The organism is Nitrosomonas sp. Is24, assembly GCF_033063335.1.
Classification (GTDB): domain Bacteria; phylum Pseudomonadota; class Gammaproteobacteria; order Burkholderiales; family Nitrosomonadaceae; genus Nitrosomonas.
Genome location: NZ_JAWJZG010000001.1, coordinates 2,363,503 through 2,421,173 on the forward strand (window position 1 = coordinate 2,363,503; position 57,671 = coordinate 2,421,173).

At 49.6% G+C, this 57,671-nt stretch carries 52 protein-coding genes and 1 pseudogene (2 of these 53 only partly in view); 14 read left to right on the plus strand and 39 right to left on the minus strand.

Features of this window, described 5'->3' with window-relative positions; genetic code table 11:
• Nucleotides 1-722, minus strand: the 5' portion of a protein-coding gene (locus R2103_RS10940) for a response regulator transcription factor (protein ID WP_317531433.1). Its footprint begins 367 nt before the window's first position; only the first 722 of its 1,089 coding nucleotides appear in the window; the start codon lies at nt 720-722; its stop codon lies off the left edge, out of view.
• 439 nt (nt 723-1,161) lie between these two features.
• Between R2103_RS10940 and R2103_RS10945 the strand changes: the two are divergent.
• The 3 genes and pseudogenes from R2103_RS10945 to R2103_RS10955 all read left to right on the plus strand — a co-directional run.
• Nucleotides 1,162-1,291 (plus strand): annotated as a pseudogene (locus tag R2103_RS10945) (IS3 family transposase); the annotation flags it as partial.
• A 277-nt stretch (nt 1,292-1,568) separates the two neighbouring features.
• Nucleotides 1,569-2,078, plus strand: coding sequence for a chemotaxis protein CheW (locus tag R2103_RS10950; protein WP_317532088.1), 510 nt, complete (start codon nt 1,569-1,571; stop codon nt 2,076-2,078).
• Between the two features lie 43 nt (nt 2,079-2,121).
• The gene (locus R2103_RS10955; RefSeq protein ID WP_317531434.1) at nt 2,122-3,843 is read left to right on the plus strand and encodes a methyl-accepting chemotaxis protein; all 1,722 of its coding nucleotides are present in this window, start codon (nt 2,122-2,124) and stop codon (nt 3,841-3,843) included.
• A gap of 134 nt (nt 3,844-3,977) precedes the next feature.
• Here R2103_RS10955 and R2103_RS10960 read toward each other — a convergent pair whose 3' ends face one another.
• The 10 genes from R2103_RS10960 to R2103_RS11005 form a co-directional block, all read right to left on the minus strand.
• Nucleotides 3,978-5,177: an alpha/beta fold hydrolase gene (locus R2103_RS10960; RefSeq protein WP_317531435.1), complete on the minus strand. Its 1,200-nt coding sequence runs from the start codon at nt 5,175-5,177 to the stop codon at nt 3,978-3,980.
• A 44-nt stretch (nt 5,178-5,221) separates the two neighbouring features.
• On the minus strand, nt 5,222-5,668 hold the full coding sequence (locus R2103_RS10965) for an SRPBCC family protein (protein WP_317531436.1): 447 nt from the start codon (nt 5,666-5,668) through the stop codon (nt 5,222-5,224).
• A 351-nt stretch (nt 5,669-6,019) separates the two neighbouring features.
• Complete coding sequence (locus R2103_RS10970) at nt 6,020-6,844, minus strand: DUF6602 domain-containing protein (RefSeq protein WP_317531437.1); 825 nt, start codon at nt 6,842-6,844, stop codon at nt 6,020-6,022.
• Between the two features lie 21 nt (nt 6,845-6,865).
• Nucleotides 6,866-7,120: an acyl carrier protein gene (locus R2103_RS10975; RefSeq protein ID WP_317531438.1), complete on the minus strand. Its 255-nt coding sequence runs from the start codon at nt 7,118-7,120 to the stop codon at nt 6,866-6,868.
• Nucleotides 7,121-7,139: 19 nt separating this feature from the next.
• On the minus strand, nt 7,140-8,357 hold the full coding sequence (gene fabF, locus R2103_RS10980) for a beta-ketoacyl-ACP synthase II (RefSeq protein ID WP_317531439.1): 1,218 nt from the start codon (nt 8,355-8,357) through the stop codon (nt 7,140-7,142).
• Nucleotides 8,358-8,517: 160 nt separating this feature from the next.
• Nucleotides 8,518-9,309 (minus strand): hypothetical protein, encoded by a 792-nt coding sequence (locus tag R2103_RS10985; RefSeq protein ID WP_317531440.1) that lies wholly within the window; start codon nt 9,307-9,309, stop codon nt 8,518-8,520.
• A 21-nt stretch (nt 9,310-9,330) separates the two neighbouring features.
• Complete coding sequence (locus R2103_RS10990) at nt 9,331-9,624, minus strand: DUF2442 domain-containing protein (protein ID WP_317531441.1); 294 nt, start codon at nt 9,622-9,624, stop codon at nt 9,331-9,333.
• On the minus strand, nt 9,581-9,754 hold the full coding sequence (locus R2103_RS10995) for a DUF4160 domain-containing protein (RefSeq protein ID WP_317531442.1): 174 nt from the start codon (nt 9,752-9,754) through the stop codon (nt 9,581-9,583). The genes R2103_RS10990 and R2103_RS10995 overlap by 44 nt, the downstream gene beginning before the upstream one ends.
• 120 nt (nt 9,755-9,874) lie before the next feature.
• Complete coding sequence (locus R2103_RS11000; protein WP_317531443.1) at nt 9,875-10,468, minus strand: AAA family ATPase; 594 nt, start codon at nt 10,466-10,468, stop codon at nt 9,875-9,877.
• Nucleotides 10,465-10,884 carry a TA system antitoxin ParD family protein gene (locus tag R2103_RS11005; protein WP_317531444.1) on the minus strand — a complete coding sequence of 140 codons (420 nt, stop codon included), beginning with the start codon at nt 10,882-10,884 and terminating at the stop codon, nt 10,465-10,467. Before R2103_RS11005 ends, R2103_RS11000 begins: the two co-directional genes overlap by 4 nt.
• Before the next feature lie 192 nt (nt 10,885-11,076).
• On the opposite strand from R2103_RS11005, the gene R2103_RS11010 reads away from it, so the two are divergent.
• The 4 genes from R2103_RS11010 to ppk1 all read left to right on the plus strand — a co-directional run bounded on the left by R2103_RS11010 (nt 11,077) and on the right by ppk1 (nt 18,772).
• Nucleotides 11,077-13,146 carry a TonB-dependent receptor gene (locus R2103_RS11010; protein ID WP_317531445.1) on the plus strand — a complete coding sequence of 690 codons (2,070 nt, stop codon included), beginning with the start codon at nt 11,077-11,079 and terminating at the stop codon, nt 13,144-13,146.
• Nucleotides 13,147-13,549: 403 nt separating this feature from the next.
• Nucleotides 13,550-15,190, plus strand: a complete 1,641-nt coding sequence (locus R2103_RS11015) for a restriction endonuclease (RefSeq protein ID WP_317531446.1) — start codon at nt 13,550-13,552, stop codon at nt 15,188-15,190.
• Between the two features lie 256 nt (nt 15,191-15,446).
• Nucleotides 15,447-16,571: a PQQ-dependent sugar dehydrogenase gene (locus R2103_RS11020; protein ID WP_317531447.1), complete on the plus strand. Its 1,125-nt coding sequence runs from the start codon at nt 15,447-15,449 to the stop codon at nt 16,569-16,571.
• Between the two features lie 116 nt (nt 16,572-16,687).
• Entirely contained in the window at nt 16,688-18,772 is a 2,085-nt protein-coding gene (gene ppk1 / locus R2103_RS11025; RefSeq protein ID WP_317531448.1) for a polyphosphate kinase 1, read from the plus strand.
• Here ppk1 and R2103_RS11030 read toward each other — a convergent pair.
• From R2103_RS11030 to ppx, 3 genes are all read right to left on the minus strand, one after another.
• Complete coding sequence (locus R2103_RS11030) at nt 18,754-21,600, minus strand: EAL domain-containing protein (RefSeq protein ID WP_317531449.1); 2,847 nt, start codon at nt 21,598-21,600, stop codon at nt 18,754-18,756. The genes ppk1 and R2103_RS11030 overlap by 19 nt on opposite strands.
• A complete protein-coding gene (locus R2103_RS11035; RefSeq protein WP_317531450.1) occupies nt 21,597-23,246 on the minus strand; it encodes a FecR domain-containing protein in 1,650 nt (549 codons plus the stop codon). The genes R2103_RS11030 and R2103_RS11035 overlap by 4 nt, the downstream gene beginning before the upstream one ends.
• A 161-nt stretch (nt 23,247-23,407) precedes the next feature.
• The gene (gene ppx / locus R2103_RS11040) at nt 23,408-24,892 is read right to left on the minus strand and encodes an exopolyphosphatase (RefSeq protein WP_317531451.1); all 1,485 of its coding nucleotides are present in this window, start codon (nt 24,890-24,892) and stop codon (nt 23,408-23,410) included.
• A 40-nt stretch (nt 24,893-24,932) separates the two neighbouring features.
• Here ppx and sixA point away from each other — a divergent pair, with 40 nt between their 5' ends.
• Nucleotides 24,933-25,463: a phosphohistidine phosphatase SixA gene (gene sixA, locus R2103_RS11045; RefSeq protein ID WP_317531452.1), complete on the plus strand. Its 531-nt coding sequence runs from the start codon at nt 24,933-24,935 to the stop codon at nt 25,461-25,463.
• Here the strand turns inward: sixA and R2103_RS11050 are convergent.
• The 4 genes from R2103_RS11050 to R2103_RS11065 form a co-directional block, all read right to left on the minus strand.
• On the minus strand, nt 25,458-25,889 hold the full coding sequence (locus R2103_RS11050; RefSeq protein WP_317531453.1) for a helix-hairpin-helix domain-containing protein: 432 nt from the start codon (nt 25,887-25,889) through the stop codon (nt 25,458-25,460). The two genes, sixA and R2103_RS11050, sit on opposite strands and share 6 nt — an antisense overlap.
• A 117-nt stretch (nt 25,890-26,006) precedes the next feature.
• On the minus strand, nt 26,007-26,366 hold the full coding sequence (locus R2103_RS11055) for a YajD family HNH nuclease (RefSeq protein WP_108698088.1): 360 nt from the start codon (nt 26,364-26,366) through the stop codon (nt 26,007-26,009).
• Nucleotides 26,367-26,415: 49 nt separating this feature from the next.
• Nucleotides 26,416-28,227: a long-chain fatty acid--CoA ligase gene (locus tag R2103_RS11060; protein WP_317531454.1), complete on the minus strand. Its 1,812-nt coding sequence runs from the start codon at nt 28,225-28,227 to the stop codon at nt 26,416-26,418.
• 76 nt (nt 28,228-28,303) lie between these two features.
• Nucleotides 28,304-30,787: an acyl-CoA dehydrogenase gene (locus R2103_RS11065; protein WP_317531455.1), complete on the minus strand. Its 2,484-nt coding sequence runs from the start codon at nt 30,785-30,787 to the stop codon at nt 28,304-28,306.
• A gap of 241 nt (nt 30,788-31,028) precedes the next feature.
• On the opposite strand from R2103_RS11065, the gene dapE reads away from it, so the two are divergent.
• The 4 genes from dapE (at nt 31,029) to R2103_RS11085 (ending at nt 34,106) form a co-directional block, all read left to right on the plus strand.
• Nucleotides 31,029-32,231 carry a succinyl-diaminopimelate desuccinylase gene (gene dapE / locus R2103_RS11070; protein ID WP_317531456.1) on the plus strand — a complete coding sequence of 401 codons (1,203 nt, stop codon included), beginning with the start codon at nt 31,029-31,031 and terminating at the stop codon, nt 32,229-32,231.
• Between the two features lie 170 nt (nt 32,232-32,401).
• Nucleotides 32,402-32,833 carry a hypothetical protein gene (locus R2103_RS11075; protein WP_317531457.1) on the plus strand — a complete coding sequence of 144 codons (432 nt, stop codon included), beginning with the start codon at nt 32,402-32,404 and terminating at the stop codon, nt 32,831-32,833.
• A gap of 19 nt (nt 32,834-32,852) precedes the next feature.
• Nucleotides 32,853-33,191 carry a hypothetical protein gene (locus R2103_RS11080; protein WP_317531458.1) on the plus strand — a complete coding sequence of 113 codons (339 nt, stop codon included), beginning with the start codon at nt 32,853-32,855 and terminating at the stop codon, nt 33,189-33,191.
• Between the two features lie 99 nt (nt 33,192-33,290).
• Nucleotides 33,291-34,106 carry an integrase core domain-containing protein gene (locus R2103_RS11085; RefSeq protein WP_317531459.1) on the plus strand — a complete coding sequence of 272 codons (816 nt, stop codon included), beginning with the start codon at nt 33,291-33,293 and terminating at the stop codon, nt 34,104-34,106.
• Between the two features lie 162 nt (nt 34,107-34,268).
• On the opposite strand, the gene R2103_RS11090 is transcribed toward R2103_RS11085, so the two are convergent.
• From R2103_RS11090 to R2103_RS11165, 16 genes are all read right to left on the minus strand, one after another.
• A complete protein-coding gene (locus R2103_RS11090; RefSeq protein ID WP_317529959.1) occupies nt 34,269-35,498 on the minus strand; it encodes an IS256 family transposase in 1,230 nt (409 codons plus the stop codon).
• Between the two features lie 99 nt (nt 35,499-35,597).
• Nucleotides 35,598-36,218: a DsbA family protein gene (locus tag R2103_RS11095; protein ID WP_317531460.1), complete on the minus strand. Its 621-nt coding sequence runs from the start codon at nt 36,216-36,218 to the stop codon at nt 35,598-35,600.
• Between the two features lie 230 nt (nt 36,219-36,448).
• Complete coding sequence (locus R2103_RS11100; protein WP_317531461.1) at nt 36,449-37,504, minus strand: LytR C-terminal domain-containing protein; 1,056 nt, start codon at nt 37,502-37,504, stop codon at nt 36,449-36,451.
• An 80-nt stretch (nt 37,505-37,584) separates the two neighbouring features.
• Nucleotides 37,585-38,043, minus strand: a complete 459-nt coding sequence (locus tag R2103_RS11105; protein ID WP_317531462.1) for a tetratricopeptide repeat protein — start codon at nt 38,041-38,043, stop codon at nt 37,585-37,587.
• An 84-nt stretch (nt 38,044-38,127) separates the two neighbouring features.
• On the minus strand, nt 38,128-39,069 hold the full coding sequence (locus R2103_RS11110; RefSeq protein WP_317531463.1) for a type II secretion system F family protein: 942 nt from the start codon (nt 39,067-39,069) through the stop codon (nt 38,128-38,130).
• 72 nt (nt 39,070-39,141) lie between these two features.
• The gene (locus R2103_RS11115) at nt 39,142-40,116 is read right to left on the minus strand and encodes a type II secretion system F family protein (RefSeq protein WP_317531464.1); all 975 of its coding nucleotides are present in this window, start codon (nt 40,114-40,116) and stop codon (nt 39,142-39,144) included.
• Nucleotides 40,117-40,133: 17 nt separating this feature from the next.
• Nucleotides 40,134-41,501 (minus strand): CpaF family protein, encoded by a 1,368-nt coding sequence (locus R2103_RS11120; protein WP_317531465.1) that lies wholly within the window; start codon nt 41,499-41,501, stop codon nt 40,134-40,136.
• Between the two features lie 23 nt (nt 41,502-41,524).
• Entirely contained in the window at nt 41,525-42,721 is a 1,197-nt protein-coding gene (locus R2103_RS11125; protein ID WP_317531466.1) for an AAA family ATPase, read from the minus strand.
• A gap of 181 nt (nt 42,722-42,902) precedes the next feature.
• Nucleotides 42,903-43,364 (minus strand): pilus assembly protein, encoded by a 462-nt coding sequence (locus tag R2103_RS11130; RefSeq protein ID WP_317531467.1) that lies wholly within the window; start codon nt 43,362-43,364, stop codon nt 42,903-42,905.
• Nucleotides 43,361-43,852 (minus strand): pilus assembly protein, encoded by a 492-nt coding sequence (locus tag R2103_RS11135; protein WP_317531468.1) that lies wholly within the window; start codon nt 43,850-43,852, stop codon nt 43,361-43,363. The genes R2103_RS11130 and R2103_RS11135 overlap by 4 nt, the downstream gene beginning before the upstream one ends.
• A gap of 8 nt (nt 43,853-43,860) precedes the next feature.
• Entirely contained in the window at nt 43,861-45,150 is a 1,290-nt protein-coding gene (locus R2103_RS11140) for a Tad domain-containing protein (protein ID WP_317531469.1), read from the minus strand.
• A gap of 60 nt (nt 45,151-45,210) precedes the next feature.
• On the minus strand, nt 45,211-45,528 hold the full coding sequence (locus tag R2103_RS11145) for a tRNA dimethylallyltransferase (RefSeq protein WP_317531470.1): 318 nt from the start codon (nt 45,526-45,528) through the stop codon (nt 45,211-45,213).
• 10 nt (nt 45,529-45,538) lie between these two features.
• Nucleotides 45,539-47,227: a type II and III secretion system protein family protein gene (locus R2103_RS11150; RefSeq protein ID WP_317531471.1), complete on the minus strand. Its 1,689-nt coding sequence runs from the start codon at nt 47,225-47,227 to the stop codon at nt 45,539-45,541.
• Nucleotides 47,224-48,045 carry a Flp pilus assembly protein CpaB gene (cpaB, locus tag R2103_RS11155; RefSeq protein ID WP_317531472.1) on the minus strand — a complete coding sequence of 274 codons (822 nt, stop codon included), beginning with the start codon at nt 48,043-48,045 and terminating at the stop codon, nt 47,224-47,226. The genes R2103_RS11150 and cpaB overlap by 4 nt, the downstream gene beginning before the upstream one ends.
• Before the next feature lie 466 nt (nt 48,046-48,511).
• On the minus strand, nt 48,512-49,051 hold the full coding sequence (locus R2103_RS11160) for a prepilin peptidase (RefSeq protein ID WP_317531473.1): 540 nt from the start codon (nt 49,049-49,051) through the stop codon (nt 48,512-48,514).
• A gap of 153 nt (nt 49,052-49,204) precedes the next feature.
• Nucleotides 49,205-49,384 (minus strand): Flp family type IVb pilin, encoded by a 180-nt coding sequence (locus R2103_RS11165; protein ID WP_317531474.1) that lies wholly within the window; start codon nt 49,382-49,384, stop codon nt 49,205-49,207.
• 472 nt (nt 49,385-49,856) lie between these two features.
• Here R2103_RS11165 and R2103_RS11170 point away from each other — a divergent pair, with 472 nt between their 5' ends.
• Nucleotides 49,857-51,293, plus strand: coding sequence for an ATPase (locus R2103_RS11170; RefSeq protein ID WP_317531475.1), 1,437 nt, complete (start codon nt 49,857-49,859; stop codon nt 51,291-51,293).
• 300 nt (nt 51,294-51,593) lie between these two features.
• Here R2103_RS11170 and yjjJ read toward each other — a convergent pair whose 3' ends face one another.
• Both yjjJ and R2103_RS11180 read right to left on the minus strand, forming a co-directional pair.
• Complete coding sequence (gene yjjJ / locus R2103_RS11175) at nt 51,594-52,937, minus strand: type II toxin-antitoxin system HipA family toxin YjjJ (protein WP_317531476.1); 1,344 nt, start codon at nt 52,935-52,937, stop codon at nt 51,594-51,596.
• 189 nt (nt 52,938-53,126) lie between these two features.
• Nucleotides 53,127-53,765, minus strand: a complete 639-nt coding sequence (locus tag R2103_RS11180) for a DsbA family protein (RefSeq protein ID WP_317531477.1) — start codon at nt 53,763-53,765, stop codon at nt 53,127-53,129.
• Between the two features lie 148 nt (nt 53,766-53,913).
• Here R2103_RS11180 and R2103_RS11185 point away from each other — a divergent pair, with 148 nt between their 5' ends.
• Nucleotides 53,914-54,810 carry a DUF6279 family lipoprotein gene (locus tag R2103_RS11185; protein WP_317531478.1) on the plus strand — a complete coding sequence of 299 codons (897 nt, stop codon included), beginning with the start codon at nt 53,914-53,916 and terminating at the stop codon, nt 54,808-54,810.
• A gap of 77 nt (nt 54,811-54,887) precedes the next feature.
• On the opposite strand, the gene R2103_RS11190 is transcribed toward R2103_RS11185, so the two are convergent.
• From R2103_RS11190 to R2103_RS11200, 3 genes are all read right to left on the minus strand, one after another.
• Nucleotides 54,888-55,595, minus strand: a complete 708-nt coding sequence (locus R2103_RS11190) for a DUF4157 domain-containing protein (protein ID WP_317531479.1) — start codon at nt 55,593-55,595, stop codon at nt 54,888-54,890.
• 374 nt (nt 55,596-55,969) lie between these two features.
• Complete coding sequence (locus tag R2103_RS11195; RefSeq protein WP_317531480.1) at nt 55,970-57,463, minus strand: HNH endonuclease; 1,494 nt, start codon at nt 57,461-57,463, stop codon at nt 55,970-55,972.
• A gap of 103 nt (nt 57,464-57,566) precedes the next feature.
• Nucleotides 57,567-57,671, minus strand: the 3' end of a protein-coding gene (locus tag R2103_RS11200; RefSeq protein WP_317531481.1) for a hypothetical protein. 267 nt of this gene lie beyond the right edge of the window; 105 of the gene's 372 nt are visible here — the last part of the coding sequence; the start codon falls outside the window, past its right edge; it ends in the stop codon at nt 57,567-57,569.

Genomic DNA, 57,671 nt, shown 5'->3' on the forward strand with positions numbered 1-57,671 from the left:
AGCATAGAGGAGAGAAATGCCTGCTTTTCCTGAGCAAAAACCCGATCAAATTCACAGCTTTGGAAAATGACCTGACCGTCGCTGCGAAATACGGTTATCGGGTCGGTATAACTAGACCAGAAGTTTTTTGTTAACCAGGAATTAAAGCTCTCTTGCCGGAATAAGATGAGCCTCAGCGTTTGCAGCAAAATAGGCTTCAGTATTTTCAGCAGTTCAAAATCCCTTTGGCTGAATACCTGTTGCTGATTACTCAAACGGCAAAAATAAAACTGAAATGCCAATTGATGGTGATCATCAAAAACTTTAACCACGGTGCAGTTACGATGCGATTGCTGCCAAGCCAAATCAAAAGACCGGTAGTAACCGCCATTTTCTTCGAAACACTGCACATCGCTCACTGCACTGATTGGCAATGGCTCAGTTGGGTGACTATCCTTGGAATCGGCTATAACCAGTCCCTGCGAGGCAATATTCAATAACTGTTTCCAGCTATGCTGACAGCAGGTTGATTGATTAATGCTGCCCAGTAATTGCAACGCATTTTGCTCTCCCATGAGCCGCCCGTAGAATGCACCGTTGCACTTCAACAATGGCAGCAACGCCGCTTTAACCGCTTGGTTAAATTCGTCCCATGTTTGGCAATTATTCAACCATTTAATCGTTGCTAATGTTTGCTGATGATCACTGTTTAGAAATTGATTGGGAATATTATTCTTATTCATTTCTTCACCCCTATTTTCTTTTTAATTTTTGTAAGAAACTTAAACGAGAAGAACCAAAATTACACTGATGTAAAGCAAACATCGCTTATGAAGTTGTGAGTCCCGGATAATAAGAAGCAACTCTCTTCATTGCGTTATCTACACATCACCCCGTGGCGCTCAGAATATCCTTATACGTTCTTAATTCGGTCAGTCACACTTTCAAGAAAATCAATAAAAACTGCCACTTAACAACAGTATACTAGAATAACGGTCAGGGTATTGTGGGCATTATCACAACGATGGAGATAAAGATTAGCTGCTGGAAGCGACAATTTCGAAATCGCCGTTGGTGCTATTGAAACGATCAGTCCGGCATCTGCAACCGGCGATCAAACTTGCGTGCAACTCTGCAATAAACCGATGCACGCATGCTCTTGCAAAAGCATACGGAGGAATGGCAGCACGGCAAGATGTACTACAGTATATTTCGATGTTTTATAACAGCCATCGGCTGCATACATACTTGGGGGTACAAAAGTCCGCATCAATATGCAGCGGAAACAGAAGAATCGAAAATAATCGCTTAATCAGCAGTTCAACTACCAGGAACAAATAACTATTCCAATAGCCCCTTAAAAATACTGATTTTCATAAATTTGTCTTTTAATTTACAAAGAGTTTACATTCTCTCCACAATCTCATTATTTTTTTGCCCTATAGTACCCCTCCATCAGCAGCAGCTCCACAACAAGTTTAAATATCATACTGAATATTAATGGTTAGTATGAATATTTACAGGAAGAAATAACAGTCATTGGATTTTATTGGTTTGCAATCTTTTATAGGGAAGGAGAGTTAATCGTGATGCAAGAACATACAACCAGCAGTGCGCCTGAGCCGGTAAATCCGGCGGCAAATGCGACAACCAATGAGTTTCTGACTTTTCGATTAGGAAACGAAGAGTATGGAATTGAAATACTCAAGGTACAAGAAATTCGTAATTACAATGCCATCACACAAATTGCGAATGCGCCCGAATTCATCAAAGGTGTAGTCAATTTACGCGGAATCATTGTTCCAATCGTTGATATGCGCATCAAATTCCGCCTTGGCAATGAAAATTATGATGAATTCACTGTCGTGATCATTATCAACGTCGCCGGACGCGTGGTGGGCATGGTGGTCGACAGCGTATCCGATGTGATGAATCTGGCTGAAGAACAAATGCGTCCCACCCCTGGCTTTGGCTCAATCATCGATACGGAATACATCATGGGATTAGGCACCGTCGACGAGAGAATGCTGATATTGATCGATATCGAGAAATTGATGAGTAGCAGCGATATGGGCCTGATTGACCAAAACCTCAACTAAAGATTATTGACTTCATCTTATTTGCAATTACAAGGAGATTCAAATGTTTACAAATACCTCTATCAAGTTCAGATTAATTTTTGTAATGAGCGTCCTATCCGCACTGGTGCTTGGAATTGGCACAATGGGTTTATATGGTTTCAGTCAATCGAATGCCGGAATTAAAACCATATATGAAGACCGGCTGGGACCGGCCGTTCAATTGGGAACGATTCTGGATAACTGGTATCAAGTACAAGCCAAAGTTGTCGCCGCCACCAATTTAAGCAACCCCGATGCGGCAAAAACGCTGAGCGCCGAGGTGCAACAACTGGTTCAAAAAAATGAAGGGTTGTGGACGCAATTCCAGGCATCCAATTTAATACCTGAAGAAGTGAGGTTGAGTAAAATAAAAACCGAACAACATGCGCAATATGTGCAATCGGCCAATCAGGTTTTTCAGCTCGCAGCAGCGGGTAAATTTGAAGCGGCCGCGCACCATGTTTCAACGGATACCATGAAAAAATTCAGCGCACTGCGCGAAACCGTATTTGCTCTGTTCGATCTGCAAAGATCGGCTTCAACAACAGAATATAATCATGCGCAAACCAGCTATGAAAGTATTTTTTCAACGACGGCAATGATCATCATCGCAAGTTTTATCCTGGCAGCCATTTTCGGATATTTGTTGCTAAGATCGATTATTGTCCCGTTGGATGAAGCCGTTGCGATTGCTAATGCCGTTGCCACGGGTGATTTGACTCACCGCATTGAAGTCAATTCAACCAACGAAACCGGCCGTTTGCTGCAAGCCTTGAAAACCATGAATGACAATTTATCAGATTTGGTTGGTAAGGTGCGTATGGGTACCGATGAAATTACAACCGCATCAGGCGAAATCGCTTCCGGCAACTCCGATTTGAGTCAACGCACCGAAGAACAAGCATCCAGTCTGGAAGAAACTGCGTCTTCAATGGAAGAACTGACATCGACCGTCAAACAAAATGCGGATAATGCGCATCAAGCTAATCAACTGGCCGCAGGAGCTTCCGAAGTTGCGATGAAAGGCGGCTCGGTAGTCGGTCAAGTGGTACAAACCATGAGCTCGATCAACGAAAGCTCGAAGAAAATTGTCGACATCATCAGTGTCATCGATGGCATCGCTTTCCAAACCAATATTTTGGCGCTGAATGCAGCCGTTGAAGCAGCACGCGCCGGTGAACAAGGCCGTGGATTTGCGGTGGTGGCCACGGAAGTGCGTACACTGGCACAACGTTCCGCCGCAGCGGCGAAAGAGATCAAAGAACTGATCAATGACTCGGTATCCAAAGTCGATGAAGGAACACGTTTGGTAGATGAAGCGGGCGTTACGATGGATGAAATTGTCACGGCTGTTAAACGAGTCACCGACATCATGAGTGAAATTTCCGCAGCTTCTCAGGAACAAAGCTCAGGTATCGAACAAGTGAATCAAGCGGTCAGCCAAATGGACGAAGCCACACAGCAAAACGCAGCCTTAGTGGAACAAGCTGCCGCTGCCGCCGAGTCCATGAAGGACCAAGCACAAGCCCTGACACATGCAGTGAGTACTTTCAAATTGGCAGGTGCTCATTCAACCTCTGCAACTGTAAAAAGAAACAATCGTCCTGCGACGATTACCAATCTGCCCAATCGCGGCCCTGCTGCGAAAAAAGCACTGGTTAATTTAAACAAGGAAGCGGCATCCGGAACAACACAAGCGCGCAAAACAGCCGCAGGCGGTGGTAATGATTGGGAAGAGTTTTAAATCGATCCTCAATCATAAGCTTCGATTGAGTCAATAAAATTCCATGGAAATGAGAGTATTACCGGGTAAAGCAGAACGGTAGTACTCTCACCCAACCGGATATCACCACCTAGTAGCGCACCTCACATCAGTTGTCATTGCACTACACGTAACCGGCGATCCAGCCATTGTTCGATTTTCTGCAGCAATTCGGTCCGTGCCGGTTCTTGCATAAACACGTGCTGGTGATACGGCAGACCAGGTAGTTTCAAAACTTCGTTAGCGGGATTATGTTGCAGTGTCACACGGGCAAAATCTTCGCCACCCCAGGCGGGGGTAATCGGGTCCAGTTCGGAATAAATCAGGTAATACGGTATCGAGAAACCGGCCATGTGGCGGCGGAAACGAACAACTTCTTCTTCGATGCCTTTCACGTAGCGCAACAGACTGCGGCGGACGATCCAGCCGTCGGCACGCAGGCGGGCTTTCTCTTCCTCGCTATCGGTCAAGTAATCCGTCACCCAAGCTGGTGAGATGGGCGTCGCAAAGTTGCGCAGTCCCGGCCAGGAAAACATCTCGAATAAACCATCCAGAACCGGCACCGTGACCAATGAAAGTAATTGATTGAACAGCAGCAAAGGCAGCGGCTCATCTTGCGGATGCAGAAAATGCGTTTCTGCATGAAAAGACAGCTTGATCAAGGGATTCGCCACCCAGCCGCGCCATCCCGGCGGTTCGCTCACGGCAAAAGCCGGGGCGAGAAAAACCACACCCTGCAACCGTTTGCGCAGATCGGATTCGTTTTGATGCTTAAGTAAATACGACGCGGTCACCAGTCCGCCCAGACTGTGCGCCACGATGAACACCGGCCGCTGCGGATGGCCTTGCGCATCGCATTGCGCCATGAAGGCTTTTAACGCCCGGTCCAACGTCTGCCGCAATGGTTCCAAATCGTACAAAGCCGATTGCGCCAGATAGGCATCGCTGACATCGGCCCGATCGGCTCCCTCTGCGAGCGCCCGATCCGCACGGCGTAGCACCGGATTGGAAAGGCCATGCGCATAATGATCAAAACTGGCAACAAAATAACGTTGAGAAAAATACCGCGCCACCTCGCCATAACGCCCGATATGCTCGTTCATGCCGTGTACCAGCAACACACAGGCGCTTGCTTGACTGGATTGCGGCGGCAAAGTGCGTAGAATCAATGGCTCCTCACCGTCTGGCCCGATCACAATTTCTTCGCCCCAGCGCGGGTAAGGAATCGTGACAAACGGCTGATGGACGCAGCCACCCAGCAATATCAGCAGCAGAATCAGAACCGGAAAAACAGTTAACCGATGGTGACGCGACATTGCCACTCCGTGAGTATCTCCACGAAAAATCAGCAGTAACAGAGTCAGCCGGGAATCTCGGCTTCGACGAGTTGCGCCAGCAACGTCAGCGATTCCTGCCAGCCGAGATAGCAAGCCTCAGCCGGAATCACTGCCGGCACACCTTCTTGCACAATATTCAACTCAGTGCCGCAGGAAACCGGCTTTAGCGAAATCGTTACCTGCATTTCTCCCGGCAGATTCGGATCGTCGAACTTGTCCGTATAGCGGATACGCTCAAACGGCACCAGCTCCAGATACTCACCGCCGAACGAATGACTGTGGCCGGTGCCGAGGTTGGTAAAAGACATCTTAAAACGGCCGCCGACTTTTGCATCGATATGATGCACCTTGCCAATAAACCCATGCGGCGGCAGCCATTTAGCCATCGCATCGGCATCCAGAAAAGCCCGGTAAATTCTCTCCGGTGGCGCGCGCAGCACGCGATGAAGGCGGATCGTATGGGTAGACATGATTATTTTCCTTTCGATAGTTCGCCTGAATAAACAACAACACAAGGTCTTGTTTTATTGATTCCCAAGCTTATGTCAGATTGAACTGCGCCAGTCAGACCTGGAACCGCGAAACTTTTGGCATTACCAACTCCTATCATCATCGGTAGATAAGAGCGCATTCAGCCAATTCTGATCCAGCGGTTCCGCACCACGCGTCTTCAATGTGCCGTCAATGGACTCACGCCAACCTTCCCGCGCGGGCTTCGTGGGCGAAATAATGCAATTACTTTTAGCATATAAGCGATCATTGCTTTCATTCAGTGGAATCATTTGACGGATCATCCGAGCGAGGCGATTTAATTCAGTGGGTCATTCTGGCGAAACGCATTCAACTTCCGACTTACGCGAGTTACTCTCGCTGGGAAAGCCAAGCTCTGCATTAAAGTATGGATGAATGGAAATATGCATATGGTTAAGCCAATCAGCATACGATGATAAATCATTTAATAGCTGTAGGAATGGATAGCCTCGCAATGACTCTTCCAACGGCATAAAGAAGAAACTATCTTTGGGTATTGTGTGACCAGTGGATGTTGTTGTTTGGTTTCGAATGAAACTAATCATATATTTCCGGTTAACGATAATTCCTCTTGGGTAGCAGCGCAAAGGAATATCAGGTCGTTCGCGGTAGAAGTCTTTCACATACTGTAAACACTTTTTCCCATCAACGCCGTCGTAGGAGAAAACATACCGAGAAGGGTGCTTATCCAGAAAAACTTCTACAGATCCTGGTTTAAGAATTTTAAAGTGAAGCACTTCAGGGCTAGGTTCAGGAATGGTGAGCAGATTCGCAAGGGCATCAATCAAGCTTCTTTTATTCAAGGTAGATTTAACTGTAATTACACCCGCGATGCTTTCACAGGTAACAAAAGTTTTTTCGTTCTCGTCAAATCGTACCCCAAGATCGTTAGTAATGACCACATCCAATTGACCAGATTCGTGACCATCATGGGAAATAATTTGCCCACCGAGAGATGCGGACAATCTTCTTGGCAAGTGATTTACTAAAAAATCCTTAACTATTTTTTCTCGGTTTGTACCAATATCAGGACGGTGATGTGCAGTATTTGCAATGGACGACGAGCTTGCAATTTTGTCTACAACCCCGTTGAAATAATTTTGAATTCGTGTCATTCGAAACCTTTAAATTGCTCCCTAAACCTTCCCCTCCGGCGGATGCTCACTAATATAAGTAATAATATCCCCCACCGTGCGAAGATTTTTCACTTCGTCGCCATCGAACGTGACGCCGAAGGCGTCTTCCGCGTCAAACAGCAGTTGTACGGTGTCCATCGAGTCGAGTCCGAGTTCTTCGAATTTGGATGCGGTGGTGATGGTGGACGTATCGATGTTTTCAACTTTTGATGCGATAAATTCGATGACTTTCGCTTCGAGGTCTGCTGTATCCATGTCTGTTGGCACCTTTGTGTTATAGAGTTGTAAAAACGATGCTGACGTTGTTACCGCCGAATCCGAATGCATTACACAGAGCGGTCTGCACTTTTTTCTCTACTGCGGTATTGGGTGTGTAGTTCAAGTCGCACTCGGGATCGGCTTCCAGCAAATTGATCGTGGGATGTATCGTGCCCGTTTGCAAGGTCATGATGGCGGCAATACTGCCGATGGCTGCGGAAGCGCCGATGCTGTGGCCGATCATCGATTTGGTGGCGCTGATCGGGATTTCCGGCGCGCGCTCACCGAACATTTGCTTGATCGCTTTGGTCTCGACTATATCGCCGATGGGTGTGGAAGTGGCGTGGGCGTTGATATAGTCCACTTGGCCGGATGTCATACCGGCATCGTCCAGTGCCGCCTGCATCGCAGCGACTTGCCCGTCGACATCCGGTGCGACGATGTGCGTCGCGTCACAAGCGCAACCGTAACCGGCCAGCCAGGCATAAATTTTCGCGCCGCGCTTCAAAGCCGCTTCCTCCGTTTCCAGCACCAGAATGCCCGCGCCTTCGCCCATGACAAAACCGTCGCGGCCTTTGGCAAACGGACGCGAGGCATGCGCCGGATCGGCATTAAAACCGGTGGATAGTGCAAACAATGCCTCGAAACCCGTCATCGTGAGCGGCAATACGCACGCTTCCGCACCGCCCGTCACGACAGCGTCGGCTTTCCCCGCGCGCAATAAATCCAGCGCCATGCCAATCGCATTGGCAGCCGAGGAGCACGCCGTGCTGGTCGTCAGGTTGATGCCCTTCAGTCCGTATTTGGTTGCTATCCAGGCGGCGGCTGAGTTCGCCATGATGCGCGGAACGGTAAAAGGCGGCACCGATTTGTTTTGAAATCTGCGCGCGGCGGAAGACTCGAACGTCGAAAATCCGCCCATGCCCGACCCTAGACTGACGGCCAAGCGCCGCGGCTCATAGCCTTCCAAACCACCTGCGTCTTCCAGCGCTTGTTGTGCCGCGTGTAAAGCAAGTTGGGTAAACCGGTCGGTTTGTTCGATTTGTTTGGCGGATAAAAAGGTGGCGGGATCGAACCCCTGCACTTCCCCGGCGATACGCGAACGCTGTTTGGCCGCATCAAAGCTCTGAATACTGACAATTCCATTGGTACCGGCTACTGCATTTTTCCAGAATTGGTCAATGCCCATGCCAATCGGTGACACAATCCCCATTCCGGTAACGACGATACGCATATAAGAAAGCTCGAATAGAGAAAATTTAGGCAGGATACGATAAAAATCAACGCAATTTTTCTGCGCTGAATATACTGAATGCCGGATAGGCTGTCAAACGTACTATTAGTGCAAAAAAAGCCGCAGCTTTCATTCTCGTAGCGCCATCCAATCGGTACCCTTAATACTTGCTGACAGGCGAGCCATCCGCCAGCTGCCCGCTTGGCTGCGGACAGTGAATCGCACGGCCCAGCACCGTTTTGAAAGCAAACACCGGCCGCCGCTGCCAGGTCAGAAAGCGCTTTCGTTTATCATCCCGATGTTCCGGTTTAACGCCGGAATCCGGAAACCGCCGCACGATATCCCGGTAAAACGCTTCACGCTGCCAGTAATTCACATGAATACCGTCCGTCCCAAACCAGTGCGCTTCCTGCTCAACTAGTAGGAATTGCCGACGCGCGGCCATATCCATCAACCCGGCATGCACCGCCCGCGCACGGCTGAGTGTTTCATTTCGAGGCAACCGGCAGGATGGATAAAACAGATTGCGGAAAAAGGTGTAACGCCGCTCGGATAACCGTTCAATCGACGCCAGCGGCAAATTGGTCACGACGATCTGCGCGGATTGCCGCTGCAACTGTTCAACACACCGTTCCACCGAACGCAAAACCTGCTCCACCGGCAATTCATACACAATATCGTTACCGATATCGGTTAACAACGCGTAGGTAAGACGCGGTTCCATCGCACTCAACTGCCGCCACAACCCGCAATCCGCAATCCCCGGCAACCCGCGCCATACGACCTGACTGAAAATACCGTACGCCCGCCCATGCCCCACCGCCGCCAAAACCTCACTCGGCCCGCCGATCTGCTGCTGCATCAGATCGATGACCAAGCGCAGCGATAACGTCAGGTTGCTGGCGCCGAGCAGGATGAGGCGGGGTTGGGGTGTTTCTCGGAAACTAACCACTATGCTGCATTGAGAAGTTCATCAAGTCTCTTGCGTGTCGATCCGCTTGCGGATTTTTGCTTTTAACGGAAACCTTTCCGGGTGTTCGATGGCCTCGATCGTAAGATCCACGTCGATATCCGGCCAATAAAAATGGCCCGGCGATGGCTCCTCAACATGAATGATCGCTTTGACCGGCTGGTCCTTAAACCACGGAAATTCCGCATACGGCAGGAATAGTTCCTTATCGTTCGACAACAACCAAATGCCGTGACTGGAAATGTGCGTGACTTCAGCCGCCAAAGTGTTGCTGCCATGCGCTAATAAGCTCGTCATAATGAACCTCTATCAATGATTCGATTTCTCTCAGCTGCTTCCGGGAATAACCAAAATTTTTCGCCAACGCAATGTCAGGCTCCAGCCAGAACTTAGCTTCTCCATCTTCGGAAGCGATGTGAACATACATTCATGATTCCTCTCTGGAAAAGAAAAAGAATCGATAACCTGCTTCTCTGAATAGGGTTGGACTCATTGGCGTAGTTTGCCTAAATTCACGTTAGGATTAATTCTCACCTTTACCTGCATATTACCTATCCGCTTGTATATTCGCCAGTAATTCCCTCCCCCAATCAGGCATGGCACCATGCCGGAAAGTGATGCACCCGTTACGAATCACAGCCAGTTGATGAAATGGATCATCCGCACGGGAATTGTCGAGGATATACACTTGATCGCACAGCGGTAGCGTCTTTTCGATCAGCTTGAGCGTTCTGGGAATCCGGCTAATGACTTTGTCATCCGGAACGTGGTGACCGCCTTCGCTGACGCGCTGTGCGATACGCGCCTGGTTGAGCGCCGGATCGGACAAATGAATGAACACCAGGACGATTTCATAACCGAGGGTTTTGGCTTGTGCAACAAAATCGATTTTCGACGGGTGCGAGAATACGGTTTCAAAACAGAAGCTGCGGCCTTGCCGCAGCAGTTGCAGACGCATGTGTTCCGCCAGTTTGGCGGCGCGATAGCTGTGCGCTTCCGGTGCTTGCGGATACAGCAGTTTGGCGATGATGTCCGCATTCACAAACGATAAACCGCTGGGCGCGAGCCGGGTGCGGTAGAAGGTGCTCTTACCCGCGCCGTTGCCTCCGGCCAGCAGCCACAGTTGTTTTTTCTTGTTCAAAACTGTGATGCATCAATCGCGATGAACTCACCGTCCTGAAATTTCCCCGTTTGAATGCGGCCATCGGGGTGAATTTGTTCCAGGTAGCCGGGGTGCGCTAAGGAGGCTTGGTATTTGAGCACGTTGCCAGTCACCATTTGCGGCAGCATGCTGCTGGCGCGATCGTCTTCGAGCGATTGAAATATGCCGATAGGATCGACCGGCTCACTGGTAATTGGCTCGATAGTAATTCTCGCCAATCCCGCCGAGATCGCCAGCAAGTCGTCCGGGTTCAGCATGTGGTCGACATTGCGCCCCATTTCCGCCCAATATTCGATTTGCTCGGCCGTGCTGCGGTGAAACCGCTCGGCGGTCAACGCCGCAGCTTGCATTAACTCATCTTGCAGGCGGATCGGAGAAGCTGCTTTTGCCATCATTTGACTCCAATAATCAAAGCGATTACTAATTGTAGCAGATTGCTACATATTTTATATTATCAGCAATCGGCAAAAATTGACCGGTTGTGAGTCAGTAAATGCCCCGCAATTTGATGCCGGTCATTCAAGTGATACACTTGCGCGCATGTCTGTTATTCCTGCTGCGTTTTTTGTCCTGGCTGTTTTTCCTGCATGCGTACTGTGATTCATTTTTTAATGATTTTGACCGGTTGCACTGCAATTGCTTTACCGGTTTGGGCACAGGAATCCAAAGCCCCGCCATCCGTCATTCTCAATCCGATCAACATCACCGCCACGCGCAGCGAACGTTCACCGGAACAGATTCCGAACAGCGTCACACAGATCACGCGCACTCCGCAGCATAACTACCAGCCCGGTGCGACGTTGGATGAGTTCGCACGCGGCACGCCGGGGGTGTTTTTTCAGAATCAGTTCAACTTCACGCAGGATTTGCGCATTGCGATTCGCGGGTTTGGCGCGCGCTCGCCGTTCGGGGTGCGCGGTATTCAGATGCGCGTCGACGGTATTCCGGCGACGTTGCCGGACGGGCAGACGCAACTGGATTCGATCGATCCATCGCTGATCGAGCGCATGGATATTCTGCGCGGCCCTTCCGCGTCGCTGTACGGCAATGCTTCCGGCGGCATGATCGACATCACCACGCGCGAAGCGCCGCCGGAGAAATTCGTCGTGATGCCGCGCCAAGTGTTCGGGCAATACGGTTATCTGAAGTCCGAATTGTTTATGGGCGGACGGCAAGGAAACTTTGGTTACAGTTTGTATGGTTCGCACTTGCAACAGGATGGCTGGCGCGATCATAGCGCGATGCAGAATACGTTTTCGCAGGCTAAACTGAATTTTCAGACAAGCGCCGATTCCGATTTGATGCTGGTGTTTCGCCAATTTTATTCGCCGCTGTCGAAAGATCCCGGCGCTTTGACCCGCGCGGAAGTGCAAGCCGATCCCCGGCAAGCTTCCGCACGCAATGTGCAGTACAACGCCGGTGAGGAAATCCGCCAGGAGGAGATGGGCATCCGCTTTCGCCAGAGACCATCTGCCGGCAAGGAATTCAGCGTGACGGGGCATTGGTTGCAACGGGATTTCCAAAGCCGCCAGCAGTTTTTCGATGGTGGACAGGTGCAGTTTGACCGGCAGGTGGGCGGATTGATGATGCAATTCGTCAACGATCATATTTTGTTCAACCGGCCCAACCGCTTTCTGATCGGCGTCGATTACGGCATCCAGGATGACGACCGGCAACGTTTCAACAACAATTTTGGCGCGCGCGGCGCATTGAATTTAAGTCAGACCGAGCGCGTGCAAAGCACCGGGCCGTTTTTCCGCAACGAATGGCGCGTGGCGGATAAGCTGGATGTGGTGTTCGGCGGGCGCTGGGATTGGCTGCGGTACGAAGTCAAAGACCAATTCAAAAACGATGGCAACCAATCCGGCGCGCGCACTGTGTCGCAAGCCAGCGGCACCGCCGGGCTGGTGTACCACGTCACCAGCCAGCAGCAGCTTTACGCGCATACCGCTTCCGTTTTTGAAGCGCCGACCACTACCGAACTGATCAACAATCCCGCCGGAAAAGGCGGATTCAACCCGAATCTGAACGCGCAAACGTCGCTCAGCAACGAACTCGGCTTTCGCGGCAACACCGCCGGGTTCCAGTACGACACCGCAGTGTTTTTTATTCGCACTTGGAACGAGATCACGCCGTTCGAACTGGCGTCATCGCCCGGCCGGGCGTTTTTCCGCAACGCCGGGCAATCGCGCCGCATCGGCGTCGAAACTCGGTTAGCGACACCGGAATGGAAAGGGCTGCGCGGCGAAGTCAGTTATACGTTCTCCGATTTTGAATTTGAAAAATACATCGCCAATGATACCAACCTGAAAGGCAACATTTTCCCCGGCATTCCCCGGCACCGCTGGGAAGGATTACTGCGCTACGCACATCCGCTCGGCTTTTTCGGGCAACTACACGTGCACCGCGTTGGCGAATTTTTTGTCAACGACACCAATAGCGCAACCAATCCGGCGTATACCTTGGGTCAACTGCTGGCGGGATGGGAACTGCGGCGCAACAACTTTGAAAGCTCGATCTTTTTCGGCGTCAACAACCTGTTCGATGCGCACTATAACGCTAACACGCGCATCAATGCAGCCTTGGGACGCTACTACGAGCCCGGCCCGCCACTGAATGTGTTCGGCGGCGTGCGAGTACGGATTGTGGTGTTTTGAGTGAAATTATTTTGTATGACTATGGCGAGGGAATATTCCAGAAAATTTACCGTGAAATGGAACGCAGATTCAACTTCAAAGTGCAACACCTAACGGTGAATTGGTGTAGCGCACCGTTTTCCCGAAGAATACCTCAAACGGGGTTTTGAAACTCAGTACTTTGCGTGGTTATAAAATTAATGGTCTAAAAATAACAGTGAAATGACGGTTTCTGGATGGGTTCTTGACGAAAATCGGTTAAATACATTGATCATCAACGGGTTTGACAGCCGATCCTAATTCCATTAATTTCATTCACGATGAAAAATGGTGTCTATTTTTCCTATATTCGAACAGATTCAGATGTAAACGATCTGTGCATCAAAACGTACATGGCTTCAAAGTCTAAGTTTAGAGGTAATATATGTGGCAAATTGAAATTTCACATCCCGGATTAAACAAATATAGACATATCAGAGGGAAGGATAAGAGTGTCGTAGAACAGAAAGCAGCAGCGCAGCAGGCGGCCTGGGCCCAGATGTGGCTTATAAAGCTTGAAAAAGAACAACAATCGTTGATCAAACAATTAAATCATGAACAGGCTAAGTTGCGCACCTTAGAGGCTGTTAAAGCAGTTGAGGAGCTTAAGAACATTTTGCAGCACACACTTGGTGTCGATGACACCATCAAATGGGAGACACTAAAAAACAAGAAAGCTTTCCAGAAACAAAAGCCTGAGCTACCGCAGCCGCAAGAAATTCCACAAAGCCCACTGCAAACTGCGCCACAATATCAACCCAAATTTAATTTTCTCGACGTGCTAATCCCATCACGTGAAGATGAAAAAATTAAGCATGCTCAAGAACTCTACAAAACTGATTACCGGTATTGGGAAGTACAGAAAGAAAAAATTCTGAAAAGGAATTCCAAATCAGAGAAAGAATACTTGAAACAGTTGCAACTTTGGCAAGCAGAAGAGCAAGAGTTTCTCGCAAAGCAGAAAGAAACAAACGAAGCTATCGAAAAAAGAAAAGAACAATATCTCGGTAAAGACCCGGATGCCATTTTTGACTATTGTGAGCTTGTTCTCTCCAACTCGAAGTATCCAGATTATTTTCCTAAGGAGTTCGACCTGGACTATAACACCGAAACAAAGATTCTCATTGTTGAATATTCCTTGCCTTCGATTGATGTAATGCCAACCGTCAAAGAGGTCAAGTATATCCAATCCAGAGATGAGCTCGCTGAGAGTCATCTACCCGAATCAATCCTCAATAAGATTTACGATAGTTTGGTCTATCAAATAGCACTTCGAACAATCCACGAATTATACGAATCTGATGTCGTTAACGCCTTGGACTCAATCGTTTTCAATGGTTGGGTTGAGTCCATCGACAAAGCTACCGGCAAACAAGTCAAGGCTTGCATTTTATCTGTGCAAGCAAATCGAGCTGAGTTTTCCTCTATTAATTTGGCAAATGTAGATCCTAAGCTTTGTTTCAAGACTCTCAAAGGTGTCGGCAGTTCAAAATTGCATAGCCTAACTCCTATTGCACCAGTTCTCAGTATCAGCCGTGAAGACAAGAGGTTCGTTTCTTCTTATGAAGTATCTGATAAAATTAATGAATTTAGCAACCTTGCCGCAATGGGCTGGGAAGATTTTGAGCATCTCATACGTGAGGTCTTCGAGAAGGAATTTGCACAGCACGGCGGTGAAGTCAAGGTAACGCAAGCAAGTCGAGATGGGGGTGTTGATGCAATTGCGTTTGACCCTGACCCGATTCGAGGAGGTAAGATCGTTATTCAAGCAAAGCGCTACACCAACACAGTCGGGGTATCCGCTGTTCGTGATCTATTTGGGACAGTGATGAACGAAGGGGCGACAAAAGGAATTCTTGTGACTACTGCCGATTATGGGCCTGATGCCTACGAGTTTGCAAAAGGCAAACCTTTAACACTTTTAAGCGGAAGTAATCTTCTACATTTGCTAGAAAAGCACGGACATAAAGCAACAATCGACATAAAAGCAGCAAAACAGATTTTGGCGGAGACAAAAACAACTTGATGGAATTTGATTCGTATGAACTGTCAACAATAAACGAAGCATCTAATCGGACAAAAATAAAAGAGGAGATCAATTGGTGTAAGAATTTCGATACGTTCCGTTGCCCAGAGTATGACCGCCGAAGTGAAAGACAGTCTCAAAAAGATCAAAGACCTGTGCGTTTAACATTATGTCTTTTGAATCACAAGCATTGAGACCCGTCAAGAGGGATGATACATTGATGCTCCTTATTCAAAGATTCGCCAGAAGGAAAAAAATGATCTGCAAGCTACCGCTCGTATTACTTTTTTTGCTGACTTCGTTAAGCAGCAGTCTTTTCTTTCCATTCGCCGCACAAGCCCAACGCCTTCAAACTGAATTCGACGTGCGCTTGGTGGCCGAAGGATTGCAATTCCCCTGGGGCATGGCGTTCATGCCGGACGGCAATGTGTTGGTGACGGAGAAGGTTGGCCGGTTACGTATCATCACACCGGATGGCAAGGTATCGGAGCCGATCAAGGGCGTTCCGGCGGTTTTCTTTCAGCAGCAAGGCGGTTTGCTCGATGTAGCGCTGGATCCGGAATTTGCCAAGAACCGGCTGATTTACCTGTCGTACGCCGAGCCGGAAGGATCGCGGGCCGGTACGGCGGTTTCCCGGGCCGAGTTGAAGGACGGCAGCCTGGAAAACTTGCAGGTGATTTTCCGCCAGGTACCGAAAGTACCGGGATCGGTGCATTTCGGTTCACGTCTTGCGTTTGCGCCGGATGGCAATCTGTTCATCACATTGGGCGATCGCGGTGATTACATGGGAGAAGCGCAGAACCTGAGCAATCACATCGGTAAGATCATCCGCATCAAGCCCGACGGCTCGGTGCCTGCTGACAATCCGTTTGTCAACAATCCGCAAGCCAAACCGGAAATCTGGTCGTACGGTCATCGCAGCGTGCAGGGCGCTACGATTCATCCGAAAACCGGCGCGTTGTGGATTCATGAACATGGCCCCAAGGGCGGCGACGAGATCAATATCCCGCAGCCCGGTAAAAATTACGGCTGGCCCAAAGCCAACTACGGCATGCACTACGACGGTACGCCGATAAAGCACGAACACGCCGGGCAAGGCTTTGAAGAACCCATTCACTACTGGGTGCCGTCGATCGCACCGTCCGGAATGGTGTTCTATACCGGCAAATTGTTTCCGGCATGGCACGGCAACTTGTTTGTCGGCGCTTTGGCCGGACGGCAAATCGTGCGTTTAACGTCCGATGATAAAAAAATTCTCAGCGAAGAACGGTTATTGACCAACACGCTGCGATTCCGCGATGTGGAGCAAGGTCCGGACGGCGCGTTGTATCTGCTGACAGATGAAGACAATGGCAAATTATTGAAACTGTCACCAAAATGAAACATTAATGCGGTATAAACCGGACTCCGGCAAACTCGCGTATTTTCCACACAAGCACATTGGAATGGCAATAAATTGACAAGAAAAAGTAAAAATCACCTGAACAACTTCCATTGATGGATACTCTCGATCTTAAAAACCCGACGCTGTACATCAACCGCGAACTGAGCCTGCTGGAATTCAACCGGCGCGTCATCGAGCAAGCCAAGGATGAAAGCCTGCCGCTGCTGGAGAGACTGCGCTTCTTATGCATCGCCAGTACTAATCTGGACGAATTCTTTGAAATCCGCGTAGCCGGTTTAAAACAGCAGGTCAAATACAATTCGACGCAAACCGGCCCGGATAATCTATCCCCAGCCGAAGTGCTGGCGCGCGTCAGCGAAACTGCGCATCAGTTTGTGCAGGAGCAATACAGCGTGTGGAATGACTTGATCATTCCGGCATTAGCCAAGGACAAAATACGTTTGCTGCGCCGCGCGCAGTGGAAACCGCTGCTCGGCCGCTGGATTCACCGCTACTTTAAGGATGAAGTATTGCCGGTACTCAGCCCGATCGGCCTGGATCCCGCGCACCCATTTCCGAAGGTGTTGAACAAAAATCTGTATTTCATCATTTCGCTCGAAGGCAAGGATGCTTTCGGACGGGATTCCGGGCTGGCCATCGTGCAAGCGCCGCGTTCCTTGCCCCGGGTGGTTCCGATTCCGGCCAAGTATAGCGAGGGCAATAACGACTTTGTCATGCTCTCGTCGATCATTCATGCGCATGTGGGCGATCTGTTTCCAGGCATGAGCGTGACCGGTTGTTATCAATTCAAAGTGACGCGCGATAGCGACTTATTGATCGACGACGAAGAGATCGACGATTTGCTGCGCGCATTGGAAGGCGAATTGCCATCGCGCAAATTCAGCGACGCCGTGCGCTTGGAAGTCGCGGATAATTGCCCGGATAATCTCAGCCGTTTTCTGTTGCACAAGTTTGAATTACAGCAGAACGATCTGTATCAGGTTACGGGACCTGTCAATCTGGGCCGTTTGCTGGCAATCTGCGATCTGGTCGACCGGCCGGAATTGAAATTCGTCGGTTTCACGCCCGACATTCCCAAGCGTTTGCTGAAAAACACCAATATTTTTGACGCGCTGCATAACGGCGACATACTGCTGCACCACCCGTTTCAATCGTTCGCTCCGGTCATCGATTTTCTCCGTCAGGCAGCCGCCGATCCCAATGTACTGTCGATCAAGCAGACCCTGTACCGCACCGGCGCCGATTCCGCCGTGGTCGAAGCGCTCAAGGTAGCGGCGCGTGCGGGTAAGGAAGTCACGGTAGTGATCGAATTGCGCGCGCGCTTCGATGAAGAAGCCAATATCGAACTGGCCAGCGAGTTGCAGCAAGTGGGCGCGCACGTCGTGTACGGCGTGGTCAATTACAAAACCCACGCGAAAATGATTCTGGTGGTGCGGCGGGAAGGCCGCGCCTTGCGCCGCTACGTGCATCTGGGAACCGGCAACTATCACGCCCGCACCGCGCGGTTGTATACCGATTACGGTCTGCTGACCTGCGACAAGGCCATCGGCGAGGACGTCAATAAACTGTTTCACCAACTGACCGGTTTGGGCCGCGCAGGTAAGCTGAAAAAGCTTTTACAATCGCCGTTCACGCTGCATAAGGGTATCCTGAGTTATATCGAAAAGGAAATCAGCGCCGCAGCCGCTGGGAAAAAAGCCTGGATCATCGCCAAGATGAACGCGCTGGTCGATCCGGAAATTATCGCCGCGTTGTACAAGGCGTCGCAAGCGGGTGTCAAAATCGATTTGATCATCCGTGGCATCTGCTGCTTGCGCCCCGGCGTTAAAGGGGTATCGGAAAATATCAGCGTACGTTCCATCGTCGGCCGTTTTCTCGAGCATACCCGGGTTTATTATTTTCATAATGGTGGAGGAATCGGCGAGGAGCTGGTATTTTGTTCCAGCGCGGACTGGATGACGCGCAACTTACATTACCGCGTGGAAGTGTGTTTTCCGGTCGAGGAGAAACGCACCAGCGACAATGTCATCGATCAAGGGCTGCTTAGCTACCTGTCCGACAACACGCAAGCTTGGTTACTGCAAAGCGACGGCTCGTACAAACGTTCGAAGCCCGGCACCGCCAAACCGCGCTCGGCGCAGCAGCTGCTGCTGGAACATTATTGCGGCCCGGCCTGATACAGCTTGTGCTGCATTAATTCGTACAGCGCTTCATAAGGAATCGGCCTGCTGAAGAAATAGCCCTGATGGTAATAACAGGCGTGTTGAAGTAATAACTTCACTTGCCGCTCCGTTTCCACACCTTCCGCAATCACGGTCAAACCGAGATTCTTTCCCAGACCGATAATGGCTTGCACGATTTTCAGATCGTTGCGGTTCTGATCCAGCGTACGCACGAAGGATTTATCAATTTTCAGGATATCGATCGGCAATTCCCGCAGCAGCGTCAACGAGGAATAACCGGTGCCGAAATCGTCCAGAGCGATCAAAATATTCAAACGTCTGATTTCCTCTAGCACCTTGCTGACCCGTTCCATGTCATTCACGATGGCGCTTTCGGTGATTTCCAATATCAAGGATTGAGCGGGCAACCCGGTGTCGTGCAGCACTTGCAGAATCGTTTGCGGAAAATCCCGGTTCAATAATTGCCGCGGATGCACATTGACCGATACATTCACCGGGTAGCCCAATTGCAAGAGGTTATACGCCGCAGTACAGGAAGTTCTCAGTACGATTTCGCCCAACTGCCCGATCTGGCCGATATCTTCCGCCAGCGGAATGAATTCGCTCGGTGACAAATAGCCCCGCTTCGGGTGCAGCCAGCGTACCAGCGCTTCGATACGTGCGATATGATGCGATTGCGCATGGACGATCGGTTGAAACAGCACCTGCAATTCGTCATTCTTGATCGCCGCGCGCAATTCCCTTTCCAGTTCGAGCTGATCGCGTGTCCAGACCACCGAGGATTCGGCCGAATACAAACCGAAGTGATTGCCGCCATCTTTTTTGACCCGGTACATTGCGGTACCGGCGCGTTCCAGCACCGTTTCGCTGGTCAATCCATCATCCGGGTAAAAACTCACCCCGATACTGGCGGAAACGAAGACTTCCAGACCGTCGATCTCAAAGCGTTGCCGGATCGCGTCGAGAATTTTCTGCGCCATTCCGGGCGCGGAATCTTCCTTGGCTAAACAGCTGGATAACAGCACAAACTCATCGCCACCCCAGCGCGCCAGCATATCCTCCGGCGCCACCGCGTCAAACAAACGGCCGGACACCATTTTGAGCAGTTTGTCTCCGGCATGATGTCCCATGGCATCGTTAATTTTTTTAAAATTATCCAAGGTGACAAAAAATACCGTGATAATTTTTCCGCTATTGGCGATTTCCTGAATCAGGGAATCGAATTGCGCCAGCAGCCTTGAGCGGTTCGGCAGCTTGGTCAGCGCATCGTAACTCTGCTGATGCGCGACTTGCTGCGCCAGTTCGATCCGGTCGGTAATATCCGTCATGGCGATCACCGAACCCATAGTGGCTTTTTGCTCATCCAGCAATTGGTTGCGCGTGATGCGAACCGTCCGTTCATTGCCCTGCGCGGTTCTGAGCACACATTCAACCATGCCGGGTTTATTCACGCTGCCGCCTGCGAAATCTTTCCCGGCTTGATCAACCGGCACATCAGCCACATTCGTATCAAACCCGAGAATTTCCGCTAATGGTTTTCCCTTGATTTGCTCGAGCCGGGTACGCAGAATTTTTTCCGTGCCTGTGTTGATGTACACCACTTGATCGGAAGCGTCGGTGATAATGACACCGTCGCCGATCGATTCCAGCGCCACATTGGAATGCGCTTTGCTCATCCAGAGCGTCCGCAGGAATTCATTGATGCGGCGCCAATTCCACAGCGGATACAGCGACAATGTGCCTAACAAGGTAGCACCGGGAGGAATCCAGACACGGTTCAACTCCAGAATCAAACCGGAGAGAAACAGTCCGGCGGCCATGAATGCAAGCAACAGCGGGATAGTAAGGTTCTTTCCAACCCAGGCGAGAATGACCAGAATCGCGCTGACCCACACAACCGAGAGCGCGGCTGTTATCATTCCCGGCGCCGGATAAATCATGCGATTGGATGTCAGCATGGAGAACACATTGGCATGCCATTCCACGCCCGTCATGGGTTGATGATTGAGCGGCGAGAGCGGTGTGGCAAAGCGTGTTCCCATCCCGGTGGCCGTCATACCGACCAGCACGGTTTTGTCCCTTAAACCGGCCAGGACGGCATCGTCGAACAACACCCGGGCGTACGATATTTTGCGGAAACTACCGGACTCGCCTGCATACGGTATCAGCGCTTCTTGCGCTCTCTCCCAATGTTCCGGTTGACCGGATACTGTTTCATGGACTTGCTGCTGCATGGCTCTTACCGCCGCCGGATTGGTCAGCGCCAATCCCAGCGCAGGCCATTCGGGTGCATTGATCCCCGCGGACAGATAAACCCGCCGGGCCACGCCATCGCTATCCAGTTCGATATCGACATGGCCCAATACCGCCTGCTGGGTAAACAGCGGCAGCGGCTGCACCAGCATCAGCGATTCCATATGGGCGTCGAATACCGGCGCCACGGGAAAAATGACATTACCGTGAGCGGCGATGGCTTGAGCCAGTAAGTGATCGGCGTAGGGATCGTTTTCCTGCGGCTCGGACAACAGTAAATCCAGAGCCAGCGCTTTGTTACCGATTGAATTCAGCCGGTTGATTAATTCCGCATGCACGCCCCTGGACCACGGCCAGCGGCCTAACACTTTAAAGCTCTCATCGTCGATGGCAACGATTACGATATCCGGATCTTGCGGATATTGCTGCAGAACGGCTATTTTGTCATAGAGGATAAAATCAAAACGCTCCAGCACTTCCGTATAAGCGATGGCAGCGACCCCGGTCAACAGGATGACGATACGCGCAGCAAATGAGTAATGCTTCCACGACCGGCCCGCCAGGATCATATCAATACAAGCAATGGCAGCAGCATCAGTAGCATGAACCAGTATGAGATACCGAAAGGCACTTCAATCGCTTGCGGCGTTCCCCACGGACCTTGGAAACCGTCCGCTTCGATTGTTTTGATACGCAAATAATAAGTGCCGCTATCCGGTTTTGCGATCGTCAGCTGCGAAGCGGTGGTCGACTCATCATGAATAATCTGAGTGAATTCCTTATCGCGCGCGAATTGAAACTGAAAGCTCTGTCCTTCCACAGCGGCCCGCCAGGCGAATGTCATTTTGTTATCGTCCAGCTTCGCTTCACCCACCGCCGGTGCGGGATAGGGTACGCGGAATGCCATGGTATCGCTGAACGGCCCCGCGCCTTCGCGCGCGGATACGGCGAAAATACGCCAGAAATAGTGACCGGGCGTCAGCGATTCGGATAACGTCACACTGTTCTCTTTCACTTCGGGATTAAAGTACAAAGACGATGAAAAATCGGCATCCTTGCTGATCATGACGGCGTAGTGCGACACATCCGCTTGCGCCGCCCATTTGAATTGCTGCTTCTCCGGCTCCGCCATGCCGCCCGGCAGGGGCGCAAGAATAAAAGGCGCTTCCGGGTAGGCATTCAGCGCGAACGCAATGACCGCATCCTTGCCTTCGATCGATAAACCATCGATACCGCGCACTCTGAGCCAATAATCGCCATCGGGGATATCACCGTCGCGGAAAGGCAAACTCGCTGCGGTAAATTCAGAGCGTAAGTTTTTAAAGTCCCGGTCGGCGGCAATCTGCGCCCGGTATGCGTGCGCCCCCGCCAGTGGGGCAAATTTAATCACCAGCGGCAAATTTTGATAATAATGCGCGGCTTCGGATAAGTCCGGCGGCGGCAGCAATTTGACCGGAGAGACCGGCGGCTTGCCTTCGATGGTTACCGTGCCATACCCCGCCGGCACTTTGACTTGTTTTCTTTCGCCATTGACTTCCACGCTGCCGGTCAGCACTTCGCTGCTGGTGCCGGATTGCGTTTCGATGACCCCAACGCGGAAATCCGTGCCGCGCACCGAACTGATTGCGGATGGTGTTTTGATTTTGAACCGGGTGGCTTTCTCGGATTTTTTCGGTACGGAATTTTCCGTGCGTCCCTGACGCATATCGACCAACGTGTCAATCAGCCCATAATCGCCGAACATGCGCATATTCTCCAGGCGCAGCTGGGTGTTTTCTTGCACGCGCATTTGCGACCCATCGGCGAATTCCACGGTTACGAACGCATCGTTTCCGCTTTGGATTTCATCGCCCGTCAGCAATTGCATGCCTTGCTCAAGCGGTATGCGTTCCTGGTTTTTGCGCTGTAACGTGGCGGTACCGTAGACACTGACTGCGTGCGCGAAGATATCCTGCTGTTTTGTCCAGGCCACTGGAATTCGCAGCGCGGTGCCGGGCGGTATCACGTAGGGATTGCGCACTTGATTGAGCTGTTGCAACGGTTGCACGTATTCCATGCTTTTTAGATGGCGTTCCGCCAGATTCCACAGATTATCGCCGGGCCGGACGGTATAAATCCACTCTTCGGCCACCACAGGAGCCGATTGAATCAGCATCAAAAACAATGCGATGCTGCAAATCCCGCTAAACCGGCGCACAAGTTTTCCTAATTGCATGCCATCCCCTCTCTCATTGGAACATCATTGGGTAAAACTTTGAACACAAAAAATCCGTTTTTCCGATATCGGGAAATGCAGCAGTCTAGCGCTCGCAACCCATAAGTTCAATAGCTTGCAATGAATTCCGCATGTAATCTCAAGTAAGCTGTTGCAACTGCCTAATGAAAGGATAGTTTGATATCCGCGATCTGCAAAAAACCTTGCTCGGTAATGAGATCAACCAGCGTTAAGGGGTGTTTATCCAGCCAGCCGGGCGGAAAGTCCAAATTCACGCGGTTCTTATTTACGTAAATCAGTATTTCCGGCAAGCTGATGTTCGAGCGGCTTCTGTGCATCACCACCGCCAGCCTGAGCAAGATACATAATCTAATAATGGAGGTGCGCATGGAAACAGCAATCGATTCAAATTCTTCCACGGGAAACTTGCGGCGATGGCTGCGCACCAGCATCGCCAATTTCGTTTGCTCCTGGCGCGAAAAACCAGCCAAATCCGAATTGGCCGTCAGATAAGCGCCGTGCCGGTGATATTGGTTATGCGCAACCGATAAGCCGATTTCATGAATGTAAGCGCCCCACAGCAGTAATTTCAGGTCGTTTTTTTCATCCAATTCCCAGGACGCTTTTACCTGATTAAAAAAATTTCCGGCAGTGTCTCTGACTCGGCCAGCTTGCTCCAGATCGGCATTGTAGCGTTGCGCTACCGCCATGACCGTGTTGTCCCTGACATCTTCATCGTGCACCCGGCCGATCAGGTCATACAGCAAACCTTCACGCAACGCGCCTTCGGATACATCGATCTTCTTCAGATTGAGTGCCTCAAACACACCGTACAATATCGCGACGCCGCTAGCAAAAACCGGCTTTCTGCGTTCCGATAAACCAGGAAAATTAATGAACGCACTGTCACCGATCGCGATAAGCTCGTCCATCAATTGTGTCAGCGCGGGTGCTGTGATGCCGGAATCGCACCAGCCTTGCGCTTGCACCACATCGCGTATGGCAATGATGGTGCCGGAAGAACCCAAGGCATAATCCCAGCCTGTTTTCTTATACGCCGTTTCCAGCGATTCCAGTTCCTGCATTGCAAACAAGATGGCCTTGCGCATTTTTTTGGCTTTTATCTTACCGTCGTCGAAAAACCGCTGCTCCATATTGACGCAACCCATATACAAGCTTTCCGTCTGGTATGTGTCGTACCCCCGGCCGATGATCAGCTCCGTACTGCCGCCGCCGATGTCGATCACCAGCCGCTTATTGACCTCATCGTACAACGTATGCGCCACACCGGAATAAATCAGCCGTGCTTCTTCACGGCCGGCAATAATCTCAATCGGATGACCCAATGCATGGTGCGCTTGTAGCAAAAAATCGCCGCCATTGCGGGCTTGGCGCAGCGTATTGGTACCGACGGCACGCACATTCACATGCGGAATTTCCCGGATGCGCTGACCGAACCGCTGCAGGCATTCCAGCGCCTGCTGCATCGATTCGTTGGACAATTCCTGCTTGTCATTCAAGCCAGAAGCCAATCGCACCATTTCTTTCATGCGGTCAATGATCTGCAAGCGGCCATCCGCCCAATTCGCCACAATCATATGAAAGCTGTTTGAACCTAAATCCACTGCTGCGTAGGATTCATCCATATTCGGTGCCATAGGGGTGTTAGTATGTAGATTGGTGAATATGTTTTCTATTCAAGCGATGCAAAAAAATCAACTGATCATCATGCGACACGCCAAATCGGACTGGAGCGATGCGAGCAAATCCGATTTCGACCGCCCGCTGACCACGCGCGGCAAAAAAGCTGCAAAACAAATGGGACAATGGTTGAAACAGAAACAGTACCGCATCGGCCGGATACTCTGTTCACCTGCGCGGCGCGCAAAACAAACCTGCCAGTTGGTTGCGGAGCAATTGGATTTCGCTCAGCAGCATGTGCTGTGGGAAGACAGAATCTATGAAGCATCGCTCAATGACCTGATTGCGCTGGTCGATCAATACGGCGCAGGCGCTCACACCTTGCTGATCGTCGGCCATAATCCCGGTCTGGATCAATTACTCTGCCACCTGTGCCATGATCCCCCACCTGTTAACGATTCCGGTAAATTACTGACCACCGCTGCAACCGCCGTGCTTGATTTCGGTACTGCGCCCATTTCGGCAAAAGCGCATCAAGCGCGCCTGCAATGCTTGATCAGACCCAAGGAGCTATGATTTCTTTTTATCTTTTTTCTTGCCGTCTTTTTTCTTATCTTTATGCTTCTTTTTCTTTTCTTTGTCTTTTACTGCTTTCTTGTCGTCTTTCCGGGCTTTTTTCTCGTCTTTGCCTTTATCTTTGTCTTTTGCTTTATCCGCTTCAGGCGGATTTACTATCTGACCGGCTACAGTCTTCTTGATCACAGTCAGTGGGCTGCTATCCGCCGCACCGGCCGGTTTGGCTTGTTTGATTGGCTTTTCCCGCAGGCTATCCGCCGCGGCTTGTTTGACCGCACGCGCACGCAACTCACCTTTGAAACCCGGTATTTTCCGCAGCTCTTCCAAACTCAGCGAAGCCAGCGCCTCAACCGTTTTTATTTTGCGTTCTTGCAATATTTTGATTGTAGCCGGACCGATTCCTTTGATATCCGTTAACTTCACCATGACCTGACTCCCATAAGCTCGAAAAACTCATTATAACCGCCTGCCCGTTTAATACAACGCACTTCAGCCTGGAATACCGCCATTGATCTGAATTCAATTGAACAAGCGGAATCCGGATCAAGGTTTGTTCTTCAGCATATCTTTCAGATTGGCAAAAGGATTGAACGTCGCCGTGTTTCCGGTTTGCCCGCTATCCGTCCGGCCCATGGCATCCTTGAGCTTGGAATGCTCGTTTTCGTGGCAGTAGGTACAGAGGAGTTCCCAGTTACTGCCATCGGGCGGATTATCGTCGTGATTGCTGTTTTTGTGATGCACTTCCAGTAACTGTAAATTCTTATGATCGAACGTGCGCGCGCAACGCCCGCACACCCAGGGAAATAATTTAAGCGCTTGTTCGCGGTATCCCTGCGCGCGTTTTTCGGCATTCCGGCGCGCTTCCAGAACCACTTTATCCAGCTTACTCGTATCTTTTGCCATCGGCTTGTTTCCTTCTCTCGAAAAGATTCAATGGGGCAATGCCCGCTGCTTAATGCCCGATATACAGTTTGTCGACTTCGGCTTTATATTTTTCCAGCACCTTTGTGCGCTTTAATTTGAGCGTGGGTGTCAACAGCCCGTTTTCAATAGTCCAAGGTTCATGAACGGCGGCAACACGGCGTATTTTGGCATAGCCTGGAAATTCACTGGTTTGGTGCGTGATTTTTTCCAGCAAAATTTTCTCCAGCTGATGTTTCTGCTGTTCACTATCCAAACGATCATCCAGACCATAATGCGCGATAAGATCCTGCCACCGGGCCGGATTCAATACCGCCAGAACACTTAAATAAGAACGCGCTTCGCCGATCAACATCACCTGTTCGAACAGCGGATCACGCAGAATCGCCGCTTCCATATCACCCGGCGGCACTTTCTCACCGGTCGACAAAACGATGATCTCTTTCAACCGCCCGGTGATCGTGACATGGCCTTGCGCATCAATCGATGCGATATCACCGGTATTCAGCCAGCCATCCGGCGAAATCACCGCTTTCGTCGCTTCCGGATTATTCCAGTATCCCAGCATCACATTCGGCCCCCGCACCAGCAAGGCATTGTTTTCCCCCAATTTGACTTCCACGCCGGGAATCGGCAAACCGACACTGGCCGGCACATTATCCTCAACCCGGTTAGCACACACGACCGGACTGCTTTCCGTCATTCCGTAGCCTTGCAAAACAGGCAATCCAAGACCGATAAATATGCGCGAAACTTCAGCCGGTAAGGCCGCGCCGCCGCTCATCACCATCCGCAACCTTCCGCCCAGCTTGCCCAGCACTTTGCTGGCCACCAACCGATCGAGGATTGGCCACAACACATGCGACAAGCGCCGGTACCCCCTTCTTTGCTGGCATTCAAACTGGCTGTACCCGGTTTCCACCGCAAAATTGAACAACCAGCGCGCAAAACCAGAACCCTCGGCTAGTTTTGCCTTTATGCCCGCATAAACCCGTTCATAGATGCGCGGCACCGAAATCAACAACGTCGGGCGGATGGTCAGCAGATCTTCCTGCAACTGCGGAATCGAGCGTGCATACGCAATCGTCGCGCCCGCCATCATCGGCACGTAATACCCCGATGTCCGTTCAAAAGTATGCGACAACGGTAAAAACGACAGTAACAAATCATCCGGTTGCACCGGAATCACCTGCAAACAGCTGGCCACGTTACTCAAGATATTGTGATGACTGAGCATGACACCCTTGGGGCGGCCGGATGTGCCGGAGGTATAAATGATCGTGGCCAGCGCATGCGGATCGCTGGGGATATGCTGCACTTCACCGGCATGAGCCGACGACAGCCAATCCATCGCAGCCACGATACGGACATTGTCGCAGGCATCGATGCTATCCGGCTCAAAAGGCCGGAGGATGAGCACCCGCTGCAATCCCTCTATTTCATTGTGGATGGTCAAAAATTGCTGCCATTGATGCGAGTTATCCAACAGCAATAATTTAACGTTGGCATCGTTGATGACGTAAGCCGCATTTTCAACCCGGTCATCGGTATACAAGGGAATCACCACCAGCCCGAGGCCGAGCGCCGCTTGCTCGAACATCACCCATTCCGGGCAATTCTTCATCATCACCGCAACCCTGTCGCCCGCCGCAAGCGATTCTTTCATCAACGCAGCTTGCCAGCGCGCCACCCATTGATTCATCTGCTCCCAGGTATAGTTAGCCCATTCCTCGCTGACGGCGTTGAAATAGCGGTACGCGACTTTCTGCGGTGTGCGCTGCACGCGTGCCTTGAAAAGACCATCCAGTGTTTTCGCTTCTTCTACCGGAATAATATTTGTCATTCCGTCTTGCTCGATTTGCATAGCGCTCCTTTTTATTCCGCGATTTCTGTCAGTGTCCTTATGTTTTCAGTGCGCGTCATTCCCTGTCTTGTTCCTCTTCGTCACCGCCTTCGTCTGAAGAAATACTTTCCATTACTTCGGCAGCCGCAGCGGCCGCAGCACTCACCGCGGCGACAAAACCAGCAGCTCCGGCACCGGCGGCGCTCGCCACGTGACCGATTGTTCCGGCAATTCCCGTGTCTTTACTTGTTTCGTGTCCAAAATCACGCGGAAAATCGTCCACTTTAACCACCCGGCCGCGCAAATCTTTCAATTTGTTCAGAAGATCCGCTTCTTCCGCGGTAATGATGTTCAATTGCAACGCTTGAGCGATCTGTCCTTCACCATGATCGGTAATTCTATGCTGCTTGACCGCTTCGCGCAGTTTGGCTTCGATGGCGCTGCATTGAATGACGCATTGCAAAGCGTGCTCCAGATCCGCCATCGGTTCACCGTCGGCGGTGGGAACAAAAATTCCGGAAGTCAAACGATCGCGCACCGCGCCCGGTTCCATCATTAGTCTGGCGACTTCATGCGCCAGGGTATCAGTGGGTGGTTTGCAGCGTTTCCCGAGCGGGAAGACCAAGGCTTTCAGCGCCCAGATCAACGTAATATGCCCCGGGAAATTGGTCAGAAACTCATCGAACGCTTGTTGCAATCGATACAGCGCATCCTGCATAGACCAATGCAGCAACGGCAGATCGGAACTGGGACGGCCATCGTCCTCAAACCGTTTCAGTGTCGCCGAGCATAAATACAGCATACTGAGGATATCGCCCAATCTGGCGGATAATCTTTCTCTGCGTTTCAGCGAACCGCCCAGGCGCATCAACCCGATATCGGCGATACAGGCGAAACTGGCGGAGAAACGCGCCAGCTTACGGTAATAAACAGCGGTTTCCGGGGTGCTGTTTTCCGGTGCGTTGTCTTTGATATAGTCACCGAATAACCCGTAAAACAAAGCATTTGCCGTATTCCGCAGGGTAAACTGCGCATGCCCGATCAAGGCTTCGTCGAACGCTCGCGATGCACGATCCGGATTGTTATCGTGCGTTGCATTGACTTCTTTCAGCAGGTAGGGATGGCAACGGATCGCGCCCTGACCGAAAATAATCATGCTGCGCGTCAGAATGTTGGCCCCTTCCACGGTGATACTGACGGGAATCTGCTGATAGGTGCGCCCCAGATAGTTTCTCGGGCCGATGCAAATTCCCTTGCCGCCGTGAATATCCATCGCGTCGTTGACCGCTTGGCGTCCCCGTTCGGTCAGATGATATTTGACGATGGCCGACGCCACCGAGGGTTTCTCACCCAGATCGACCGCAGTGGCCGTCAGCACACGCGCGGCATCCATCATGTAAGTGTTGCCGCCGATGCGCGCCAATGCTTCCTCGATACCTTCAAAATAACCGATCGGCGTTTTGAATTGCGTACGCACCCGGCCATACGCACCGGCAGTGCGCGCCGCCAATTTGGCCGCGCCCACACTGGTGGCCGGTAACGAAATGGCGCGCCCGACCGACAAGCAATTCATCAACATGCGCCAGCCTTGCCCGACGCCCTCTTGCCCGCCGATGATCCATTCCATCGGAATGAACACTTCCTTGCCCCAGTTCGGACCGTTCTGGAATGCGCCGTTGAGCGGATAATGCCGCCGCCCGATGTTGACACCCGGCGTGTTGGTGGGAATCAGCGCCAGCGTAATACCGAGATCTTCATCCTTGCCCAGCAAGCGATCCGGATCGTACAGTTTGAAAGCCAATCCCAGGATGGTCGCAACCGGCCCGAGCGTGATATAGCGTTTCTCCCAGGTTACCCGCATCCCCAGCACATCGGATTTACCGTCGTACTCACCCCGGCAAACGATACCGAAATCCGGCATCGCCCCGGCATCGGAACCCGCTTCCGGTGAAGTCAGCGCAAAACAAGGCACTTCCAGCCCTTTGGCCAAACGCGGCAAATAATATTCTTTCTGCTGCTCGGTACCGTAATGCAACAGCAATTCAGCTGGCCCCAAAGAGTTCGGCACCATCACGGTCACCGCCGCCGTGCCGCTGCGCGAACCGATTTTCATCACCACTTCGGAATGCGCCAGCGCGGAAAAGCCATAGCCGCCGTATTGCTTGGGAATGATCAAGCCGAAGAAACCGTTGTCTTTGATGAATTGCCACACTTCCGGCGGCAGGTCCTTCAACTCATGCGTGATTTTCCATTCGTCCAGCATAGCGCATAATTGCTCGACCGGGCCATTGAGAAACGCTTGCTCGTCTGCGGTCAATTGCGGTTTGGGATACGCCAGCAGTTTTTTCCAGTCCGGCTTGCCGCTGAACAAATCACCTTCCCACCAGACTGTACCGGCATCCAGCGCCTCCTGCTCGGTTTGCGATATCTGCGGCAGCATCTTGCGGAAAATCTTCAGTACCGGATTGGAAACCAAATTGCGCCGTATGACCGGAACAGCCAAAATCACACCGGCGACGGCAACGACAAACAAGATGACATAGAAGAGAAACAGGAGCATGGTGATCTTCCTCGTAGTGAGTTAAGCCCGTTCAAGCTAAGTACATGATGATTCAACGTTGTACAAGACCTGAATCAGACGTGTAAAATCCAGCATCTTCTTAAAAAGCTTACAGTCCCCAATTTACATGATAATCGCTCAAATCCCTACTGTAACGCCGAAGTATTATGACGCGTTTGTTGTGGATTTCATACACCCGGGCCGCCGCCAATCTTTAACTTGTTAAATTCAGGAAAAAATAATGTCCAATGACACACTGACGCTTGCGCAAATGCTGATAGCCCGCCGTTCACTGACACCCGCCGACGACGGCTGCCAGGAAATTCTGATCGCGCGGCTGGAAAAACTCGGTTTCCACATCGAAAGAATGCGCTTCGGCGAAGTCGACAATCTCTGGGCGCGCCGCGGCACTACTGCCCCCGTGCTGTGTTTCGCCGGGCATACCGATGTCGTGCCGACCGGCCCGCTGGAACAATGGGACAGCGATCCATTCACCCCGGCCATCCGGGATGGCAAGTTATATGGCCGTGGCGCCGCCGACATGAAATCGTCGCTGGCCGCTTTTATCACCGCCATCGAAGCTTTTGCCGCACAGCATGCCAATCATCAAGGATCGATCGCCCTGCTGATCACCTCCGACGAAGAAGGCGTCGCCGTCGACGGCACGGTCAAAGTGATCGAGGCGCTCAAAGCGCGCGGCGAATTGCTGGATTACTGCATCGTCGGCGAACCAACCTGTACCGACACGCTGGGCGACACCATCAAAAACGGCCGCCGCGGTTCCTTATCCGGCAATCTGACGATCAAAGGCATCCAAGGTCATATCGCTTACCCGCATCTGGCGAAAAACCCGATTCATCTGGCCGCACCGGCGATTGCGGAATTGGCGCAAACCGGATGGGATCAAGGCAACGAATATTTCCCGCCGACCACCTGGCATATTTCCAACATTCACGGCGGCACCGGCGCAACCAACGTCATCCCCGGCACGCTGAACTTATTGTTCAACTTCCGCTTCTCCACCGCCAGCACCGTTGAATCGCTCAAAACCCGCGTGCACGAAATTCTTGATAAGCACGGCTTGGATTATGAATTAGCATGGGAACTCTCAGGAAAACCGTTTCTCACCCCCAAGGCCGAACTGGCCGACGCCATGCACGCCGCCATTGTTGAAGTCACAAGCATCGAACCGCAACTCTCCACCTCCGGCGGCACCTCGGACGGCCGCTTTATCGCCGACATCTGCGCGCAAGTCATCGAATTCGGCCCACGCAATGCGACGATTCATAAATTGAACGAACACGTGGCGGTGGACGATCTTGAGAAACTATCGAGAATCTATCAGTTGATTATGGAAAACTTGTTGATCGACAAAACTACGGTGGCCGATTCAGAGGTCGATGGTTTTTGGGATAAATTGAAGAAGTATTTTTCGTTTGGGTGAGATGATAATTGGCCTGCTTTTGGCTAAAAGCAATCATTCAATAGTGACAACTTGAACCTGAGACAGGATGCTAAATTATTTTCTGACAACATCTTTCGAGACTGAATGATTTATAAGGTCCCGTGTTACTTGAACGGGGTAATTACGCAGTCATTTCAATTGGAGCAAACATGACAGACAAACCAGCTAAAAGTCCCGCTGACCTTCTGTTCAGAGAGGGCATGAACTACGATTACAAGCAAGACCAATCACCCGCAGCAGCCACACTGGCGAGGGCAAATTTTCAGCAAGCAGCAACTATGGGCCATGTTAAGGCTCTTCGTGCACTTGCACATCTCATATATGAAGGTCGTGGCGGCCCACAAGATCGCGAACAAGCGATGCTCATGCTCTGGTCAGCCTTCAATCGCGGCGATCATGAGGCACTGGGAGACCTTGCAGATATGCTAGGAACATATGCAGAAGAGATAACCGATCCATTGAGCAAAAAAGCTGCCACTTCCGCAGCTGGAAACACTGAAGAACTAAACCGACTATTTGGCTTAGTTTCATACTACATGCATGAGCTCGCACGTGAACGAGCACTGCGCATAAACAATTAATGATAAACGAAGAGGGTCTATGCTGCGTATTCATACGTTCATTCTTTTCTCAGCAGGATTATCGGGATGTGCGAGCATCTCTGACGAGAAATACAGTCAAGACCTATCACAGCAATGGGTAGGTAAAACCATTTCAGAAGTCATTGTTCTGCAAAAGCAACCGCCCTCACGCGTCGTGAATCTTCCGGACGGAACGGTGTATTACGTTTGGAGCCAAGATAGAAGTTATGCCACAAAAGGAAATTATATCTCAGGCTTATGTGAAATTACCGCTCAAGTTGGTAGCACTGGCGTAGTTACCTCCGTACTTTCTTCTGGTTGCTTCCACTTTAAAACTGGTGAGTACCGATACTATTAGAACTTAACAAGCCTACGGACTACGGGCGCTGTCGACTCGCTATAAGCTAAGGTGTAAGAATTACTAGCGTTGTTTACAGTATTTGGGAGAATACTGTAGATGAACATACACAAACGCACCCGATTAACTTTATTAGATCGCCAGGAAATCTGGCGGCTTTATCAAACCCGGCTGTGGAAGGTGGCGCATTTGGCGGAACGCTTTCATGTCAGCCGGCCAACGATTTATGATGTACTGAAACGCGCGAGACTGCAGGAATTTACGCCGCGTGACAGCACCAATCAGCGGTTCAAGACGTTGCAATACGGTCTTAAGCGCCTGGCTAAGGTCGAACAAGCCATCCAGGAACGGCTCAAGCGTGAAGCCAAACGCTATAACAAGTCTTACCCAGGTGAGCTTGTTCACTTTGATACCAAGCGGCTTTCCTTGTTGAAAGGGCAATCCGCCAATGAACCTCGCGAGTACCTGTTTGTGGCCATCGATGATTTTTCCAGGGAGCTGTATGCCGATATTTTTCCCGATAAAACTCAACACAGCGCAGCTCGCTTTCTCATAGACACTGTCATTGCCCAATGTCCGTATCAGATCGACTGCGCTTATTCCGATAACGGCAAGGAATTTAAAGGAACTGACGGCCATGCTTTCGGCAAAGCTTGCACACAACACGGTATCGGACAGAAGTTTACCCGCATCAATCGTCCGCAAACCAACGGCAAAGCCGAACGAGTCATCCGCACCCTGATGGATATGTGGCACAGCCAGATTTCCTTTAAAGACTGCGCCGATCGGCGCATTCTGCTTCTCCGTTTCATTAATTTCTACAATACCGTTAAGCCTCATAAGAGTTTGAATAATGCTACCCCTTATGAAATACTCACCGCTTATTTCAATCAACCTCTCTGTAAACAACCCTGAGATTTCTTACAGCTAAGGTAATAAAATGGCTACCTTCCAGTTCCCAGATTTATCCGACTTGGTAAGCTATTTTAAGCTCGAACAAATGCCCGCAATGGGTCGAATTCAGTCAATCAATTTCAGAAATTAACGGGGGTGTCCTAGATTTTGTGTAAACGGTGGTTAATAATGCCGAGGCATTCTTTCGTTAAATTGAATAGTAAACCTGTTTAGTGCCGGTTTCCAATCTCTTAGTGGCATAGACCATTTTTTGGCGATATTGCTGAGAGCCAAATAAAACAATTTGATCACGGCTTCATCGTTGGGAAACGATCCACGGTTTTTGCTGACTTTGCGTAGGCTCATATTGACTGACTCAATCGCATTGGTGGTGTAAATAATGCGCCGTATCTCAGGCGGGTAGTCGAAGAATGGAATGATGCGTTGCCAGTTATTGCGCCAAGATCGGGCGATCGGTGGATAAGCATTGTTCCATTTATCTTCAAAGCCGGCTAACGCGTGCTCAGCCTCATCAATCGTGGCGGCGCTATAGACCAAACGTAGATCAGCAGCTACTTCCTTGCGTTTATTCCAGCTGACGTAGTTGAGACTGTTACGAACCATGTGCACGATACAGAGTTGTACAATGGCATGTGGATAGACGGTTTCAATCGCTTCGGGAAAGCCCTTTAAGCCATCGACACAGGCGATAAAGATATCTTGCACGCCACGATTTTTGAGTTCAGTGACAACGCTGAGCCAGAACTTGGCACCCTCGGTCTGAGCAATCCATAAGCCCAGTATTTCTTTATGGCCCTCCATGTTAATGCCGATCGCCAGGTAAATCGCTTTGGTACGAACGCTACCAGCGTCACGAACTTTGGTATGGATACAATCGAGATAGATCACAGGATACACCGCATCGAGAGGCCGGGATTGCCACTGCTTCACTTCATCCATTACGCCATCAGTGACCGTAGAAATGAGCGTAGGCGATACTTCGGCGCCATACATTTCAGTGAGGTGCTGTTGGATTTCACGCACTGTCATGCCACGGGCATACAGCGAGAGGATCTTGTCATCAAAGCCCGCCCAGCGGGTCTGATGCTTGGAAATGATCAGAGGCTCGAAGCTGCCCTCACGGTCACGGGGGATCTCGATGGGTAACTCACCGAATTCACCTTTCAGGGTCTTACGGCTTTTACCATTTCTGGTATTGCCAGTGGCATTGACTACCGTTTCGTGCTTATCGTGACCAAGATGATCGGCCATTTCTGCTTGCAAGGCACGTTCAACCAACGCTTTGGTGAGTTGCTTGAGAAGACCATGCTCACCGATTAAATCTTCTGGCTTTTTGTAATCGGCCAGCAGGCTATCAATTAAGCCGGCCGGCAGGGGTTTGGGTGTGGTCATTTTTACTCCAAAAATATATAAGCAGTTTCCTGCAATATGACCATTTACACAAAATTATTTACACCCTCAAATTAACATCATTTATCTGAAATTGTCAGATCAAGTACGAGTCACCTTAGATTCGATTGTTTTTATCTCATCCAGCATGGTTCGATAATCCAAATAATCGATAGCAATCGGGAAAACGGCATTGTTAATGACCAGCCGCAAAGACGGATAAGAGTAAACATCCATGCCTCTTGCTCGTTGCATCTGACGCTGTAGTTCAGCTTCTATCGTTGCGCTTTTCAAATCGTCGCTAAAGGTTTCCGCGTTCAATCCAATCTTTTGAGCGCAAGCTTGCAAGGTTTCCGGCAGTGAGGGATTCTTCGCTTGTTGATAATAGGTGGTCTGAATAGCGCGTATCATTTCCGGCTCAGCTTCGGCGCGCTGTTTTTTTGCTGCCAGAACGGCCCGGCAGGCCGGGTAAGTTGAACGGATCGGCGTGTTGCGCGACCAGAAGTCCCAATTGAAGTGCACACCGGGAACGGTTTGTTCGATACGCTGCCAGGCTTGTTGCACCATTTTTTGTGTTGCGAGCGGCATCGGTTCGGTGGTATTCGGTGGTATCCGGCGCCAGGCCGCCGACGAGATAACTAATTTCCATATCGCGCGGCAATGCCTGCTGCAACGCAGCCCAGCTTTGGCTGAAGGCGTAGCACCAGCTGCACATGGGGTCATGAATGTAGAAAATTCGCGGAGTACTCATTTGCAAGCTCCCAAAAACAGAAGTCCCGCAATGTTATCGCCAAAGGCTCGGAAATCCTAGGGAGGCAGGATTAAAATCGCTAATTGTTCAGCGTTTCCTTAGAATCTATCTCCGCTTGATGGTCTTTGATGCCGATCTCTTATTCAAAAAATAATTGAAAATTTCTTAACTGTAAGGATTTCATTACATGTCATTTGATTTTTCACATTCTTTCAGATTGAACGATGGATTTTTCGATACTTTGCTGACTGACTTGCACCAGTTCTTTTGTATTGAAGTAAGCAGTCTCTCGAGAAAAATCCTGTCCTAATAGAATTTTTATTTGTATGTCGTGACGTAATTGGTCACTTTCAACCAATTTGACCGGTACCGGTAGCATTTGATTAATCTGATAAGCTTGATGGTAATTTTCTGAACGATAGTAAATTTCAGTTTTGTTCTGATTATATGTCTGGTGATTGGTCAATCTTACGCTGGCAACGCCACGTTGCTGAAAAAAAACTGATATCTGCTTTGCCATACCTGTAATGCCATTACCATTCGAAACTTCTAATCGAATGTTTTTATTATCCGGTAGCCTGGAGTTTTTATCGTGTGCGTCCAGATCATCCGAGGACGATATGACAGAGGTTAATTGCGAATCTGCGTCTTCACGAAATCGAGTGATATGGTCACCAAATTCATCGGTATTCGTCTTGGAAAGCTCTTGAGTGACAATAGAGGATGAGTTATCTGGATTGAGTTGCGATGCAATCACTTTATTATCCAAATGATTCTTTTCCTGTGCGATCGCCAAATTCCAGTGCGCTCTCTTGTTCTCCGGATCCAGTGATAAGGCTTTGCTTAATGATTTGATCGCCTCGACAAAGTTACCCCGAATCAGATGAGCATAACCAAGATTGTTATACAAATAGGTTTCCTGTGGCGCCAGTTCTATTGCTTTATTAAAATGCCGCAACGACAACTCATGTTTGCCTTGCATGGAGTATATAACGCCCAATCCGTTGTGTACTTCAACATAGTCAGGTCTTACTTCAAGAGCCCTTTCGTAGGCAGCGATGGCCTTCTGATAATCCAGCTTACCTTGATGGTATCGCCCCAATAAGTACATAATTCTAGGGCTTCCATTGGCATGATTAACTCTCGTTACGGGTTTAATTTCAATACCGTTAAGCGTGGTATCTTTTTGAACTGAAGTACATGCCGCTAACACCAGCACACTGCTTAATATCCATCTGAGTTGTTTGATATGGAACATGGTTTATTTTCCTGGTATTCGATAGTGATTTTAAGATAACTGTCAGTGTGTATTCGGATCGAGTAATTTTGGGCTTGAAATTATGGCTGTTTGGGCTCTTGCCACTGTCCACACAATTCACCATCAGTACACCCCATCAGCTTGTAAGCGGATTTCAGATTATTACGCGCATGTACATTACGAGGATCCAGTTGCAAAGCACGCTCAAATGCACCCGCTGCCTCGGCGTTCCGCCCCTGTTTCAACAGGGCGTAACCCAGGTTGTTGTGCAAATCGGATATCGAAGGCGCCAATTTGATGGCTTCATTGATCAGGCTGATTCCAAGCTCGTCTTCACCCAGTATCGAATAGACCACTCCCAGGCTGCCATAAGCCTCGTAATAATCCGGTTTCAGTTCAATGGCTTTCTCAAAAGCATTGACAGCTTCAGCATATTGACTTTTCTGATAGTGCTCGCGGCCCAATAAATAAAATTGCTTGGCTTTACTCAGTTGCGGATCTTCCTTTGCATGACCATCGGCGCCAATTCTTTGTTGCATAGAGGCGCATCCAGTCAATATCAGCAGGCAGATGATGGTTAATAGGGATTGCGTAAATTTGCACATGGATTTTGGTTCCTTTCATTAACTACCCGACAGGGTAGGAAGCAGTGTTTTGGAAACACCAATAATTGCCGGACCAACCATAACTACCAGCAAAGTCGGTAAGATAAACAAAATTAGTGGAAACAGCAACTTGAGTGCTATTTTGGCTGCAGCTTCCTCAGCGCGCAACCGCCGTTTAGTCCGCAGCATATCGGAGTGAACCCTCAGAGATGATGCAATGCTAGTGCCAAAACGATCGGCTTGGATCAACATGGCAACCAATCCCTCTATTTCTTCGACACCGGTGCGTAATGCCAGATTGCGTAATGCTTGATCCCGGCTTCGGCCTGCCCGCATTTCCAGATTCACCAGATGAAGCTCTTCAGACAATGGCTTACATTTTACATACATTTCTTCTCCGACCTTCCGCATGGCAGCATCCAATCCTAATCCTGCTTCGACACATACCGTCATCAGATCGATGGCATCGGGAAAATTTTCAAATAAATCGCGCTGCCGTATCTTGATGACATAAGTCAGAACTACGTTAGGCAGGTAATAGCCTGCAGTTACCAAAGCTAAAAAAACGATCAGCGAAGCATCATTATTTAGCTCCAAACCACTGATGCCTGCATAAAGAAGGAAAATACCCGGCACTAGCATTGCCAAAAGTGTTTTGCCTCCAAAGTAGAAAAATGGCACTGATTGGGAGCGGTAACCTGCATGCATGAAGAGAGTTCGCAGCGGAGAGCTTTCCCATCCTTCGCTTGGTAAAGAAAGTGAAGCAAATGGGCTTGTGAGCTTATTGGCAACTTCTTCCCATGGATTGGACTCATTTAAGGCGGATGTTGCATATTCAGATGCAATTTGATCTAAGCGCGATTGCACCGGGTCAGGCGTCAGAAGCCGCATCAATCCAAAAACACCCCCAGCTACGGCGATGAAAATGATGACAAGATATAGTATTTGAATCATGGTCATGATTATTACTCCAGGTTACTTTTCGTAGGGCTGCCGCCAATAATTAGAATAGATCGATTCTTCAGGCAAGTTCTAAACCCGGATTTTAATAATTCGCCACATGGCAAAAATTCCTGACACCATCATTGTTAATGAAGTGCCGACTAGCAAACGCCCCGTGGGATCCGTGAACAATATATTTACATATCCGGGGTTAACAAAATGAATAATCATTGCCATGAAAAAAGGCAGACATCCAAGAATCCAGGCCGACAAACGCCCATCTGCTGACAACACACGAATGGTTCCCAATAGTTTAAGACGAGCGCGGATCAAACTGCCGATATTTTCAAGTAACTCTGCCAGATTACCGCCGCTTTCCCGTTGAATTAACACGGCAATGACAAGATAGCGCAGATCAGTGCTGGGTATGCGGATACTCAGATTCATCAGGGCATCCTGCATCGGAATACCATAATTGATTTCATCGAAAGTAATTCGAAATTCAGTGGCTATGGGATCTGCACCTTCACTGGATACCATTTGCAATGCGCCCGAAAAAGCGTGACCTGCTTTTAATGCGCGCGCCATCAAATCGATGGCATCCGGCAATTGTTCCTCAATTTTTAACAAACGCTTGTGCCGTGCACTCAACACCATCAAAACAGGGAGTGAACCGCTCAATGCAAAGCAGAGTAGCGTAAATGTAAAGTTCAGATTGAACAATGTTGCGACAGCCATCCCGCCAGCTGCCGATAGGCAGGAGTAACCCAAAAAGCTGGAAACACTGAGTTGCAAGCCTGACTGAATCAGTAGGCGATCCAGGCTGTGAATGCGGGGAATTTCCATCAACAGGCGCTCCAACGTTGGAGAGTCACTCAACAAACGTTGCTTGATCAGATTATGCCCGGACGAATCTTCCCAACCGGCTGAAATGGCCTGTAACCGTTTTTCGATACGTACGGCTTCTGGTCCCTTATAAGTATTCCAAAGCAGATAAAGTCCTTCCAGGAGCAATACGATTGCAATGAAAATCATTGAAATAAAGAAATAATAAGTGTAATCCATTTTTACAAAGCGCCTTATTATTTAAAAATTCTATCTGGATCGAACAATTCATCACGCAAAGAAACACCAAATACTTTCAAGCGCTCGGCGAATTTTGGACGTACACCCGTTGCATGAAAATGTCCTTGTATCATGCCATTATTGTCCACACCCATTTGTGTGTAGGTAAAAATCTCCTGCATGGTAATAATGTCACCTTCCATACCCGTGATCTCCTGGAGACTGATCAATTTACGTTTTCCATCCGACATGCGGGAAACCTGCACAACGACCCAGATTGCGGAACTGATCTGTTGCCGTACTGCTTTGGCAGGGAGATTCGTTTCCGCCATGTTAACCATGTTTTCAATCCGGCTCACGGCATCTCTGGGTGTATTGGCATGCACTGTAGTCATAGAGCCTTCATGACCGGTGTTCATGGCTTGCAGCATATCCATGGCCTCCGAGCCGCGCACCTCGCCGATAATGATCCGGTCCGGCCGCATGCGCAGACTGTTCCGGACTAATGCGCGTTGTGTGACTTCACCTTTACCTTCCACATTGGGCGGACGCGTTTCAAGTCGCACAACATGCGGTTGTTGTAACTGCAATTCAGCTGCATCCTCAATCGTCACGATCCTCTCGGTTGCTGGAATAAATCCGGACATAATATTAAGCAGGGTGGTTTTACCGCTACCTGTACCGCCAGAGATTAGCAAATTGCATTTACTTTTGACCAACCCTGCAATCACTTCAGCCATTGCTGGTGTCAACGATTTATTTTGAATCAGATCATCTATCTTTAATGGCGAAACTGGAAAACGCCGGATAGACAAAAGCGGGCCATCCAAAGCCAATGGGGGAATAATGGCGTTGACGCGGGAACCATCCGGTAACCGGGCATCAACCATGGGACTGGATTCATCAACGCGGCGGCCGATTCTTGACACGATGCGGTCTATGATTCTCAGCAAATGACGATTATCGGCAAAATGAGCACCGGTAAGTTCCAGTTTACCGCGGCGTTCCACATACACTTGCTTGTACGTATTGACCAAGATATCTGATATCGTCGGGTCGGCCAGCAAAGGTTCCAATGGCCCCAGACCGAGGATCTCATGTTGGATATCAGAAACCAGACTGCCCCTTTCGGTCAGATTAATAGGTATTTTCTCTTCAATGAGTAATTGTTCTACAAGGGTCCTGAGCTCATTCGTCAAACGATCCGGTGGCAGCTTCTCCATCACCGAAAGATCAACGCGATCGAGCAGTTTTTGGTGTATTCTGGATTTGAGTTCATGAAATGAACTCTTTTCAAGCTTTAAACTATCTTCCATGACGAATACCTGTTCAGGTACAGCCGTATCGCTCTCACCCCAGCGTTGCAAACGATCTCGTATAGACATAATCAATAATCCGTTAAATGATGTTAAGAAAATAGTTTTCTAAACCAGCGTTGCTGTTGCTCTGTGCTCTGACTCAGTTCATTGCCGATATCCTCGACTGCTTTGGCGATGGGGCTACGTGGAGCGAGTTTATGCACCGGTACACCATGATTCACCGACTCATCGACTACGGAAAAGTTATTGGGAATCGATTTAAAAACCTCGCATTTGAGCGTGTTCTGAATATCGTCCAAGGTAATCTGGCTTTTTTTGTCATAACGATTAACAACTAGCCGCAACTTGTCTTTGTGATAGCCTAATGAACGGAACACATCAATCAGGCGCTTAGCATCGCGTATAAATGGCAGCGTCTGTTGCATTACAGGGAAAATCATGTCGGCTTTGTCGAGCGCCTGGACGGACACGGAATCCATGCGGCGACCAATATCAAGAATGACAAAATCATAATTCTTGATGGCAACCTGGAGTATCGGATTGACATGCTCGGGTTTTATTTCCGTTGCTTTTTCCGGCTCGTCCGGCGCAGCCAGTATGCCCAGGTTGGGTGTGATCTGGATCATGCTGGAAGCCAAGAACGCGCCATCAAGCCGGTGAATCTGCCGGGCAACATCTGCTATGGAAGCGGGAGATTTACTGTCACTAAGAAATAATGAAGCATCTCCCAATTGAAGATTGAAATCGATCAGAGCAACCCGCTGATTATTCTGCGCCGCTAGGGTATAGGCCAGATTGGTTGCCAGGAAAGTAGCACCGCTGCCACCTTTGCAAGGAATAAATGCCAATACTTTGCCGCTTCTGACGGGCATACTGGCTTGCTTGATTCTTTGTTGAAACCGGTTAATTGCACTCAAGAGCGAATCGCGAGTCGGTGGTGTCGGCAGCGCTTCCCGGACACCGACACGCATTACCTCCAACAATCGTTCCGGCGATGGGTTCGGGCATAACATGATAACGCCTAGACTTGGAAAACGTGCTGTTACGTTACCCAGAATTTGCAGATCATTAGTTTCATCCTCGGAGCTTTCCAGCAAGAGCAGATCGGGGTGTTCCTGCTCAGCCACTGCAACGGCTTGCTGCATACCGCCATTGATGGATATTAGCGTATAGGGCTGTTCCTGGTTCGAGTCTTGAGAAAATTGATCGGATCGATCAAACTCAGACAGAAATTGACTTATACTTTCCAGAATTTGTTGTTTTCGTGAAACTGCGGCGATAATCATTTTTGTTCCTCTGAATTGTTAACCACTACGCATTAAATGAAGGCGTTGCATGAATCCGTGCAGCATTATTAGTAGTAGGGTATGGGCGCAAGCAGGATAATCGCTGCTGATTTTGTGAAATAGCCATAATCACCAATGTTGAATTCCTCGCTATAGATAGGAATGATTTGTTCATGACGTTTTATGCGCAATCAGGATTGGCGCTATCCAGGCTTTCGCGCGGCAACGTCGTGCTAAACGGCGGCATTTCGATGTCCAGCGGCACCAGCGGAACAAAAGTGGATACGGTCAACCCTGAAATACTCACCGTTACCGACCTGCAGGAATCCGGATCGCAGCTATTGCCATCTTTATCAATATATTCAACTGAAATATTGCTGCTATCCAAAATGTTCAACATGGACTGCATTTTAGTTTTGACTGCCGCCGCATCCTGATCGCACACGACTGCCAAACGTGCACCCAACCGCGTTGCCTCCGTGGCGGTATTCCAGTAATGCAGCACACGGCTGAATTCCATGATTCCGATCAGGAGTGTAAACAGCACTACGGCAATCAAGGCAAACTCAACGGCAGCAACACCGCACTGCTTGAATCGATTAACCGGAACGAATTTTCGCTGGAATCTCAGAGTAGATCTCATGTTTGCCTCATCGTGGCGCGAATATCGCCAAATGTAATCGACTCATCGCCACCACCCGTGAGCGTGCGAGGATCCAACAAGAAATTAAATGTGTATCCGGTAATTCGGACCTCGACCAGGGTAATGGATGCACCCGTTGAGGTCGTCGTAACGATGGGATTGATGCTGACCATGCTGGTAGTCAGTCCCGGTAACAGCGCATCTCCGCTACAACCGGTATTGCCATATACGGCAAGACATTTTGCTTCGATCTGCGTTTCTGAATAATCACTGCTTGCCGGATTTAAGTGCGAGAGATGACGTACAGAATCACGAACTGACTTGACGAGCGTGTTGTACTGATACAGCGCCCGGCCGAATTCGGACACTCCCAACACAAGCAGTAGCAGCGGGATCAACAGTATGGCAAATTCCACAGCGACCGCTCCCCGCATCGTTCTTGGCATGTCACCCTTTGGATTTCTGAGCAGAAATTTTGTCTGATTCATACTTGTGTTTACCTCACGAGCGCCGGGACCATCGGACCGACTCCAGTAGGGCCAGCGGGGACACCATTGGTGGCGCATGGACTGTTAACCTGATTTGATCGTCCCAGGTATTCCAGATACATCTTGTCTGCGCCGGTACCTTTCCCCCCCGCGGAACTATTGATGGGGTGCAGCATCAACACGCACGCCCACTCCGCCACAGCAGATGTCGTGCTACCTCCCTTCAGACCTTCACAGTCAACGACTGCAGCCGTGGCCAATCTGCGATCCGCACCGTGTTCTTTGAGGTAAGTGGAATCTTCCCCTTTTCCCGCTTTCAATCCAGTGGCTACATCACCCTGATATGCCGCATTAATTCCTCGCTGGCTCTGGAAGTCGGAAAATGCACCAAATGTCGAAGGCCAGTTTTTTTCCGTGTACGCATAACCGCTATAATCGGGTATTGAGTCACCTTTCTTGACACTACCATGGTAAATGCCGAAACGGCTATTCCAGTCATCGGCCAAGGAGGATTTAACACCGGCTTCTCCTACCAGAGTGCCCACAGCAGGAAGATTGCAGACACCGGGGCCGGTTAGCTGCCCGGCCAGCTCGGCAGCGCCGCCAGCGGGTGGCGTAAAATCGATCCACATGAAATTTCCGGTTAGATTGACTGTGCCCGTTTTGTCACCTTTAGGTGGGCCGAGCAAACTGGGCAGCCAGGTTCCTACGACTGTGCTGGGCGGGACTTTGTCACTGCATATTCCAACCGGAACGGCGCAAGAAGTGATTTGCGATGGTGAAAGCGTAGCCACGGCGCTAGCGGAAACCATTTGATCGCCAATACTGATACCCGGCAGAATATTAAGTACCTGAATGAGGAAGTTGCCGATACCTGAACGGCTAGCTTCACAACGGGCAAACCGCATATCGGTTGCTCCTGGTCCAGTAAAAGCTGACAGATAGCCTCCCGTCAGCGATGTACTGAAGGTCACACCGGTGATAACGACTTGCTCATTCTGAAATAGCACATGGTGTAGCTCTCCGGTAGTAATGCCCGCCGCCTCGGCCAGTGTGAGCTGATTGGTGTTGGCGCCTGTTAATTCACGCGCGGCTGCCAGCGCACAGGCATCAGCACTGTTTTGCAGCTCGGTCTTGGCTACATAGAGTCTGCCCAGATCCAGCGCAAGACCGACAAAACCGATCAACAACGCCATCGATAGTGCCACCAAAACCGCCACAGCCCCGCGCTCTTTTTTAATGTTCAGGTTTTTACCTTTCCATTTTTCTTCCAAACCAGGAATACCCAAGCCGCGCATAAACAATCCCTCTGAAGATAATTGCTAATTCAATATTGCTGAATAATTTCGACCAGCCTACTATTGCGAACTGCCGCCACTTCCACCCGCAGTTCCTCCACTGGTGCCAACATTCAATGCACCGCGAGCAGGAGCCGGACGGTTGATATAGGAATCCCGGTAATTGTCGATCATGGCATCTCCAGCTTGGCCATCCACCCCTCTCACAGGGGTAGTGTCCAAGGAAGCATCAGGGTTGACGGTCTGTTGCGCTTTCGCCATGCCAACTGCATTACCGAATCTGGTATCCATCCGCTTAGGCGGATGTGTGACACACGCCGTTAATGCCAGTAGCATGATTGGCAAGCATATAGTTGCATTGAGAGACAATTTATTCATAATCATATCCTTATTTCATTTGAAATCCACTGGGCTCAGCGCTGCTCGCCGGATTACCCGATTTTTCGATCATCTGCTGAGGAACATCTTGATTATCCGATGGATCATCCCGACGTTCCAATCGGCCTTGCAGCAGGAATTCTCCGCGTCCTGGTCGTATGAATGCATCCGTAGGAACGCTATGATCAGGCTGCATTGGTTGTACCAAACGCGGTGTAACGATAATCATCAACTCGGTTTTGTCCATCAGAAAATCACTGCTGCTGAACAGAGAACCCAGGACGGGTACTTCTCCAAGCATTGGGAAGCGTTTGATTTGCTCCTTGAAGTTATCTTGCAATAATCCACCGATTGCCAGTGATTGGCCATCGCGGAGCTGCACGGTGGTTGAAATACGGCGGGTCTTGAAAGTCGGCACGGCAACGATGGCACCAAGACCTGTGGAAGCAACTTGTTGGAATGACACCAATTCGGAGACTTCGGGATTGACGCGCAAATTGATGCGGCCTTCTTCCAGTACAGTAGGTAAGAAAACCAATCCAACGCCAAATTGTTTGGATTGCAATCTGACCGTGCTGCCCACCCCGGAAGAAACAGGAATCATGATTTCGCCACCCACCAGAAAACTGGCTTCTTGTCCACTGATCGCAACGATATTGGGTTCAGCAAGAATCTTGATCACATTGTCTTTTTTCTCGGCATCAATCAGGAAAGAACCACCTTCGCTGGAAGCAAATGGCAACCCGGTAGCCACTGGATTCTTTCCGAGCAACAAGCTTGCTGGACTACCACCAATCAACCCACCCACTATTTGAGTCCAGGCACTTCCCGATTTTCTCAAGGCTCCCTGGAAATCAAACCCCAGCTTTTCTGCTTCAGTTCGATTCACTTCAGCCACTTTGACTTCCAGCATTACTTGCTGATTGTCTCGCACCCCCAGCAGGTTGATGACTTTGAAATTGCCTAGTCCTGCACCTGCACCTTGTGAGTTCTCATTATGTTGTGAGCCTTGCCGCAATGTTTGCATAGCCTGCATTCCACCCATTCCCCCGCCTCCTGCTTGCGCTCCAGCACCAGATTGATCTCCTTGACCACCTCCTTGAAGATTCAGCATCATATTGAGGACTGACGTACGCAGAAAAGCTTCGGCCAGGGCGATCATCCGGTCGGCTTTCAAGGTATTCGAAATCATGCCAGACACAATCAGCGAATCACCTGCTGCAGTAATTTGGACATCTTTCTCATCCGGCATAATGGCTTGCACTTGCTGCCTCAGCGCTGTGACATCCATTAGAACATTGACATCAATCACCGTGGATTTGCCGTCCTTGGTCCACAGTGTGATATTGGTCATGCCGACAATCTTGCCTAAAACATAGACCTCCTGTGGATTGATCATCATGACATCGGCGACGCTGGGACTACCAACCGAAATACGTTTAATGGCATTGGGTAATTTCAATAGCGTTGATTTACCCAGCGTCACATCCAGTTTGGCCGCGCCCGTCTGTGACAAGAATTGGTCAGGCAACACTTTTTGTTCCGTTTGCATTGCAACTGTTTTGACCGGTGGTGTTGTCTGAGCCATTGCGTGCGGCAGCAACACCAGCGTTAATGAAGCCAAACCAATTGGCAGAAGTGCAGGGAAATAACTTCTAATGAACGTTATCGGGAAGTTGTTGATGAACAGTCGTCTCATTTGCCTCGTCCTTCTGACAGTTTGGTTTCGGTTTTACTGGTTCCACGAATTACTGCAATCGCCTCGTAGTGCGGGTCTCTGGAGCGGTAAACGGTTTTCTGTTCAGCAGATGCCGCTGGGGTTGGCACGGGTCGCTTAAGCAGATCGTGAATGCGCCGCCCATGCGTGTCGATGTGCTGACCATCCACCTGATTGCGCAACGCCAGGGAAAGTGTGCCAATGTTTCGTGCAAGGTCGAGGATTTCCGCTTGCTCGGGAGATACTTCCAGAGTCACGGCAGTAACGACTTTAGGCTTGGTATCGTCGCGCCCGACATCCTGTGCGATGGCAAGCACCAGAATTTGTTCCAGCACCAGTTTCGAGAAAGGGTTATGGTTTTCATCCTTGGCGCTGACCAGAATATCGACAAGGTTACCGGGCAATGCAAAACCGGCAACACCGATGACATCGTTGACTCGTACCGTAATGGCTCGCTTGCCTTCGGCAATGACACCAGATAGACCGCCTGAGGTGCCAATCGGCGCCAATTTCGATTCCAGTACGGGCTCTCCGGTCACTAGATGCATTTTGAGTACCCGGTTTCTCAATAGCTCGCCATCCTGAAACGAGCCGACAGGCATGCTGCCGCTTGGCCAATCCGTTTTTTTCAACATTTCGGGAGTTAATCGCGTACCGGCATCGATATCGCGTAGCGCAACAAACACCGATGAAGCGTCAACACGCGTTTGCTCATTGATCCACTTTCCCGCAACCACTACGGCCGCTAATCCCAGCAACAGTGAAACCACAATCATCAAGAGTGCTCTGTTATTTTTCATTTTTACAATCCTAAGTTTCTAATCTTTTGAATCGTGCATGGCACGACATAATGGATAACTTATAAATAAAAAGTTATCCAACGCCATAACTTCATGCTTCAAGTGAATCTTCTATTCTTACGGTTTGATTGTAGGAAAGATTAGGGTGAAGTAATTCCAGGATCAAGGCGGCAATTACGGGTTAATTCCGTTTAATGGTTTTAGTGCGGAGATATATCTATGAGTTTAATAAAGTTTGAGAACGATGAGGCAGCATATTTTCAACACCCAAAGCTGTGTGAAAATGGAAAACGGATATTTATATCTCTGACGGTGCAAGATAAATAATCAGTGATTGGATAATAAACACAGTGCATCACCTTTCGCAGAATCTGCATTATCCCGCTAAGACTCGAGACATGATACTGTATGTTTGAAACAGTAATTTACAGAACATCAGGGAACCTCATCGTTACCAATCAATTGATTACTGGAAATGTTTCATGGCCAGAAAAAATCCGGTTCCAGCTGTTATTGCGATAGCATAGGGTAGTTTTCCGGCAGATTGGGATGCTTCAGCAGAAAATGAAGAATTATCCTTGAAGCATTCGGATTTCGAAGTCGACAAAACTGGCAGACATAACAGAATGACATTATCGATCATTCTGCGCAGTTTTCCGCGCCACAATGAAAAAACCAAGGCGAGTAATCCACCGGCAACAAGTGTATAGAGAAACACCCAGAGAATATCATTTTGCCCGACAAATACTCCAATCATTGCCAAGAGCTTGGCATCGCCTGCGCCCATAATGCGCAACAGATAAAATGGCAGCAACAGTAATAAGCCAAAACCCAATCCGATTAAGGAATCCAGGAATCCCATTTCCGCAAACAGAAATGTGTTCAACGCAATGCCTAATACAGTGCCTGTAACGATCAAATTGTTTTTTATCCGATAATCGTAAAAATCTTGCCAACAGGCGATCATTAGTAATACCGCTAGAACAAGAAACATTGGAAGAAACATGACATAATCTCCCGGCTATGGTTATTTAAAAAGGCCATCCAACTCAGCCTGGATGACCTTTCGATAAGAAACTATGCACCCGATTACAGAGAACAGCAAAAGGGAGAAAAATTGACTACTTCTTTTCTTCTGCTGGCTCTATGCGGTCTGCAATTATGGCGCTGGAAGCAGCCCAGCTATGCCGTTAAAATAGCCAGTGAGTGCAGTACCAAGCGGGGTACCGGCTGCCAAAACCACTGCTCCAACCGCTGCAATCATGATAGCGTATTCCACTGCAGTTACACCTGATTCGTCGTTCCAGAATTGTTTAACTTGTTGTACTAATTTTTCCATGATTTCTCCTTTTAATTAAGATCAATATTGCCTATTTATCCAAATAGACTTGCCTCATAGCGGCGAGTCATTCTCAAACTTAAGCATTTATTCAGAAATTCTTATAAGTAAATAAACGCTCTGCATCAGTGGTAATCATTGCTTGCTTACTGACTACTTCTAATTACGCACAGGTGCATTCTAGGGGTATTGCCTTTCCTGAACCATAGTCAATAAGTCCTTTTTCATTAGTATATTAGTCAGAGTATTTATTAGTTCATTCGTACTATTAACTTTTAATTGTTACAACCGACTTTACCCCCCGGTTTAGCCGGTTGTTTCTGGTGGTGAAATTTGCAAAGAATCTATCACTTGAATGAAGAAAAGTGATCACTAGCCGTTAACCTGAACTTGGATTCTTGAAGGAAACCAAGAATTCAGTGGATTGGCGCTGTTTTGGCTGTTTACTTCTAAAATTGAAAGAGAGTGTGTTATGGCGAATTCTATTGGCAGATTATTGATTAAAGAAGGTTTGATTTCCAATGCGCAGTTAGCTCAGGCGAGAATCGATCAAACGCAAAATAGCGGGAGACTCGAAGACAGTCTAGTTTCATTAGGTTTTCTCACTTCTGAGCAAGTAAATGGAATATTACATCCTGTTCCACCCATACCATTAAGAATAATAAACACAGGATTAAGCGAGGCTTTCCTCAGTGATCTATTACTGAAAATTGCCTACCAAGAAGCGGGGGCTTTTACCTTACACCAAATCACCAGCAAACTATGCCTTCATTATAGTGTGATTAATGAACTGATTGAGTTACTCAAAGCGGATCATTTAATTACGATTCGACTAGCAGCAGGCTATGGGCGGGAGACTCAAGTTTTTGAATTAACACAACGCGGCCGGGAGAGAGCGGAAATGGCTATGAATATTAGTCTTTATGCGGGCGCCGCACCGGTTCCACTGAAAGACTATATAAATATTCTTTCCCAGCAATATGTTCAGCAGATCCAGATAGATAAAACATGGATACGAGAATCCCTCAGCCATATGGTGATGAACGAGAAGTTGCTTGATCAATTGGGCCCCGCTTTTAGCTCTGGGCGTGCAATCTTTCTCTATGGTCCACCGGGGACGGGAAAATCAAGTGTTGCAGAAGCATTAGGACGGGCATTACCTGGTCATGTCTACATACCCCAATCCATAGAGGTAAGCGGGCAAATAATCCGCATTTTTGATCCTGCCATACATTTTGAAGTCACGGATAAAAGCGATGAGCGCATGCAGCTCGATATAAACGCCAATTTGAAGCATGATCCGCGGTGGATAAAATGCCGCCGCCCGGTCGTAATGGTTGGTGCGGAATTTACAACTGAAATGCTCGACTTACATTGGGATAGACACAGCAAGTTTTATGAAGCGCCAGTCCAAATGAAAGCTGCGAATGGCGTGTTCATTCTGGATGATTTCGGTCGGCAAAAAATGTCTCCTCGTGAAATGCTCAATCGTTGGATTGTTCCTCTTGAACGTGGAACAGACTTTCTGTCGCTACATACCGGCATGAAATTCGAGATACCTTTTGATCAGATCAACATCTTCTGTACTAATCTTCGTCCCGCAGACTTGGTTGACGAAGCTTTTTTACGCCGTATCCGTCACAAAATAAAAATAAATTACTCAACCGAAAGTGAGTATAAGGAAATTTTGCGGCGTGTTTGTGCCATGCAAGGTATTCCATTCAACGAAGATGTGGCTGATTATCTTATCGACACATACTATCGAAAAACAGAGCGAGCACTGACGAGTAGTCATCCGCGAGATATTATTGATCAGATAATCGATTCTTCTAGATATTTTAAACAATCGCCAACATTTACCATGTCTACAGTTGATAAAGCGGCAGCTAACTATTTCATTGAAATATGAATCCCTCCATACTTGGATTCTATTAATTGTAAGAAATCTGAGGGTTGTTTGCAAAAAAAGGGGCATTTACTCAGCCTCTTATGAGGCCTAGCGGTATTGTAGAAGTTAATGAAAACGAAGAAGCTGAATGCGTTCACTTTCTATCACTCGACTTTTCAGGTCTTCGCTACATGTTTCCGCGCCCAAACCAATCTCACGGGCGCATGCTTGCAAGAAGTCCCGTCAAGCCAGATCTGTTGAGCAGATCCAGGCATTGCGTAATTACTCTAGGATCGTAACCGTGCAAAGGTCTCTACACATTCACCCTAGCCGGTCAATCTTAGCACTGGCCGTCTTGATATGGTTCTCCAGTGCGGCGATACACGATCCGAACCGGTGGCTGAATCCTGTGCTTGCCTTCATCTGAGCAAGGAACGCACGAGCCAGTTGTTCAGCGTATCGCCAGGTTTCGTTGGTCACACTGGCGCAAATGCTGGCCTCGGGCACGGTGCTCGGTAGTCCGCCACCGCTGCGGGGTGCAAAGGTCATCGGCGTCATATCGTAAGCCGGTGCGATATCATAAGGGCGGCCATGTTCGGAGACGAATGACAGATTGCCGCTATGCATGTCGGTATTACCGATCAGGGTGCCAAAAGCCCACAAAAGATCTACGCGATCCGCCGCTTCTCGACGAATCTGACCGTCAGCCGCCAGGCGGCGGGCGATGATGGGCCAACCACCGGTTCCTGCGCCAACGAATTCGGCGTCCAGTGCAGCTAAGGAGAATAGTGCACACCGGCCCAAGTTGCCGATACGGTCAAAACGCTCCGCTTCAAGGAAACGTTGGCTGCCGTGATCCACTATCCGTGTCTTGGCGGCAGGGATACCGGCCTCGCGTAGCGTTTCCAGCGCAAGATGTTCGGCTAGCAACAAATCACGCCAGCGTTCGCTCACAGAGTTTTCTTCCATCTCACTGAACTTCACGATGACGTGCCGAGGTCCATCGGGCGTGGTGGCGAAGGCGGTGAATTTTGGTTGCTCGCCTCCAGCTGACGATCCGGGTTTCTCACCACGAGCGGCTTCTAGTGCCAACCGAGCATATTCTTTGGCCTTTTGTCTCTCCTCGATTGGATCGGGAATGGAAGCGGCGAGAAAACGATCCCTCGCAATATCGCCCAGCAGCAGATTCCCTACCACATCATGGCCATGCGCAAGCAGCGCCCGCAAAGCGTGAGTATCGGCCCAGTCCGTGAGCCGTTCCGGAAGCCTCAGTTCAACGCCGTAACGAGCAGCGTATGCCCGGCCGAGATACCCTTGGGGACGCATGTCAAACAACCACCATGGCAAACCGTGGCTATGGAGAGCAGCTCCATTCTCTTGGCACATAACGAACCCTTCCGGACGCACTGGAATCAACATTCCCAGCTGACGTATCCGGCCTTCTGCATCGATCCGGTAGACCGGGAAGTCCGGCAATCCGCGTGTGGCATCGCGTAGCGCGTACTGAATAGATCGCGCAGCGCCAATCCGAACGATCTCATCGCCAAGTTCGGTCAGAGCGCGAGAGATCGTTGGTTGACTGATACCAATAATTTCAGATAGTTGGCGAGCGGATAACGGCCCGCCAAATAGTCGCGCCCGAATAGTCTCGGCGTGTGGTGACATAAATTTGAATTAATATATGAATATATTTGTGAATAGATAGTATAAGCGATCTGGATGTTATTCGAGAAAAATAGTGCAGCTTGGGGCGATATAAACCACCATCAATCACTAAGTCTCGCAGACTGCATTGGATCGACCCCATTCAATCAATGCCAGATTGAATGGATAACAACTTCTAAAACTGCATGATCAGGTGTGAGGCGCTATAGATTCGATAGTTCTGATCTCATCCAGCATGGTTCGATAATCCAAATAATCGACCGCAACCGGAAGCACGGCATTGTTAATGACCAGCCGCAAAGACGGATAGGAGTAGACATCCATGCTTCTTACCTGTTGCATTTGCTGCTGCAATTCACTTTCTATCGCCGGACTGCTCAAGTCATCGATGAAGGTTTCCGCATCCAATCCAATCTCTTGAGCGCAAGCTTGCAAGGTTTCCGGCAACGAGGGATTCTTCGCTTGTTGATAATAGGCGTTTTGAATGGCACGGATCATTTCCGGCTCAGCTTCCGCGCGTTGCTTTTTGGCTGCCAGAACGGCCCGGCAAGCCGGGTAAGTTGAGCGGATCGGCGTGTTGCGCGACCAGAAGTCCCAGTTGAAGTGAACGCCGGGAACGGTTTGCTCGATACGCTGCCATGCCTGTTGCACCATTTTCTGCGTTGCGAGCGGCATCGGTTCGGTAGTATCCGGCGCCAAGCCGCCAACGAGGTAAACAATTTCCATATCGCGCGGCAAATCCTGTTGTAATGCAGCCCAGCTTTGGCTGAAGGCGTAGCACCAGCTGCACATGGGGTCATGAATGTAGAAAATTCGCGGAAAACTCATTGCATGCGTTTAAAGTAAAAAGTTCTGCCATGTTATCGCCAAAAGCGCACGAATCCTAGCGATTCCGAATGAATCGTCACTTAAGAAAAAACATCTGCGATTGCTGTAAAATTCCCATTTGTTCACGTTTGAATTGATACCTGTCACCATGCCGAACACCTTACGAAAAACACTCGCAAGAATCGCGCTGATAGCTGTGCTGTTGCTGTCCAGCGGTTGCAGCATGCTTCGTCTGAGCTATGATAATGGGCCGCAACTGGCTTGGTGGTGGCTCGACGGGTATGTCGATTTCAGCCGGGAACAAACACCGCAGGCCAAGCACGCCATTCACCAATGGTTTGGCTGGCACCGCGCCACTCAATTGCCGGAATACGCGGATTGGTTAGCCGCGATACGCAGCCGGATCGACGGTGAGTTGACATCCACGCAAGTCTGTAGCTGGTCCGACGAGCTGCAAGCTATCATCGCGCCCGCTTTCGATCACGCCGTGCACCTCGGCACACCGGTGGCATTGCGTTTGGGTGAAACGCAATGGCGTCATCTCGAGAAACGTTATGCCAAGAGTAACGAGGAACTACGCGAAGATTTCCTGCAACCCGATCCCGAGGACCGGCAGCGCGCAGCCATCAAGCGGACGGTTAAACGCATCGAGAATCTGTACGGCGATATCGACAAAGCCCAGCGGCGCTTAATCATCGCCAGCCTTGAAGCTTCCCCTTTCAACCCGGAGGCATGGCTGACCGAACGCCAGCGGCGGCAACAAGAAACCTTGCGGACACTGCGCCTGCTCGCCGCCGAATCCGCCGCACCTGAACTGGCCACGGCTTCATTGCGGAAACTGATTGAACACACGCACCGCTCCGACGATCCGGACTACCGCGCTTACCAGTTGAAATTAGCCGAACACACCTGCGGCTTTATCGCGCGCATGCACAACAGCACCACGCCAGCACAGCGCCAGCATGCGCACGATAAGCTCAAAGGCTGGGAGACGGATTTTCGTGCATTGACGATGGATAGCCGCTTGCAGACTGCGCTGGAGTAGCGATGTTGCGGCACATTGAATAAATCCCGGATCCGGCCAGATTCAACACCCATCCCGCCGGTTAACTTCTATTAAAGCTACACAGCATTTCCTAATGCTTTCGCGCCCATCACATCCGCTTCGTGCTCCAACCCACGATCATCATTGATGGGAATACCTTCCTTCATCTGCATCGTCGGCTGCACCCGGCCTTGCGCTTGTTGCACCACATGCCAGGCTTCATGCGGCAAATGCTGCTCCTGCCCCGGTGCGACATGGATATCGGTGCCTTGCGCATAGGCAAGCGCGTTGAGTTGCGCCGGTTGCGATGAGTTGTAATGCACCCGGACGGAATCCATCGACATACCAGATAGATTCTCTATGCCGGATTTGAGGTTATCCGGCAAGCCGGTGTTATTCGCGGTGCCGTTCGTTTGCGCAGAAGACTGCTCTTCCAATTGCGCGGGAGAATCCGTAGCCGCTTTTTTCTGCAATTCTTCCTCTTCAATCCGTTGGATCGGCTCGGATTTCTTTTGCAGCGATTCATCTTCCTCGATGCGCTGCAGGGATTCACCGGATAGTATTTTGCGCTGCGCCAGCATGCGCGAACTATTGTGTATCAGTTGGCTAATTTTTCTTTGCGCGATAGCTTGGGGAGAATTGGCCATAGCAGTCATCAATTGACGCTGATTTTCAGTCGATTCACGATTGTCCGCAAAAGCTTGATGAACTGATGATATAGCTGCCACGGCAGCAGGATTGCGCGTTTGTTGCCGCTCTGATTCAACCGGTAATGATCGTTTCATATTACCTCTCCTCTCCACTATATTTTAGCCGCATGGATTAACAGTTTATTCTGACAAAAAGTACATCAAACTTCTAGCTTTGTCTAACTTAGAATCAGTAAACACAGAACCTGCTTCAATCTGGACTAAACTAAAATTGAGTTAATCATTTCTCTGGAAATTTATTATTTAAGCATCAATTTAGCTGAACTGCTGTTGCCTCACGATTTACCACAAAAACCTGATCAACCATAGAGCATCTCTGATGCAACAGAATTATGTGTCAGTTATCGTTCCGATTCAATTGTCAATAATTGCTTTAGCTACATCGTCATATCTAATTATAAAAATGATAATTCAGTAACTGAATTCTTACACGCCCGACATCCATGCAATTATTTCCAGAGAAATTTACCACCGTTATGTCCATGCTTACGGTGTACCTGGCGATCGACCAGCACCATTTTGTATTCCTCAGGCAAGTGATGCCAAGTCCAACCATCTGGACTGCTTTGTCCAGCGCCATTCTTCATGATACGATTCGCAATGCTAAAATGCACAGCACGAGATGCCTTGCTGATCTCAGCCAATTTCTTTCCACTAGTAATTCCATATCCTTTTTTCTTTGCACCTTGCTCCAGATCAACTTTTGAGCCGTTCTTAACAGGATTTTCCCATCTTCCCCCCTTGTATACCATAGGGCGTTTGGCAAAATCAAAAGTGCCCAATGTATTACGATTGTATTCTACTTTCTTGTAATCCCCATGAGAGTTTGATTTGTAATACTCCTGATAGCTCGGTCCCGATCCACGCGCAAGTTGGAATACTGTTGCCCCTGGCATCAGCTTAAATTGCTGAGTGTTATAACGATTTGCGGACATGTATTGAGTACTTTTACCGCTTTCATTAAGACTGAGATTCCCAAACATGGTTGTTAATTCTTCTATTTCACCATAAAGCTCGGGCTTAACATCATCTCTAGTAGCTGCCTTCAAATTCGACTCCTGCTCCCCCAATCCCTCTTCTTCATCGTGTCCGTATTCAAAACTATCTTCTACAGGTGCCAGTGATGTCGATGGCCCCTCTGGTAAAAAACTCTCTCTCAACCTTGATGCTCCCCACCCAATTGCCCCACCAACAATTGCGCCACCAGCGAGTAAACCTAACGTCGGCAGTGCTCCACCCAACAATGCCGCACCACCAAGTAACCCAAGCGTGCTCATCGCCCCTATCTTGGCATAACTCTTGTCTCTATCCTCATCGCGCTGCACCACACCTTTCATCTGCGTGGCAGGATTTACCCTTTCCTGTTCCTGTTGCATAACAGGCCGCACCTCATGCGGCAAATGCTGCTCCTGCCCCGGCGCGACATGAATGTCGGTTCCTTGCGCATAAGCCAGTGCATTCAATTGCGCTGGTTGTGATGAGTTGTAATGTACCCGGACGGAATCCATCGACATACCGGATAGATTCTCTATTCCGGATTTGAGATTGTCCGGCAGGCCGGTATTGTTTGGCTTGGCGGAGGATTGTTGTTCCAATTGCGCGGGAGAATCCGTGGCCGCTTTTTTCTGCAATTCTTCCTCTTCGACTCGTTGGATCGGCCCGGATTCCTTTTGCAAGGATTCGTCTTCCTCTATGCACTGCACCGGTTCTCCCGATAACATTTTGCGTTGCACCAGCAGCCGCGGATTGTTATTCATCAGTTGACTGGTTCTCCGTTGCGCTGCGGCTTGCGGGAAGTTGGCCATGGCAATCTTTAATTGACGCTGGGCAGCTGTTGATTCGCGATTATCGGCAAAAGCTTGGACACCAAGTACGCTGTTTGCTGATACTGCAGAATGGCGAGCTTGCTGTGATTCTGATTCAATCGATAATGACTGTTTCATATTACCCTCCGTTTATTTAGCGCAGCTTGCAGTTACATGCCGAGATTAAGCATTAACGCTCGCTTGGTTAATATCCTCAATCAAGCTACATACCTTATGATGGCTATACAATTTTGCACGGAATATCGGCATCCTCATCGTAACTGTATATCGCGCATAGCCGGTGATAGCCATCCGCAACAATTACCTTGCCGTTCGCCGGATCCCG

What these genes read in the sequence shown, in the direction of transcription:
- R2103_RS11065 (WP_317531455.1), bottom strand. Translation starts at nt 30,787, where the DNA reads ATGCTCCTGTTTCTCTTCTATGTCATCTTGTTTGTCGTTGCCGTCGCC.
- R2103_RS11075 (WP_317531457.1), top strand. Translation starts at nt 32,402, where the DNA reads ATGACAGACAAACCAGCTAAAAGTCCCGCTGACCTTCTGTTCAGAGAG.
- R2103_RS11160 (WP_317531473.1), bottom strand. Translation starts at nt 49,051, where the DNA reads ATGTTTCTTCCAATGTTTCTTGTTCTAGCGGTATTACTAATGATCGCC.
- R2103_RS11030 (WP_317531449.1), bottom strand. Translation starts at nt 21,600, where the DNA reads ATGATCCTGGCGGGCCGGTCGTGGAAGCATTACTCATTTGCTGCGCGT.
- R2103_RS11115 (WP_317531464.1), bottom strand. Translation starts at nt 40,116, where the DNA reads ATGGATTACACTTATTATTTCTTTATTTCAATGATTTTCATTGCAATC.
- R2103_RS10995 (WP_317531442.1), bottom strand. Translation starts at nt 9,754, where the DNA reads ATGTATGTTCACATCGCTTCCGAAGATGGAGAAGCTAAGTTCTGGCTG.
- R2103_RS11180 (WP_317531477.1), bottom strand. Translation starts at nt 53,765, where the DNA reads ATGAGTTTTCCGCGAATTTTCTACATTCATGACCCCATGTGCAGCTGG.
- R2103_RS11110 (WP_317531463.1), bottom strand. Translation starts at nt 39,069, where the DNA reads ATGACCATGATTCAAATACTATATCTTGTCATCATTTTCATCGCCGTA.
- R2103_RS11015 (WP_317531446.1), top strand. Translation starts at nt 13,550, where the DNA reads ATGTGGCAAATTGAAATTTCACATCCCGGATTAAACAAATATAGACAT.
- sixA (WP_317531452.1), top strand. Translation starts at nt 24,933, where the DNA reads ATGTTTTCTATTCAAGCGATGCAAAAAAATCAACTGATCATCATGCGA.
- R2103_RS11055 (WP_108698088.1), bottom strand. Translation starts at nt 26,366, where the DNA reads ATGGCAAAAGATACGAGTAAGCTGGATAAAGTGGTTCTGGAAGCGCGC.
- R2103_RS11130 (WP_317531467.1), bottom strand. Translation starts at nt 43,364, where the DNA reads ATGAGATCTACTCTGAGATTCCAGCGAAAATTCGTTCCGGTTAATCGA.
- R2103_RS10990 (WP_317531441.1), bottom strand. Translation starts at nt 9,624, where the DNA reads ATGACGAGCTTATTAGCGCATGGCAGCAACACTTTGGCGGCTGAAGTC.
- R2103_RS11120 (WP_317531465.1), bottom strand. Translation starts at nt 41,501, where the DNA reads ATGTCTATACGAGATCGTTTGCAACGCTGGGGTGAGAGCGATACGGCT.
- R2103_RS10965 (WP_317531436.1), bottom strand. Translation starts at nt 5,668, where the DNA reads ATGTCTACCCATACGATCCGCCTTCATCGCGTGCTGCGCGCGCCACCG.
- R2103_RS11190 (WP_317531479.1), bottom strand. Translation starts at nt 55,595, where the DNA reads ATGAAACGATCATTACCGGTTGAATCAGAGCGGCAACAAACGCGCAAT.
- R2103_RS11050 (WP_317531453.1), bottom strand. Translation starts at nt 25,889, where the DNA reads ATGGTGAAGTTAACGGATATCAAAGGAATCGGTCCGGCTACAATCAAA.
- R2103_RS11185 (WP_317531478.1), top strand. Translation starts at nt 53,914, where the DNA reads ATGCCGAACACCTTACGAAAAACACTCGCAAGAATCGCGCTGATAGCT.
- R2103_RS11090 (WP_317529959.1), bottom strand. Translation starts at nt 35,498, where the DNA reads ATGACCACACCCAAACCCCTGCCGGCCGGCTTAATTGATAGCCTGCTG.
- R2103_RS10960 (WP_317531435.1), bottom strand. Translation starts at nt 5,177, where the DNA reads ATGTCGCGTCACCATCGGTTAACTGTTTTTCCGGTTCTGATTCTGCTG.
- R2103_RS11080 (WP_317531458.1), top strand. Translation starts at nt 32,853, where the DNA reads ATGCTGCGTATTCATACGTTCATTCTTTTCTCAGCAGGATTATCGGGA.
- R2103_RS11145 (WP_317531470.1), bottom strand. Translation starts at nt 45,528, where the DNA reads ATGAATAAATTGTCTCTCAATGCAACTATATGCTTGCCAATCATGCTA.
- R2103_RS10950 (WP_317532088.1), top strand. Translation starts at nt 1,569, where the DNA reads ATGCAAGAACATACAACCAGCAGTGCGCCTGAGCCGGTAAATCCGGCG.
- R2103_RS11150 (WP_317531471.1), bottom strand. Translation starts at nt 47,227, where the DNA reads ATGAGACGACTGTTCATCAACAACTTCCCGATAACGTTCATTAGAAGT.
- dapE (WP_317531456.1), top strand. Translation starts at nt 31,029, where the DNA reads ATGTCCAATGACACACTGACGCTTGCGCAAATGCTGATAGCCCGCCGT.
- ppx (WP_317531451.1), bottom strand. Translation starts at nt 24,892, where the DNA reads ATGGATGAATCCTACGCAGCAGTGGATTTAGGTTCAAACAGCTTTCAT.
- R2103_RS11095 (WP_317531460.1), bottom strand. Translation starts at nt 36,218, where the DNA reads ATGACCCCATGTGCAGCTGGTGCTACGCCTTCAGCCAAAGCTGGGCTG.
- R2103_RS10975 (WP_317531438.1), bottom strand. Translation starts at nt 7,120, where the DNA reads ATGGATACAGCAGACCTCGAAGCGAAAGTCATCGAATTTATCGCATCA.
- R2103_RS11005 (WP_317531444.1), bottom strand. Translation starts at nt 10,884, where the DNA reads ATGATGGCAAAAGCAGCTTCTCCGATCCGCCTGCAAGATGAGTTAATG.
- R2103_RS10970 (WP_317531437.1), bottom strand. Translation starts at nt 6,844, where the DNA reads ATGACACGAATTCAAAATTATTTCAACGGGGTTGTAGACAAAATTGCA.
- cpaB (WP_317531472.1), bottom strand. Translation starts at nt 48,045, where the DNA reads ATGAAAAATAACAGAGCACTCTTGATGATTGTGGTTTCACTGTTGCTG.
- R2103_RS11165 (WP_317531474.1), bottom strand. Translation starts at nt 49,384, where the DNA reads ATGGAAAAATTAGTACAACAAGTTAAACAATTCTGGAACGACGAATCA.
- R2103_RS11085 (WP_317531459.1), top strand. Translation starts at nt 33,291, where the DNA reads ATGAACATACACAAACGCACCCGATTAACTTTATTAGATCGCCAGGAA.
- R2103_RS10955 (WP_317531434.1), top strand. Translation starts at nt 2,122, where the DNA reads ATGTTTACAAATACCTCTATCAAGTTCAGATTAATTTTTGTAATGAGC.
- ppk1 (WP_317531448.1), top strand. Translation starts at nt 16,688, where the DNA reads ATGGATACTCTCGATCTTAAAAACCCGACGCTGTACATCAACCGCGAA.
- R2103_RS11105 (WP_317531462.1), bottom strand. Translation starts at nt 38,043, where the DNA reads ATGCAACAAAGAATTGGCGCCGATGGTCATGCAAAGGAAGATCCGCAA.
- R2103_RS11135 (WP_317531468.1), bottom strand. Translation starts at nt 43,852, where the DNA reads ATGAATCAGACAAAATTTCTGCTCAGAAATCCAAAGGGTGACATGCCA.
- R2103_RS11035 (WP_317531450.1), bottom strand. Translation starts at nt 23,246, where the DNA reads ATGCAATTAGGAAAACTTGTGCGCCGGTTTAGCGGGATTTGCAGCATC.
- R2103_RS11140 (WP_317531469.1), bottom strand. Translation starts at nt 45,150, where the DNA reads ATGCGCGGCTTGGGTATTCCTGGTTTGGAAGAAAAATGGAAAGGTAAA.
- R2103_RS11100 (WP_317531461.1), bottom strand. Translation starts at nt 37,504, where the DNA reads ATGTTCCATATCAAACAACTCAGATGGATATTAAGCAGTGTGCTGGTG.
- R2103_RS11170 (WP_317531475.1), top strand. Translation starts at nt 49,857, where the DNA reads ATGGCGAATTCTATTGGCAGATTATTGATTAAAGAAGGTTTGATTTCC.
- R2103_RS11125 (WP_317531466.1), bottom strand. Translation starts at nt 42,721, where the DNA reads ATGATTATCGCCGCAGTTTCACGAAAACAACAAATTCTGGAAAGTATA.
- R2103_RS11010 (WP_317531445.1), top strand. Translation starts at nt 11,077, where the DNA reads ATGCGTACTGTGATTCATTTTTTAATGATTTTGACCGGTTGCACTGCA.
- yjjJ (WP_317531476.1), bottom strand. Translation starts at nt 52,937, where the DNA reads ATGTCACCACACGCCGAGACTATTCGGGCGCGACTATTTGGCGGGCCG.
- R2103_RS11195 (WP_317531480.1), bottom strand. Translation starts at nt 57,463, where the DNA reads ATGAAACAGTCATTATCGATTGAATCAGAATCACAGCAAGCTCGCCAT.
- R2103_RS11020 (WP_317531447.1), top strand. Translation starts at nt 15,447, where the DNA reads ATGATCTGCAAGCTACCGCTCGTATTACTTTTTTTGCTGACTTCGTTA.
- fabF (WP_317531439.1), bottom strand. Translation starts at nt 8,357, where the DNA reads ATGCGTATCGTCGTTACCGGAATGGGGATTGTGTCACCGATTGGCATG.
- R2103_RS11060 (WP_317531454.1), bottom strand. Translation starts at nt 28,227, where the DNA reads ATGACAAATATTATTCCGGTAGAAGAAGCGAAAACACTGGATGGTCTT.